General features: G+C 67.3%; 47 protein-coding genes and 1 tRNA gene (2 of these 48 running past the window's edge). 25 read left to right on the top strand and 23 right to left on the bottom strand.

Annotated elements, in window-relative coordinates; translation table 11 throughout:
• On the top strand, window positions 1–748 hold the 3' portion of the coding sequence (gene rapZ, locus DBY63_RS03490) for an RNase adapter RapZ (RefSeq protein ID WP_007159521.1). The gene continues 107 nt to the left of window position 1, outside the view; only the last 748 of its 855 coding nucleotides appear in the window; its start codon lies off the left edge, out of view; it ends in the stop codon at window positions 746–748.
• Window positions 749–779: 31 nt separating this feature from the next.
• Window positions 780–1,052, top strand: a complete 273-nt coding sequence (locus DBY63_RS03485; protein ID WP_007159522.1) for an HPr family phosphocarrier protein — start codon at window positions 780–782, stop codon at window positions 1,050–1,052.
• Window positions 1,053–1,124: 72 nt separating this feature from the next.
• Here DBY63_RS03485 and DBY63_RS03480 read toward each other — a convergent pair whose 3' ends face one another.
• Together DBY63_RS03480 and pmbA are read right to left on the bottom strand one after the other, a co-directional pair.
• Complete coding sequence (locus DBY63_RS03480) at window positions 1,125–1,739, bottom strand: superoxide dismutase (RefSeq protein ID WP_108581281.1); 615 nt, start codon at window positions 1,737–1,739, stop codon at window positions 1,125–1,127.
• A gap of 223 nt (window positions 1,740–1,962) precedes the next feature.
• On the bottom strand, window positions 1,963–3,312 hold the full coding sequence (pmbA, locus tag DBY63_RS03475) for a metalloprotease PmbA (RefSeq protein WP_108581280.1): 1,350 nt from the start codon (window positions 3,310–3,312) through the stop codon (window positions 1,963–1,965).
• A gap of 92 nt (window positions 3,313–3,404) precedes the next feature.
• Here pmbA and yjgA point away from each other — a divergent pair, with 92 nt between their 5' ends.
• A complete protein-coding gene (yjgA, locus tag DBY63_RS03470) occupies window positions 3,405–3,929 on the top strand; it encodes a ribosome biogenesis factor YjgA (protein WP_007159525.1) in 525 nt (174 codons plus the stop codon).
• Between the two features lie 35 nt (window positions 3,930–3,964).
• On the opposite strand, the gene tldD is transcribed toward yjgA, so the two are convergent.
• The 8 genes from tldD to mreB form a co-directional block, all read right to left on the bottom strand.
• Complete coding sequence (tldD, locus tag DBY63_RS03465) at window positions 3,965–5,410, bottom strand: metalloprotease TldD (RefSeq protein ID WP_108581279.1); 1,446 nt, start codon at window positions 5,408–5,410, stop codon at window positions 3,965–3,967.
• A 111-nt stretch (window positions 5,411–5,521) separates the two neighbouring features.
• Complete coding sequence (locus tag DBY63_RS03460; RefSeq protein WP_027597097.1) at window positions 5,522–6,361, bottom strand: carbon-nitrogen hydrolase family protein; 840 nt, start codon at window positions 6,359–6,361, stop codon at window positions 5,522–5,524.
• Between the two features lie 58 nt (window positions 6,362–6,419).
• On the bottom strand, window positions 6,420–10,256 hold the full coding sequence (locus DBY63_RS03455) for a YhdP family protein (RefSeq protein WP_108581432.1): 3,837 nt from the start codon (window positions 10,254–10,256) through the stop codon (window positions 6,420–6,422).
• Between the two features lie 12 nt (window positions 10,257–10,268).
• Entirely contained in the window at window positions 10,269–11,723 is a 1,455-nt protein-coding gene (rng, locus tag DBY63_RS03450; protein ID WP_007159529.1) for a ribonuclease G, read from the bottom strand.
• A gap of 55 nt (window positions 11,724–11,778) precedes the next feature.
• A complete protein-coding gene (locus tag DBY63_RS03445) occupies window positions 11,779–12,387 on the bottom strand; it encodes a nucleoside triphosphate pyrophosphatase (protein ID WP_027597099.1) in 609 nt (202 codons plus the stop codon).
• Window positions 12,388–12,449: 62 nt separating this feature from the next.
• Window positions 12,450–12,938, bottom strand: a complete 489-nt coding sequence (gene mreD, locus DBY63_RS03440; RefSeq protein ID WP_007159531.1) for a rod shape-determining protein MreD — start codon at window positions 12,936–12,938, stop codon at window positions 12,450–12,452.
• Window positions 12,938–14,146, bottom strand: coding sequence for a rod shape-determining protein MreC (gene mreC, locus DBY63_RS03435; protein ID WP_108581278.1), 1,209 nt, complete (start codon window positions 14,144–14,146; stop codon window positions 12,938–12,940). The genes mreD and mreC overlap by 1 nt, the downstream gene beginning before the upstream one ends.
• An 87-nt stretch (window positions 14,147–14,233) precedes the next feature.
• Window positions 14,234–15,271 (bottom strand): rod shape-determining protein MreB, encoded by a 1,038-nt coding sequence (gene mreB, locus DBY63_RS03430; protein WP_007159533.1) that lies wholly within the window; start codon window positions 15,269–15,271, stop codon window positions 14,234–14,236.
• A gap of 232 nt (window positions 15,272–15,503) precedes the next feature.
• Between mreB and gatC the strand changes: the two genes are divergently transcribed.
• The 4 genes from gatC (at window position 15,504) to DBY63_RS03410 (ending at window position 19,202) form a co-directional block, all read left to right on the top strand.
• On the top strand, window positions 15,504–15,791 hold the full coding sequence (gene gatC, locus DBY63_RS03425; RefSeq protein WP_027597101.1) for an Asp-tRNA(Asn)/Glu-tRNA(Gln) amidotransferase subunit GatC: 288 nt from the start codon (window positions 15,504–15,506) through the stop codon (window positions 15,789–15,791).
• A gap of 8 nt (window positions 15,792–15,799) precedes the next feature.
• Complete coding sequence (gene gatA / locus DBY63_RS03420) at window positions 15,800–17,251, top strand: Asp-tRNA(Asn)/Glu-tRNA(Gln) amidotransferase subunit GatA (protein WP_044341479.1); 1,452 nt, start codon at window positions 15,800–15,802, stop codon at window positions 17,249–17,251.
• A 14-nt stretch (window positions 17,252–17,265) separates the two neighbouring features.
• A complete protein-coding gene (gene gatB, locus DBY63_RS03415; RefSeq protein WP_108581277.1) occupies window positions 17,266–18,714 on the top strand; it encodes an Asp-tRNA(Asn)/Glu-tRNA(Gln) amidotransferase subunit GatB in 1,449 nt (482 codons plus the stop codon).
• An 89-nt stretch (window positions 18,715–18,803) separates the two neighbouring features.
• On the top strand, window positions 18,804–19,202 hold the full coding sequence (locus DBY63_RS03410) for a septal ring lytic transglycosylase RlpA family protein (RefSeq protein ID WP_007159537.1): 399 nt from the start codon (window positions 18,804–18,806) through the stop codon (window positions 19,200–19,202).
• Between the two features lie 8 nt (window positions 19,203–19,210).
• Here the strand turns inward: DBY63_RS03410 and DBY63_RS03405 are convergent, their stop codons facing one another.
• The 6 genes from DBY63_RS03405 to DBY63_RS03380 form a co-directional block, all read right to left on the bottom strand.
• Window positions 19,211–20,230, bottom strand: a complete 1,020-nt coding sequence (locus DBY63_RS03405) for an alginate lyase family protein (RefSeq protein ID WP_256594346.1) — start codon at window positions 20,228–20,230, stop codon at window positions 19,211–19,213.
• Window positions 20,231–20,454: 224 nt separating this feature from the next.
• Window positions 20,455–21,366, bottom strand: a complete 912-nt coding sequence (kdgD, locus tag DBY63_RS03400; protein ID WP_007159539.1) for a 5-dehydro-4-deoxyglucarate dehydratase — start codon at window positions 21,364–21,366, stop codon at window positions 20,455–20,457.
• A 133-nt stretch (window positions 21,367–21,499) separates the two neighbouring features.
• Window positions 21,500–22,252, bottom strand: a complete 753-nt coding sequence (locus DBY63_RS03395) for a FadR/GntR family transcriptional regulator (RefSeq protein ID WP_027597104.1) — start codon at window positions 22,250–22,252, stop codon at window positions 21,500–21,502.
• A gap of 83 nt (window positions 22,253–22,335) precedes the next feature.
• A complete protein-coding gene (locus DBY63_RS03390; protein WP_108581276.1) occupies window positions 22,336–24,069 on the bottom strand; it encodes an ABC transporter ATP-binding protein/permease in 1,734 nt (577 codons plus the stop codon).
• A 123-nt stretch (window positions 24,070–24,192) separates the two neighbouring features.
• Entirely contained in the window at window positions 24,193–24,753 is a 561-nt protein-coding gene (locus tag DBY63_RS03385; protein WP_007159542.1) for a response regulator transcription factor, read from the bottom strand.
• A gap of 16 nt (window positions 24,754–24,769) precedes the next feature.
• Window positions 24,770–26,029: an ATP-binding protein gene (locus DBY63_RS03380; RefSeq protein ID WP_108581275.1), complete on the bottom strand. Its 1,260-nt coding sequence runs from the start codon at window positions 26,027–26,029 to the stop codon at window positions 24,770–24,772.
• A gap of 176 nt (window positions 26,030–26,205) precedes the next feature.
• On the opposite strand from DBY63_RS03380, the gene DBY63_RS03375 reads away from it, so the two are divergent.
• From DBY63_RS03375 to DBY63_RS03325, 11 genes are all read left to right on the top strand, one after another.
• Entirely contained in the window at window positions 26,206–26,913 is a 708-nt protein-coding gene (locus DBY63_RS03375) for an SIMPL domain-containing protein (RefSeq protein WP_007159544.1), read from the top strand.
• Between the two features lie 246 nt (window positions 26,914–27,159).
• Window positions 27,160–28,758 carry an ABC transporter substrate-binding protein gene (locus DBY63_RS03370; protein ID WP_007159545.1) on the top strand — a complete coding sequence of 533 codons (1,599 nt, stop codon included), beginning with the start codon at window positions 27,160–27,162 and terminating at the stop codon, window positions 28,756–28,758.
• Window positions 28,759–28,828: 70 nt separating this feature from the next.
• Window positions 28,829–30,427 carry an ABC transporter substrate-binding protein gene (locus DBY63_RS03365; RefSeq protein WP_108581274.1) on the top strand — a complete coding sequence of 533 codons (1,599 nt, stop codon included), beginning with the start codon at window positions 28,829–28,831 and terminating at the stop codon, window positions 30,425–30,427.
• 42 nt (window positions 30,428–30,469) lie between these two features.
• On the top strand, window positions 30,470–32,062 hold the full coding sequence (locus DBY63_RS03360) for an ABC transporter substrate-binding protein (RefSeq protein ID WP_108581273.1): 1,593 nt from the start codon (window positions 30,470–30,472) through the stop codon (window positions 32,060–32,062).
• A gap of 144 nt (window positions 32,063–32,206) precedes the next feature.
• On the top strand, window positions 32,207–33,625 hold the full coding sequence (locus DBY63_RS03355; protein WP_108581272.1) for an OprD family outer membrane porin: 1,419 nt from the start codon (window positions 32,207–32,209) through the stop codon (window positions 33,623–33,625).
• Window positions 33,626–33,985: 360 nt separating this feature from the next.
• Window positions 33,986–34,996, top strand: a complete 1,011-nt coding sequence (locus DBY63_RS03350) for an ABC transporter permease subunit (RefSeq protein ID WP_007159549.1) — start codon at window positions 33,986–33,988, stop codon at window positions 34,994–34,996.
• Between the two features lie 22 nt (window positions 34,997–35,018).
• Window positions 35,019–35,930 (top strand): ABC transporter permease subunit, encoded by a 912-nt coding sequence (locus DBY63_RS03345; RefSeq protein WP_027597109.1) that lies wholly within the window; start codon window positions 35,019–35,021, stop codon window positions 35,928–35,930.
• Window positions 35,927–36,958, top strand: coding sequence for an ABC transporter ATP-binding protein (locus DBY63_RS03340; RefSeq protein ID WP_007159551.1), 1,032 nt, complete (start codon window positions 35,927–35,929; stop codon window positions 36,956–36,958). The genes DBY63_RS03345 and DBY63_RS03340 overlap by 4 nt, the downstream gene beginning before the upstream one ends.
• The gene (locus DBY63_RS03335) at window positions 36,945–37,970 is read left to right on the top strand and encodes a peptide ABC transporter ATP-binding protein (protein ID WP_037007201.1); all 1,026 of its coding nucleotides are present in this window, start codon (window positions 36,945–36,947) and stop codon (window positions 37,968–37,970) included. Before DBY63_RS03340 ends, DBY63_RS03335 begins: the two co-directional genes overlap by 14 nt.
• Before the next feature lie 214 nt (window positions 37,971–38,184).
• Complete coding sequence (locus tag DBY63_RS03330; RefSeq protein ID WP_108581271.1) at window positions 38,185–38,604, top strand: GNAT family acetyltransferase; 420 nt, start codon at window positions 38,185–38,187, stop codon at window positions 38,602–38,604.
• Between the two features lie 346 nt (window positions 38,605–38,950).
• Entirely contained in the window at window positions 38,951–39,421 is a 471-nt protein-coding gene (locus tag DBY63_RS03325) for a helix-turn-helix domain-containing protein (protein ID WP_108581270.1), read from the top strand.
• A gap of 187 nt (window positions 39,422–39,608) precedes the next feature.
• Here DBY63_RS03325 and DBY63_RS03320 read toward each other — a convergent pair whose 3' ends face one another.
• Window positions 39,609–40,727: a hypothetical protein gene (locus DBY63_RS03320; RefSeq protein ID WP_256594344.1), complete on the bottom strand. Its 1,119-nt coding sequence runs from the start codon at window positions 40,725–40,727 to the stop codon at window positions 39,609–39,611.
• A gap of 142 nt (window positions 40,728–40,869) precedes the next feature.
• Between DBY63_RS03320 and DBY63_RS03315 the strand changes: the two genes are divergently transcribed.
• The 5 genes from DBY63_RS03315 to DBY63_RS03295 all read left to right on the top strand — a co-directional run bounded on the left by DBY63_RS03315 (window position 40,870) and on the right by DBY63_RS03295 (window position 45,933).
• Window positions 40,870–41,175 (top strand): nucleotide pyrophosphohydrolase, encoded by a 306-nt coding sequence (locus DBY63_RS03315; RefSeq protein ID WP_007159555.1) that lies wholly within the window; start codon window positions 40,870–40,872, stop codon window positions 41,173–41,175.
• Window positions 41,172–41,927 carry a methyltransferase domain-containing protein gene (locus DBY63_RS03310; protein ID WP_108581268.1) on the top strand — a complete coding sequence of 252 codons (756 nt, stop codon included), beginning with the start codon at window positions 41,172–41,174 and terminating at the stop codon, window positions 41,925–41,927. The genes DBY63_RS03315 and DBY63_RS03310 overlap by 4 nt, the downstream gene beginning before the upstream one ends.
• A gap of 47 nt (window positions 41,928–41,974) precedes the next feature.
• On the top strand, window positions 41,975–42,586 hold the full coding sequence (locus DBY63_RS03305) for a DUF4136 domain-containing protein (RefSeq protein ID WP_058790906.1): 612 nt from the start codon (window positions 41,975–41,977) through the stop codon (window positions 42,584–42,586).
• 61 nt (window positions 42,587–42,647) lie between these two features.
• Entirely contained in the window at window positions 42,648–43,232 is a 585-nt protein-coding gene (locus tag DBY63_RS03300) for a DUF4136 domain-containing protein (RefSeq protein ID WP_007159558.1), read from the top strand.
• 160 nt (window positions 43,233–43,392) lie between these two features.
• The gene (locus DBY63_RS03295) at window positions 43,393–45,933 is read left to right on the top strand and encodes an EAL domain-containing protein (RefSeq protein WP_108581267.1); all 2,541 of its coding nucleotides are present in this window, start codon (window positions 43,393–43,395) and stop codon (window positions 45,931–45,933) included.
• A 4-nt stretch (window positions 45,934–45,937) separates the two neighbouring features.
• Here the strand turns inward: DBY63_RS03295 and DBY63_RS03290 are convergent, their stop codons facing one another.
• The 3 genes from DBY63_RS03290 to nirB form a co-directional block, all read right to left on the bottom strand.
• Window positions 45,938–46,147, bottom strand: a complete 210-nt coding sequence (locus DBY63_RS03290; protein ID WP_007159560.1) for a hypothetical protein — start codon at window positions 46,145–46,147, stop codon at window positions 45,938–45,940.
• 501 nt (window positions 46,148–46,648) lie between these two features.
• A complete protein-coding gene (nirD, locus tag DBY63_RS03285; RefSeq protein WP_027602546.1) occupies window positions 46,649–47,005 on the bottom strand; it encodes a nitrite reductase small subunit NirD in 357 nt (118 codons plus the stop codon).
• Between the two features lie 2 nt (window positions 47,006–47,007).
• Window positions 47,008–49,557, bottom strand: a complete 2,550-nt coding sequence (gene nirB / locus DBY63_RS03280) for a nitrite reductase large subunit NirB (RefSeq protein WP_108581266.1) — start codon at window positions 49,555–49,557, stop codon at window positions 47,008–47,010.
• A 581-nt stretch (window positions 49,558–50,138) separates the two neighbouring features.
• On the opposite strand from nirB, the gene DBY63_RS03275 reads away from it, so the two are divergent.
• Window positions 50,139–54,170, top strand: a complete 4,032-nt coding sequence (locus DBY63_RS03275) for a bifunctional nitrate reductase/sulfite reductase flavoprotein subunit alpha (protein ID WP_108581265.1) — start codon at window positions 50,139–50,141, stop codon at window positions 54,168–54,170.
• Window positions 54,171–54,179: 9 nt separating this feature from the next.
• Here DBY63_RS03275 and DBY63_RS03270 read toward each other — a convergent pair whose 3' ends face one another.
• On the bottom strand, window positions 54,180–54,788 hold the full coding sequence (locus DBY63_RS03270) for a TetR/AcrR family transcriptional regulator (protein WP_231501053.1): 609 nt from the start codon (window positions 54,786–54,788) through the stop codon (window positions 54,180–54,182).
• 145 nt (window positions 54,789–54,933) lie between these two features.
• On the opposite strand from DBY63_RS03270, the gene DBY63_RS03265 reads away from it, so the two are divergent.
• The gene (locus DBY63_RS03265; protein WP_108581264.1) at window positions 54,934–55,944 is read left to right on the top strand and encodes a hypothetical protein; all 1,011 of its coding nucleotides are present in this window, start codon (window positions 54,934–54,936) and stop codon (window positions 55,942–55,944) included.
• 10 nt (window positions 55,945–55,954) lie between these two features.
• Here the strand turns inward: DBY63_RS03265 and DBY63_RS03260 are convergent.
• Both DBY63_RS03260 and selB read right to left on the bottom strand, forming a co-directional pair.
• Window positions 55,955–56,050: transfer RNA gene (locus DBY63_RS03260), tRNA-Sec, on the bottom strand.
• A 9-nt stretch (window positions 56,051–56,059) separates the two neighbouring features.
• Window positions 56,060–56,875, bottom strand: partial view of a selenocysteine-specific translation elongation factor gene (gene selB, locus DBY63_RS03255; protein WP_108581263.1) — the 3' portion only. Its footprint extends 1,098 nt past the window's final position; 816 of the gene's 1,914 nt are visible here — the last part of the coding sequence; the start codon falls outside the window, past its right edge; the stop codon is at window positions 56,060–56,062.

Genomic DNA, 56,875 nt, shown 5'->3' with positions numbered 1-56,875 from the left:
GCTGCCCGATCTGGCCCAGCATGCCCTGACCGACATGGAGCGGCCCCAGCCCAAGGTCGCCCTGTCCATCGATGCCCGCAATCTGCCCAGCCAGTTGCAACGCTTTCCCGAATTGCTCGAACAGGTACGCAGCCGCAACATCCGCTGCGACATCCTCTATCTGGACGCCGATGACCAGACGCTGCTCAAGCGCTTTTCCGAGACGCGTCGCCGGCATCCGCTGTCCAACCAGGAAAGATCCCTGGCCGAGGCCATTCACGACGAGCAGGTGCTGCTGTCGCCCATCGCCGACCTCTCCGACCTGAAGATCGATACCACTCACCTGAATCTCTATCAGCTGCGCGACATCCTCAAGTTGCGCCTGCTGAACGCCCCAGAGCCCGGCACCGCCTATCTGGTGGAATCCTTCGGCTTCAAGCGGGGCCTGCCGGTGGACGCGGACATGGTGTTCGACGTGCGCTTTCTGCCCAATCCCTACTGGAAACCGGACCTGCGCGACTTTTCCGGACTGGATGCCCCGGTGCGGGACTATCTCGAGCAACAGCCCGAGGTAGAGACCCTGTACAATGACATCCGCGATTACCTGGTGAAGTGGTTGCCGCGTTTTGCCGCCAACAACAGGTCCTATGTGACCGTGGCCATTGGTTGTACCGGTGGTCATCACCGCTCGGTCTATCTGGCCGATCGCCTGGGTCGCGAACTCAAGAACCTGCTCAAGAACGTCCAGATCCGTCACCGCGATCTCTGACGCCCGTTTTGTTTCGACAAGGACAGACTCAATGCCTGCCCAACAGATCACCATCATCAACAAGCTGGGCCTGCACGCCCGTGCGGCGGCCAAGTTCGTCGGCGTGGCCGGCCGCTATCCCGCCAGCGTCCGCGTCGGCCGCAGTGGCGAATCGCCGGTCGATGGCAAGAGCATCATGGCGGTCATGATGCTGGCCGCCGGCAAGGGCACGGTCCTGCAGCTGGAAACCGAGGGTGAGCAGAGCGACGAGGCCATGCGCGCCCTGGTCGAGCTGATCAACAACTACTTCGACGAGGGCGAGTGACAGGCCCCCTGCGCCAGTCGCAGCCCCGATAAAAAAAGCCGCCCGAGGGCGGCTTTTTCATTGGGCGTCGACTCAGGCGATCAGCGCCGCTTCGTAGCGACGGGACACTTCCGGCCAGTTGATGACGTTGAAGAAGGCACCGATGTACTCGGGACGACGGTTCTGGTAGCGCAGGTAGTAGGCGTGCTCCCAGACGTCCAGGCCGAGGATCGGGGTGTTGCCGGTCATCAGCGGACTGTCCTGGTTGCCGGTGCTCTCGACCACCAGCTTCTTCTCTGGAGTGACGCTCAGCCAGGCCCAGCCGCTGCCGAAGCGGGTCAGGGCAGCCTTGGTGAAGGCTTCCTTGAAGGCGTCGAAGCCGCCCAGCTGGGACTCGATGGCTTCGGCCAGGGCGCCTTCGGGCTTGCCGCCGGCATTGGGGGCCATCACGGTCCAGAACAGGCTGTGGTTGGCATGGCCGCCACCGTTGTTCTGCACGGCGCCGCGCTTGTCCTGGGGCAGCTTGTCCAGCTGGCGAACCACGTCTTCGGCCGACAGGCTGGCGAACTCGGTGCCTTCCAGCGCCGCGTTCAGGTTGTTGATGTAGGTCTGGTGGTGCTTGGTATGGTGGATTTCCATGGTCTGGGCATCGACGTGCGGTTCCAGCGCGTCGTAGGCGTAGGGCAGCTGAGGCAGAGTATGCGGCATGCGGATTGTCTCCATGGTGGCTTTGGTATGGACCCACCGCCCTTGGGCGATGGGGTGTACGGCTGGTGCGCCACGGCGCACCGTCTGAAGCCTTGGCCGTCCGGTCAGCGGATTCGACCGCACGGCTATGTCCTAGTGCATTGCTAGGATACTAACGAGTAACGGGGTGGGCTGTCTCCCGTTCGACAGGATTTTCCTCATCGCGACGGCTTCCACCGCGCTTCTAGCTGCCCGCCAGGGTCATGCCATCGATCAGGACCGAACCGGTGCGCAGACTGCCGCGGCGTTCCACGTCGCTGCCCACCGCCAGGATCTGGCGGAACATGTCGCCCAGCCGCCCGGCGATGGTGACCTCCTGGACCGGAAACTGGATCTCGCCATTCTCGATCCAGAAGCCGCCGGCGCCCCGGGAATAGTCACCGGTGACCAGGTTGGTGCCCTGCCCCATCATTTCCGTGACCAAAAAGCCCGTGCCCATCTGCCGGATCAGCTCGGCCTGGTCGGCCGTGCCATGGCTGACGTGCAGGTTGTGCACGCCGCCGGCATTGGCGGTGCTTTGCAGGCCCAGCTTGCGCGCGGAATAGCTGCCGAGCACATAGGACACCAGTTGGCCGTTCTCGACGAAGGGCTTGGCGTAGGTGGCCAGGCCTTCGCCGTCGAAGGCGGCGCTGCCCAAGGCGCGTGGCAGGTGCGGCCGTTCGTCCAGGGTCAGCCAGTCGGGAAACACCTGCTGGCCCAGGGCGCCTTCGAGGAAGGACGACTTGCGATAGAGGTTGCCGCCGGAAATGGCGGCGAGAAAGGTACCGAACAGGCCGGCGGCCATTTCCGGCGAAAACAGCACCGGGACCTTGGCGGTGGGCACCGGCCTGGCCCCCAGGCGACTCACGGCGCGCTCGGCGGCGCGGCGACCGATCTCCTCGGCGCTCATCAGCTCGTGACCGATCCGATTGACGTCGTAGTAGTAGTCGCGCTGCATGGCCTCGCCGCTGCCGGCGATCATCACGCAGCTCAGGCTGTGCCGGGTGCTGGCATAGCTGCCGACGAAGCCGTGGCTGTTGCCGTACACCCGGCAGCTCTGGTGGGTATTGAGGGTGGTGCCGTCGGCATTGCCGATGCGGCTGTCGGCGGCGTAGGCCGCGGCTTCGCAGGCCAGCGCCTGCTCGATGGCCTGCTCGGGGGTGATGTCCCAGGGATGATAGAGGTCGAGATCGGGCAGTTCGCCGCGCGCCATCAGTTCGGCGTCGGCCAGACCCGCGCAGGGATCCTCGGAGGTGTGCTTGGCGATGGCCAGGGCCGCGGCCACGGTTTCGCGGATCGCCTCGGGACCGGTGGCGGAGGTACTGGCCGAGCCCTTGCGCTGCCCGGCATAGAGGGTGATGCCGAAGCCCTGGTCGCGATTGAATTCGACGGTTTCCACCTCGCCCTTGCGGACCGAGGTGGACAGACCCTGGTCGACCGAGACGGCCACTTCACCGGCACTGGCGCCCTGGCGCCGGGCCTCGGCCAGGATGGCCTCGACCTGTTCGCGCAATTCGGGGAGCGCAGCGGGACCCACGGCGGCGTTGCGATTCATGACGTTCTCCTTACGGACGGCGCCGGCCAGGCCGGACAACCGTGCGGCAACTCGTTATGATGGCGCCCATTCTTAGCTGGACCCCATAGTTCATGGTTGATTCTTACGACGACGACGCGCCGCTGGGCGAAAAGAGCAAGACACAGGTCAAGCGCGAGCTGCATGCGCTGCAGGATCTGGGCGAACGCCTGGCCGGGCTGCCGGCCGAGCAGCTGGACCGCCTGCCGCTGACCGATCCGCTGCGCAAGGCCCTGGCCGAGGCGCCCAAGCACAAGACGCACATCGCGCGTAAAAGGCATGTCCAGTACCTGGGCAAGCTGATGCGCGACCAAGACCTGGAAGCCATCCTGGTGCTGGTCGACCAGATGGACACCTCGACACGGCAGTACAACGAGCGCTTCCACGCCCTGGAGCGCTGGCGCGACCGGCTGATCGCCGAAGGCGACCAGGCGCTGGAAGCCTTTGTGGCGCTTTACCCGGAGACCGACCGCCAGCACCTGCGCGGCCTGGTGCGGCATGCCCAGCACGAAGCGGCGCACAACAAGCCGCCGGCGGCGGCGCGCAAGGTCTTCAAGTACATCCGCACCCTCGACGAAACCCAGCGCGGTCTGCGCTAGGTTTCCGTCCGCGATGGCCACGGCTGGTGCCCGCATCAGGCGCCGGTGCCGCCCACGGTGATGGCATCGATCTTCAGCGTCGGCTGCCCCACACCCACCGGCAGTGACTGGCCGTCCTTGCCACAGGTCCCTATCCCCGCATCCAGCGCCAGGTCGTTGCCGACCATGGACACCCGGTTCATGACCTCGGGGCCGTTGCCGATCAGGGTGGCGCCCTTCACCGGGCGTCCGAGCTTGCCGTTCTCGATGAGGTAGGCCTCGTTGGTGGTGAAGACGAACTTGCCGCTGGTGATGTCCACCTGACCGCCGCCCAGGCTGGCGCAATAGATGCCCTTCTCCACCGAGGCGATGATCTCGGCCGGATCGCTCTGGCCGGCCAGCATGTAGGTGTTGGTCATGCGCGGCATCGGCAGATGGGCATAGGATTCACGGCGGCCATTGCCGGTGGGCGCCACGCCCATCAGCCGGGCATTGAGCTTGTCCTGCATGTAGCCCTTGAGGATGCCGTTCTCGATCAGCACGTTGTAGCCGCTGGGCGTGCCCTCGTCGTCGATGGATAGCGAGCCGCGGCGATCCGGCAGGGTGCCGTCGTCGACGATGGTGCACAGCGAGGACGCCACCTGGCGACCGAGCTGGCCGCTGTAGTTGGAGCTGCCCTTGCGGTTGAAATCGCCTTCCAGGCCATGGCCGACCGCCTCGTGCAGCAGCACGCCGGACCAGCCGGCGCCCAGCACCACCGGCAGGGTGCCCGCCGGGGCCGCGGTGGCTTCGAGGTTGACCAGCGCCTGGCGCACCGCCTCGCGGGCGTAGCCCAGGGCACGGTCATCACGCTGGAAATAACGGTAGTCGCAGCGACCGCCGCCGCCGCTGTTGCCGCGCTCGCGGCGGCCGTTCTGCTCGACGATGACGCTGACGCCCAGGCGCACCAGTGGGCGCACATCGGCTGCCAGGGTGCCGTCGACCGCGGCCACCAGGGTGCGCTCCCAGACCCCGGCCAGGCTGATGGTGACCTGCTGGATACGCGGATCCAGGGCACGGGTCGCCTCGTCCAGCTGCTTCAGGAAGGCGACCTTGGTGGCGCGATCCAGCACGTCCAGCGGATTGTCCTGGCCATAGAGACGCTGCGCCGGCTCCACCGCGCGAAACGCCTGGACCTGACCCTCGGCGCCGCTGCGGGAAATGGACCGCGCGGCCTGGGCCGCCAGATCCAGGGCCTCGCCGGTGATGGCGTTGCTGTAGGCGAAGCCGGTCTTCTCGCCGGACAGGGCGCGCACGCCAACGCCCTGGTCGAGGTGGAAGCCGCCTTCCTTGACGATGCCGTCCTCCAGCAGCCAGGACTCGGAGACGATGCTCTGGAAATACAGGTCGGCGGCGTCGATGCCGGGACCGGCCAGCCGCTGCAGCACGGGTTGCAGATCGTCCACCGCGAGTCCGCCGGGACCCAGCAGGGCCGAGCCGACGCTATTCAGGTAATCACTCATGGAAACTCCAGACGACGCCACAATGGACGTCGGAACGATGAAAGGGTCGCGACCTGGCCTCTAGCCTACTCGCGGAAGTCTCGGTGCCCTGATGCAAAAGACCAATGGCGGTCATTGCCGTTCGGCCAGGCGCGCCGGCAGGAAGCGGCGGTGCCGGGTCACCGGCATCCGCTGACGCAACCCCGCCTGGCGCTCGGCATCGCGCTCGATGAGCAGCACCGCCTCGCCGCTGGCCTGGACGGCGAGCACCTCGCCCCAGGGATCCACCGCCATGGCGTGCCCCCAGGTGCTGCGGCCATTGGCATGGACCCCGCCCTGGGCGGCGCCCAGCAGATAACTCTGGGTCTCCACCGCCCGGGCGCGCAGCAGCAGCTCCCAGTGGGCCTGGCCGGTGGGCACGGTAAAGGCCGAGGGCGCGCTGATCAGCTCCGCCCCGGCAGCGCGCAGGGCGCCGTAGAGTTCGGGAAAGCGCAGGTCGTAGCAGACGCTCAGGCCCAGGCGGCCGACCGGGGTGTCCACCACCGTGAGGGTCTCGCCGGCGGCATAGTGGTCGGATTCGCGATAGCTGCCCTGGCTGTCGCTGACGTCGGCATCGAAGAGGTGCAGCTTGTCGTAGCGGGCGACGCGGCGGCCCTGGTCGTCATACAGCAGCGAACAGGCGCAGGGCTTGCCCTCGGTGGCGCCGTCGGGCAGCAGCGGCAGGGTCCCGGCGAGCAGCCAGAGCCCCAGCTCGCGCGCCCGGCTGGACAGCCAGGGCAGGATCTCGCCCTGACCGAGCGCCTCGGCCCGCGCCAGCTCGGCGGGTGCCGGATGGCCGATGGCGACGAAGTTTTCCGGCAGCACCGCCAGGCGCGCGCCCGCCCCGGCAGCGCGTTCGAGCAGGCGCTCGGCGGCGCGCAGATTGGCCGTCACCGCGGGGCCGCTGACCATCTGCAGGATGGCTATGGACATGCAGGCACTCCAGAAGGGAGCGTCCATCCTAAGCAGCGGGGCGGCCGCAGGGCAATGCTCAATCGCGCTTGCCCGTGGTCATGGTCGGATTCTGCCAGGGGCCTTCGATGTGATAGTTGATGCTGGCCATGCGGGTGATGCGATCACCGATCAGCCGATCGACGATAAACAGCGCGCCACCGATGGCCGGGGCCCCCGCGATCAGCGCGGCCAGCGGCAGGGAGTTGCTGACCGGCAAGCCGACCTTGAGATTGGCGTCGACGCGGTTGCTGGCCATGTCCAGCAGGCCCTGCAGACTCATCTCGGCACCCGGCCCGCTGAGGCTGATGGGCTTGCGGGTGCGGAAGGCGCCCTGCTGGGCATCGAGCACGCCGGTGATGCTGTCGTAGCTCAGGCCCTTGCCGAACAGATCGGAGAAATCCAGTCGCAGGCGGCGGCGGATGGATTCGAAGTTGAGCAGGCCGAAGATGCGCAGCGCCGAGGCCGTGCCCTCCACCTGGCGCAGCTGGCCGTCGTTGAAGCGGGCATCGAGGCTGCCATTGAGGCGGGCCAGGGCGACATAGGCCGGCGAGCCGGGCCAGTCGACCCGGGCATCCAGGCGGAAATCGCGACTGGTGACGCTGGAGGCGAAATTCCAGCCCAGCAGGATATCGGCGATGTTGCCGCCCGCGAGACGCCCCTGGTAGTAGCTGTGGGTCGCCCCCGGCGCCCCTTCCCAGCGCAGGGCGCCCTGCACCTTGAGGCCGCGCAGGTCGAGATCCAGGGCGTTGAAATTGGCGCCTGACGGCGAGGGCCTGAGCTGCAGGCGCTGGGCGCCGACCAGCCTGCCGCCCAGCTCCAGACGGTCGATGGCCAGATTCAGCGCCGGCAGGGCGCGCGGATCGACGTCGGCCAGGGGATCGGGACGCGGCGCAGCGCTTTCCACCGAGGGATCCGCCTGCGTCTGGGGAATGCGCAGGTGCTGCAGGTTGATGTCGATCGGCTGGCCGGTCTGGCGCGGAATGCGTACCTGGCCGGCGATGGTCTGACTGGCCAGGCCGAGTTGCCAGGCATTGCCCTGGGGTTCATAGGTGAGGCGCAGGTTGTCGATCTGCTGACCGAACGCCAGGAAACGACCGAAGCCGAGATCGCCCCGCCCGAGGCTGGAGATGTCCAGGGTGTTGCCACCGCCCTGCCCTGCGCCAGCACTGCCACCGCCACTGGCCTTGCCATAGCGCTGATAGACGTCCTGCCAGGCCGCCAGGTCGAATTCCGCCAGTTGGCCGCGCAGGTCGTAGCCGGCGGCCGTGGGCAGATTGGCGGTGCCGCCGCCCAGCACGATCTCGCCGCGGCCCTTGGCGATGGCCTTGGGGTCGAGCATCAGCACGGCGTCGGCGAGGCCCTTGTAGGTCGCCTCCACCCGCCGCTCGCCGTCGTTGAGCGCCAGGCTGAAGAAGCCTTCGCGTGGCTCGTCGGCCTTCTTGCCGAAGGGGGCCGGCAGGTCGACGGTCACTCCGCGCAGATCCGAGGTGACCGCCAGCTCACTGTGCTCGGCCAGGATCAGACCGAGGCGATAGCCGAGCAGGCCGCGCGCCGGGATGGGTCGGCCTTCGCTGCCCAGCCAGCGTGCCAACTGGTCGACGTCGACGCGGCCATCCACCACTAGCCGGGTGCGGGGATCGTCGGGCTTGCCTTCGGCCAGGGCCTGACCGCGGATCGGCTGGTCGAAGACCCGCGCCTGGATGTCGGGGGCGCTGAGGCCGCTGCGGGTGTCGTAGCGAAAGCTGCCGCGCAGGTCGGTGAGGGTCAGCTGGGGATCGGCCAATTCCAGACGCGCCTTGTCCGGTGTCAGCTCGACCACCACCACCGGTGGCTGCCCCTTGGCCAGGGGAATGTCCAGATTCAGGCTGCTGTTGGCGAGCGCACCCTCGCCCTTCCAGCCGGCGAACACCTTGGCGGTCGGCAACGGCGTGTCCTGGAGGATCTTCAAGCCATCGCGCACGCTGCTGTCGAGTCGCGCGCCGAGCCGCAGGTGCGGCGCGCTGCCATCGTGCAGCAGCGGGATGCGCGCCTCGACGTCCCGGACCCGGGTGTCGAGGATGCGTCCCTCGGGGACCTGCACCTTGACCCCGTCGCTTTCGATGAAGACATCGCCGCGGGCCTCGCGCAGGGCGGGCCAGCCGGGCTGATAGGCCAGTTGGGCGTCGTGCACCCGGAAGAACAGACTCATGGTGCGCGAATGCGCCGGCGAGCCGTGGCGCAGCGAGCCCTGGTACTGGTAGATCCCCTCGTCGATGCGACCGCCGACGATGGCGGTGGTCAGCCACTGGGCCAGCTCCGGACTGAAATCCGTGGCCGGCAGCTTGGTCGGCAGGTACTTGCGGGTGTAGCTGGCGTCGCCATCCTTGAGGCCGACGCGCAGGTCCATGTAGCTGTCCACCTCCGGATGCAGGCCAAGCTGGATATGCATGTCGCCACTGGCGGCGCCTTCCGGCCCGGTGACCTGCATCAGGGCACTGCCCAGGGTGAAGCGCTGGTCGTCGAGACTCCAGGTCAGCCGTGCCCTGGCGGTGCGATAGCGCCAGGGTTCGGGAAAGAGATCGCTCAGGTGCAGCATGAAATCGGTGGTGTCCAGGCGCAGCTCGCCGCCGCCCAGGCTGCCGCTCAGGCTGCCGGTAACGCCCTCGGCGGCCGGCGCGCCGTGGTAGGCGGTGAAGCCCACCCGCTCCAGGTTGGCCGCATAGGAAAGGCGCTCGCGCAACGGCTTCTGCGGATAGAAGTCGGCGTTGAGATTGCGCAACTGGCCATGGGGCGCCAGGGCCTGGAGCGCCTGGGCGACCGGCGCCGGCAGGGGCGCCAGATCCCGCGCCAGCCGGGCAGCCTGCCTGAGATCCAGCTGGTCGCCGCGCACCTGCAGGTGCTGGGCGGCGCTGTCATAGCCCAGGCCATAGCGGGCCTCCAGCGGCTTGCCATCGAGCTGGGCCTTGAGCGCCAGGGACCCCTGGTACTGGCTGGCGTCGCCGGCCTGCTGGTCGGCGTCCAGGGTCAGGGCCTGCAGGCGCACCGGAGGATGGTCGGCATAGGCGAGCGTCAGGTCATCCGCCTTCAGCCGCAGGTGGGAACGCTGCAGCCGCCCTTCGCCCCAGGCGAACCACAGCTCGCCTTCCGCCTGGGCACGCCGCAGTTGCCACTGCCGGGTCAGGGCCGCCGGCACCCAGCGGGACCAGTCGCTGGCGGGCAGGCTGAGATAGCCTTCGAGGGTGCTGGCGCGCCAGTCCTCGGGACGCGGCGTGGCGGTGAAGTGCGCCGCGACCGTGCCGCCATCGGGCAACCGGAATCGGGTCGCCAGTTCCAGGGCGCCACCGAGCTGCCGGGACAGACTGGCCTCGGCGTACCTCAGGGTCACCGGCGAACCCTGCTGGGGAATCAGGCTGAGCTGGCTGTCCAGCAGACTGGCATGGCCCAGACGCGCCAGGCCATCGAGCAGCGGACCCGGATCGAAGGGCTTGGCCTCCGGTGCCCGGGGCGGCAGGCCGCGCAGTTGCCAGTGTCCCTGAGGGTCTTCCTGCAGGACCAGATGGACGCCATCGACCTGCACGGACTTGAGTCGCAGCTGGCGGTGCCAGAGGCTGCCGAAGACATCCGGCACCACCTGGAGATGATCCAGCTGCACCGTGCCTTCGCCGCGCCCCAGGGACAGGTCGCGCAGGATCAGCACCGGATTCCAGCGGGCCCAGCGCCCTTCGAGCCGGCCCAGGCGCACCGGTTCGCCGAGCGCCGCCGCGGCGCGCGCCTCGACCTCGTTGCGGTATTCGCCGACCCAGGGCATGAGCAGCCGACCCAGGCCCAGGTAGAGCGTCACCAGAACGAGCGCCAGCAGCGCCAGACCCAGCGCGCCGCGTTTGAGCAAGGCCATCAAGACGCGGACCTAGAGCAGCACGACATCGTACTGCTCCTGGGAATACATGGTCTCCACCTGGAATTTGACGGTGCGGCCGATGAAGGCTTCGAGGTCGGCGACGTTGCCCGACTCCTCGTCCAGCAGTCGATCCACCACTTTCTGGTTGGCCAGCACCAGATAGGAATTGGCCTGGTAGGCCCGCGCCTCGCGCAGGATCTCGCGGAAGATCTCGTAGCAGATGGTTTCCGCGGTGCGCAGGATGCCGCGGCCCTGGCAGTTGGCGCAGGGCTCGCAGAGGACCTGGGACAGGCTCTCGCGGGTGCGCTTGCGGGTCATCTGCAGCAGGCCCAGTTCGGTGATGCCGATGATGTTGGTCTTGGCATGGTCGCGTTCGAGCTGCTTTTCCAGGGTGCGGATCACCTGGCGCTGGTGCTCTTCGTCTTCCATGTCGATGAAGTCGATGATGATGATGCCGCCGAGATTGCGCAGCCGCAGCTGGCGGGCGATGGCGGTGGCCGCCTCCAGATTGGTCTTGAAGATGGTCTCTTCCAGATTGCGATGGCCGACGAAGGCGCCGGTGTTGACGTCGATGGTGGTCATCGCCTCAGTGGGATCGATCACCAGATAGCCCCCGGACTTGAGCAGCACCTTGCGCTCCAGGGCCTTCTGGATCTCGTCTTCCACGCCATAGAGGTCGAAGATCGGCCGCTCCCCTGGATAGTGCTCCAGCCGCGCCGCCACCTCGGGCATCAGCTCTTCGACGAACTGGCCGATGCGCTGGAAATTCTCGCGACTGTCGACGCGGATCTTTTCCGTGCGCGGCCCGACCAGATCGCGCAGGGCGCGCAGGGCCAGGGTCAGGTCTTCGTAGATGGGTACCGGCGTCGGCCCTTGGAGATTGCCGGAGATCTGCTGCCAGAGGCGCCGCAGGTAGCGGATGTCGGCGAGGATGTCTTCTTCGCGCGCCGCCTCGGCAGCGGTGCGCAGGATGAAGCCGCCCTCGTGCTCGATGCCCTCGCTCTCCACGCAGCGCGCCATGATCGCCTTGAGCCGCTCGCGCTCGGCTTCGTCCTCGATCTTCAGCGAGATGCCGACGTGGGAGGTGCGCGGCATATAGACCAGGTAGCGCGAGGGGATCGACAGATGGGTGGTGAGGCGGGCGCCCTTGGTGCCTATGGGGTCCTTGGTGACCTGGACCACCAGCGTCTGGCCTTCGCGCACCAGGGCGTTGATGCTTTCCACCGCCGCGCCTTCGCGCTGAGAGATCTCGGCGGCATGGATGAAGGCCGCGCGGGCCAGGCCGATGTCGACGAAGGCCGCCTGCATGCCCGGCAGCACCCGCACCACCCGCCCGCGATAGATGTTGCCGACGATGCCGCGCCTGAGGGTGCGCTCGACGTGCACCTCCTGCAGCACACCGTTTTCCACGACGGCGACACGGGACTCCATGGGAGTGATGTTGATGAGGATCTCTTCGCTCATGGAGGACTCTTGGACGACGTGAAAGGGCGGAAGGGAGGCCGAGGCGCCGGGCGCCTCAGGACTGGGCGGTCGGCCGTCCGACAGACCGCCAACAAGGGATGGCGAAAGCGCTCAGCAGTTCCGCGGTCTCGCACAGCGGCAGCCCTACGACGGCGCTGTAGCTGCCGTGCAGGCTGCGCACGAAGACTGCGCCGGCGCCCTGGATGGCGTAGCTGCCGGCCTTGTCGGCCGGCTCGCCGGTGTCCCAGTAGCGCTCGGCCTCGCCGGGCGCCAGGGGGCGGAATTCCACCTCGGCGGACACCACGCGACTCAGGCAGCGCTCGCCATCGGCGACGGCGACGCCGGTCACCACCCGATGCCGGCGCCCGCTGAGCGCCGCGAGCATGGCCAGGGCGTCGGCGCGATCCCGGGGCTTGCCGAGCAGCCGGTCATCGAGCACCACGCAGGTGTCGGCGCCCAGCACGCAGCCACTGGAGGCACCGGCCAGCACCTGCCAGCCCATCGCCGCCTTGGCCCGCGCCAGGCGCTCGACATAGGCGTCTGCGGCTTCCCCTGGATGCGGGGTTTCGTCCACGGTTGCGGCGACCTTCTGGAAGCCCACGCCGATCTGTTCGAGCAGTTCGGCGCGGCGGGGCGAAGCGGAGGCAAGGTAGAGCTGAGGCATCGACAACAACCAGACGACAGGGGATGACGGGAGAATGCCAGCCTGTCGCAGGTGAAACCAGCTTAGTTGACGCCGAATCTGAGGCGCAGCCCGCGGAGCAGCAGATAGATCCACGGCCAGAGCAGCGCGCTGACCAGCGAGGGCGTGAGAAACACCAGGGTCGGCGGCCGGCTGCCGGCCAGGGCGTTGAGCCACAGCGCCAGCAGCTGGGCGATGCCATAGACCACCAGCAGCACGAAGCTCTGCTGCCAGATCGGAAAGGCCCGCAGCCGCTGCGCCAGGGAACGCACGAGAAAGACCACCAGGCTCAGCACCAGGGCGGTCTGGCCGAGCAGACTGCCGTAGAGCACGTCTTCGGCGATGCCCATCACCCAGGCGGTGAGCAGGCCGACGCGGTGCGGCAGGGTCAGGGTCCAGAAGGTCAGCAGCATGGCCAGCCACAGCGGCCGACCGATCTCCATGAACTCGGGCATGGGCACCACGGACAGCAGCAACCCGACCAACAGGGTGAGCCAGATCACCCACCCGTTGTGGCCGATGCGCAGCGCCATCAACGATCACCCTCGTCGGGCAATTCCGGCGCGGGTTGCTGGAGCCGGCGCTGCGACTGGCTAGCGCCTGGCGCTGGCTGAGCGGGCGTGGCAGTTGCGCCCTGGGCCGCCGGCCTGGCCGGCGTCGCCGGATGCGCCGAGCGGCCGTTGGCAGGCGGCTTGGTCGGCGTGGCGGGATGAGCCGAACTGCCGCCCTGCCCCGCCGGTGGCTTGGTCGGGGTCGCGCTGCGACTGCCGCTGTTGGCCGCGGGCGCCGGGGTGGCGTTGGCGGCCGCCGGTTGAGCGGCCGAGGCGCCGGCCGGCGGCGGATTCGCCGGGGCAGCCGGGCGCTGGGCCGCGTGGCGATCGGCGGCTTCCTGGGCCTCGGCGGCGTCATTGGCGCGCTGTTCAGGCGTGCGGGTGTCGCTGAACACCAGCAGCATGTAGCGGCTGCGATTGAGCTTGGCGGTGGGAATGGCGCGCACCACGGCGAAGGGTTGCCCCGAGTCGTGGATCACCTTGGACACGGTCGCCACCGGGTAGCCGGCCGGGAAGCGCTGCCCCAGGCCGGAGCTCACCAGCAGGTCGCCTTCCTTGATGTCGGCAGTGTCGGCCACATAGCGCAATTCCAGGCGCTCGGGATTGCCGGTGCCCACGGCGATGGCGCGCAGGCCGTTGCGATTGACCTGCACCGGAATGCTGTGGGTCACGTCGGTGAGCAGCAGCACCCGCGCCGAATAGGGCATCACCTCCACCACCTGCCCCATCAGGCCGCTGGCGTCGAGCACCGGCTGGCCGACGAAGACGCCGTCCTTCGCGCCCTTGTCGATGATGATGCGATGGGTATAGGGATTGGGGTCGACGCCGATCAGCTCGCCGACCAGCACCTTGTCGTCCACCAGGGCGGCGGAATTGAGCAGCTCGCGCAGGCGCACGTTCTGTTCGGTGAGGGCGGCGAGTTTCTGCAGACGGCGCTGCAGCAGCAGCTGCTCGGCCTTGAGTCGCTCGTTTTCCGCCATCAGCTCGGTGCGGCTGGAAAACTGATCGCTGACGCCTTCCCAGGCGCGCAGGGGAAAGCCCGCCACCTCATAGAGGGGCGAGAGGACCAGCGCCAGTTCGCTGCGTACCGGTTTCAGGTAGTCGAAGCGCGCGTCGGTGACCATGACACCCACCGAAAGGGCGGCCAGGATCAGCAGACGAATGCCCAGCGCCGGGCTTTTGCTGAAAATCGGCTTGATGGTGAGTTCCTCGCAGAACGCGCCCGGCGCTCCGGCCGCCAGGGGCAGCCGGAGCGGGGCCTGTAGCCTGGAACTGCCTTATTCGGTGGACAGCAGGTCCATGGCGTGGCGATCCATCATGTCCAGCGCCTTGCCGCCGCCACGGGCCACGCAGGTCAGCGGGTCTTCGGCGACGATCACCGGCAGCCCGGTTTCCAGCGACAGCAGCTTGTCCAGATCGCGCAGCAGGGCGCCACCACCGGTCAGCACCAGGCCGCGCTCGGCGATGTCGGAGGCCAGCTCCGGCGGCGACTGCTCCAGGCAGCTCTTGACCGCCTGGACGATGGTCGCCAGGGATTCCTGCATGGCTTCGAGCACCTCGTTGGAATTGAGGGTGAAGCTGCGCGGTACGCCTTCGGCCAGATTGCGGCCACGGACGTCGATCTCGCGGACCTCGCCGCCCGGGTAGGCGGTGCCGATTTCCTGCTTGATGCGCTCGGCGGTGGATTCGCCGATCAGGCTGCCGTAGTTGCGGCGCACATAGGTGACGATGGCTTCGTCGAAGCGATCGCCGCCGACGCGGACGGATTCGGCATAGACCACGCCATTCAGCGAGATCAGGGCGATCTCGGTGGTGCCGCCACCGATGTCGACGACCATGGAGCCATGGGCTTCCTCGACCGGCAGACCGGCGCCGATGGCCGCGGCCATCGGCTCCTCGATCAGGAACACCTCACGGGCACCCGCGCCCAGCGCGGATTCGCGAATGGCGCGACGCTCGACCTGGGTCGACTTGCAGGGCACGCAGATCAGCACCCGCGGACTGGGCTGCAGGAAGCTGTTCTCGTGCACCTTGTTGATGAAGTATTGCAACATCTTTTCGCAGACGCTGAAGTCGGCGATGACGCCGTCCTTCATCGGGCGAATGGCGGAGATGTTGCCCGGCGTCCGGCCGAGCATGCGCTTGGCGTCGGTACCGACGGCGACGACGCTCTTCTGGTTGCCGTGGGTACGGATGGCGACGACCGACGGCTCGTTGAGCACGATGCCACGCTCGCGGACATAAATAAGGGTGTTGGCGGTTCCCAGGTCGATCGACAGATCGCTGGAGAACATGCCACGCAATTTCTTGAACATGAGGTGACCCTAGGCGGTGACAAGCAGGCACGCGACAGGACAAACGTGCGGGTAAAAAAGTGCGGCAGACTCTATCAATCGCAGGGATTTAGGGCAAGGCGCCGATATGCTAGATTGAGAGCTTTTCCGGGCCGTTAAGCCCCTGTTCAACGCGGCGCCCGACCCGCCCAGCCCGTCTCCAGCATACGCGGCCACCGACCGGGTCATGCCGCCTTCCTGCTTGGAGAAGCCGATGGCGCTCGAACGCACCGACGTCGAAAAGATCGCTCACCTGGCCCGTCTGGGTCTCGATGAAGCGGATCTCGCCGCTACCACCGCCACCCTCAACGACATCCTCGGCCTCGTCGACCAGATGCAGGCCGTGGACACCACGGGTATCGATCCCCTCGCCCACCCGCTGGAAGCCACCCAGCGTCTGCGCCCCGACCAGGCCACCGAAGGCGACCGGCGCGAGGCCTACCAGGCCATCGCCCCGGCCGTGGAAGCCGGCCTGTACCTGGTCCCCAAGGTGATCGAGTGAGACACGACATGCATCAGCTGACCCTGACCGAAATCGCCGCCGCCCTGGCCGCGAAGGATTTTTCTGCCGAGGAACTGACCCGCGGCCTGCTGCAGCGGATCGAGCAGCTCGATCCCCAGCTCAACAGCTTCATCACCGTGACCGCCGACGCGGCCCTGGCCCAGGCGCGGGCCGCCGACGCCCGACGCGCCGCTGGCGAAAATGGCGCCCTGCTCGGTGCGCCCCTCGCCCACAAGGATCTGTTCTGCACCCAGGGGGTGCTCACCAGCTGCGGTTCGAAGATCCTCACCGGCTTCAAGGCGCCCTATGACGCCACCGTGGTGGAGCGCCTGGCCGCGGCCGGTACCGTCTCCCTGGGCAAGCTGAACATGGACGAATTCGCCATGGGTTCGGCCAACGAGTCCAGCCACTACGGCCCGGTGAAGAATCCCTGGGACCTGACCCGGGTCCCGGGCGGTTCCTCCGGTGGTTCCGCCGCGGCCGTGGCCGCGCGCCTGCTGCCGGCCGCCACCGGCACCGACACCGGCGGCTCAATCCGCCAGCCGGCGGCCCTGACCAACCTCACCGGCATCAAGCCCACCTACGGCCGCGTCTCGCGCTGGGGCATGATCGCCTACGCTTCCAGCCTCGACCAGGGCGGTCCCCTGGCGCGCACCGCCGAAGACTGCGCCCTGCTGCTGCAGGCCATGGCCGGTTTCGACCCCAAGGACTCCACCAGCGTCGACCAGCCGGTGGACGACTATCGCGCCGCCCTGCAGCAGCCGCTGAGCGGCCTGCGCATCGGCCTGCCGCGGGAATACTTCGGCGCCGGCCTGGACGCCCGCATCGGTGACAAGGTACTGGCCGTGGTCGAGGAGCTGAAGAAGCTCGGCGCCACCGTCAAGGACATCTCGCTGCCCACCCTGCAGCACGCGATTCCGGCCTATTACGTCATCGCCCCGGCCGAAGCCAGCTCCAACCTGTCGCGCTTCGACGGCGTGCGCTTCGGCTATCGCTGCGAGAATCCGGTCAACCTGGAAGATCTCTACAAGAGATCCCGTGGCGAAGGCTTCGGTGCGGAAGTGAAGCGCCGCATCATGGTCGGCACCTATGCCCTGTCGGCTGGCTACTACGACGCCTACTACCTCAAGGCCCAGCGCATCCGCCGGCTGATCAAGAACGACTTCGTCGCGGCCTTCGCCGAGGTCGACGTCATTCTCGGCCCGACCACGCCGAACCTGGCCTGGAAACTCGGCGAGAAGAGCAACGATCCGGTCTCCGCCTATCTCGAAGACCTCTACACCATCGCCGCCAACCTCGCCGGCATCCCCGGCCTGTCGATGCCGGCCGGCTTCGTCGATGGCCTGCCGGTGGGCGTGCAGCTGCTCGGCAACTATTTCCAGGAAGGCCGGCTACTCAACGTCGCCCACCAGTACCAGCAGGTCAGCGACTGGCATCGCCAGGCGCCGAGCGGCTTCTGAGGAAGGATAGAGACATGCAATGGGAAACCGTGATCGGGCTTGAGATTCACGCTCAGCTCAGCACCCAATCGAAGATTTTCTCCGGCAGCGCCACCAGTTTCGGCGCCGAGCCCAATGCCCACGCCAGCCTGGTCGACCTGGGCATGCCCGGCACCCTGCCGGTGCTCAACGCCGAAGCGGTGCGCATGGCCTGCAAGTTCGGTCTGGCCATCGACGCCGAGATTGCCGAACGCAACGTCTTCGCGCGCAAGAACTACTTCTACCCGGACCTGCCCAAAGGCTACCAGACCAGCCAGATGGATCATCCCATCGTCGGCAAGGGCCACCTGGACATCACCCTGGAAGACGGCACCGTCAAGCGCATCGGCATCACCCGCGCGCACCTGGAAGAAGACGCCGGCAAGAGCCTGCACGAAGACTTCCACGGCATGAGCGGCATCGACCTGAACCGCGCCGGCACGCCGCTGCTGGAGATCGTCTCCGAGCCGGACATCCGCAGCGCCAAGGAAGCCGTGGCCTATGTGAAGGCCATCCATGCCCTGGTGCGCTACCTGGGCATCTGCGACGGCAACATGGCCGAGGGTTCGCTGCGTTGCGACTGCAACGTCTCGGTACGCCCCAAGGGCCAGGAAGCCTTCGGCACCCGCGCCGAGATCAAGAACGTCAACTCCTTCCGCTTCATCGAGAAGGCCATCAACCACGAGGTCCAGCGCCAGATCGAATTGATCGAGGACGGCGGCACCGTGGTGCAGGAAACCCGCCTGTACGATCCCAACAAGGACGAGACCCGCTCTATGCGGAGCAAGGAAGAAGCCAACGACTACCGTTACTTCCCCTGCCCCGACCTCTTGCCGGTGGTGATCGAGCCAGCCTTCCTGGCCGAGGTGCGCAGCCAGCTGCCCGAGCTGCCGACCGAGAAGCGCGATCGCTTCCAGAGCGAGTACGGGCTGTCGGTATATGACGCCAGCGTGCTGTCCGCCAGCCGCGAACTGGCCGACTACTTCGAGGAAGTCCAGCGGGTGAGCGGCGACGCCAAGCTGGCCGCCAGCTGGGTGATGGGCGAATTGTCGAGCCTGCTCAACAAGCAGGACCTGGACATCGCCCAGGCGCCGGTGAGCGCGGCCCAGCTGGGCGGCCTGATTCTGCGCATCAAGGACGACACCATCTCCGGCAAGATCGCCAAGATGGTGTTCGAGGCGCTGGCCGCCGGCGAAGGCGCGAGCGCCGACGCCATCATCGAAGCCAAGGGCCTCAAGCAGGTTACCGACAGCGGCGCCATCGAGGCCATGCTGGACGAGGTCCTGGCGGCCAACGCCGCCCAGGTCGAGCAATACCGCGCCAGCGACGAAGCCAAGCGCGGCAAGATGTTCGGCTTCTTCGTCGGCCAGGCCATGAAGGCCTCCAAGGGCAAGGCCAACCCCGGCCAGGTCAACCAGCTGCTCAAGCAGAAACTGGAAGGCTGACGGCGGTCGCACGGGGTAACGGAGCGGGGCTGACAGTCCCGCTCCGACCCCTTAAGCTGCTGCCGGTCGTTTTGCCAGGAGGCATCGAGATGCATCGGATCCACCGTGCCGGACTGCTTTCGCTGGTCCTGCTGTTCGCCGGTTGCGCCAGTCAGGAAAGCTTCCCGCCCACGCTGTCCTCCAGTGCTGCCCATGACTATCAGGACACCGGCATGGCGTCCTTCTACTCCAAGTGGCACGCCGGGCGCCGCACCGCCAGCGGCGAGAAATACGATCCCGGGGCCCTGACCGCGGCCCATCGCACCCTGCCCTTCGGCACCCGGGTCCAGGTCACCAACCTGGCCAATGGTCGCAGCGTGGTGGTGCGCATCAACGATCGAGGGCCGACGGTCCGCCGCCGGCTGATCGACCTGTCGCGCAGTGCGGCCGATCGTCTCGACATGGTGGCCGACGGGACCTCCCGGGTCAGCATCCGCAGCCTCGACTGATACGGGCGCTAGCCCTGACAGGCTGGGGCAAAGGCCCACAGCAGCCGTGGCGGCGCCGCGGCGAGCTGTCGGGCGATGGAGGCATAGCGCGGATCGAGCAGACTGGCCGACCAGTACAGGTTTCTGGCGTTCTGCGGATCCCAGCGCCCCGCATAGCCGGGCAGACCGGCCTCGGCGCGTTGCACATCGAAATGTACTGTCGTCTTGCGGAATTCCTCATGACTGCGCTGGCCTTGCGCATAGGGCAGCAGCCAGTCGAGCGCCCTGGCCAGGGTCTGACCGTCTCGACCCGGCAAGTGCAACCAGTCCTCGCCGCGCCCCCGGGCCACCGCCGCCGCCAGCACCAGGGGTTCGAGGTCGTAGACGACATAGTGCAGGGCATCGCGCTCGCCGAAGTCCAGCACCTCGCCATCGGGCTTGAGATTGACCGACAGCTGCGCCACGAAGGCCGCCCGCGCCCGGGCGAACAGCGCCGGGTCATCCAGGGCACCCGCCGCCAGGGTCGCCAGCTTGATCCTGTGACTCTGCCAGTTGTTGCTCCAGACGCCACGGGCATCCCCACGATGCGCTTCCATCTGCTGCAGATAGCCCTCGGCCAGGGTCTCGATGAACGCGCGGGTGCGCTGGGCCGTGGCCAGGGGCAGGTCCGCCGCGGTCAGCCGATAGGCGAGGATGAGACCGCCCAGGTTGGTTTCGTCGATGGGCTGGAAGCTGGGCCGATACCCTGGCAGCCAGGCATCGAGATAGTGGGCCAGACGTGCCAGGGCCGCGGCATCGCGACTGTCCCGCCAGGCCAGCGCCAGATCGAGCATGTAGCCGAAGTCGCGCACCGCCGCGGCGGATTGATCGTGGATGCCGGTGTGCGGCAGGGTCCCCGCGGTATGGATCACCGGCAGCGCCTGGGGCTCCGGCGCCGGAGGCCGGCTGACCGCCAGTGCCAGCGCCGCGGCCGAGGGTGGCGTCGCGGCCAGGCAGGTCGAATGCCCGGGTGCTGCGGCCAGGGCGAGATACAGCAAGGCAGTGCTCATGGCGGGAATCCCCTGGCTAGCGGTGGCACGACTGGGCTGGTATCCCCCCAACCTGGCATCCGCGCCTTAGCAACGCCTTAAGTCAGCCGCCCAGGGTAGCCCTCTGACGCTGGCGTCCTGCCAACCGCCAGGAAAACCAGCCAAAAAAAGCCCGCGACCAAGCGACTGGCCGCGGGTTGTGCAACGGGGGGAGAGGCGCCGGAGCCCCTCTCGAAAAGCGGATCTTACTGGGGACCGAGCTTGTCCATCAGGGCGGCGAGCTTTTCGTACTCGTCCTGCTTGAGATCCGTCAGCGGGGTGCGCACGGGGCCGGCGTCGTAGCCGGCGATGCGGGCGCCCGCCTTGACGATGCTGACGGCGTAGCCGGCGCAACGGTTGCGGATTTCCAGGTACGGCAGGAAGAAGTCGTCGATCAGCTTGCCGACCGCCTGGTGATCGTCACGGGCGATGGCTTCGTAGAACTGCACGGCGGTCTTGGGGATGAAGTTGAACACGGCCGAGGAATAGACCGGCACGCCCAGCGCCTTGTAGGCGGCGGCATAGACTTCCGCGGTGGGCAGGCCACCCAGATAGCTGAAGCGATCGCCCAGGCGGCGGCGAATGGCGACCATAAGTTCGATGTCACCCAGGCCGTCCTTGTAGCCGATCAGGTTCGGGCAGCGCTCGGCCAGTTGCTCCAGGTGATGGGGCTGCAGGCGGCAGACGTTGCGGTTGTAGACCACCACGCCGATCTTGACCGACTTGCAGACGGCTTCGACATGGGCGGCCACGCCGTCCTGGCTGGCTTCGGTCAGGTAGTGCGGCAGCAGCAGCAGACCCTTGGCGCCCAGCCGTTCGGCCTCCTGGGCATAGGCGATGGCCTGGCGGGTGGAGCCACCGACACCGGCGAGGATCGGCACACTGCCCTGACAGGTGTCCACCGCGGTCTTGATGATGCCGCTGTATTCGCTGGCTTCCAGCGAGAAGAATTCACCGGTGCCACCAGCGGCGAACAGTGCGGTCGCACCGTAGGGGGCCAGCCACTCCAGGCGCTTGGCATAGGTGTCGGGGCGGAAGTCGCCGTTGGCATCGAAGTCGGTCAGCGGAAAGGACAGCAGACCGGAAGAGAGGACGTGTTTGAGTTCTTGTGGAGTCATCTTGAGTGCCTCGGCATAGGTTGGACTGGGGTGCGGCAGGTCCGCTACCCGTTGTAAGTCATCGTACAACCTCCTTTGTGGAAGGGGCAAGCCCCAACCAGAAAAATGCCTATCGCGACGTCAAAGCCCTGCTTCAGACCTCTTCCGCCTGGCGTTCCATTTCTTCATGGGCGCGTCTGAGCCGCTCGCGACTGTTGCTCAGGTGCAGGCGCATGGCCGAACGAGCCGCCTCGAGGTTGCCGTCTTCGATGGCCTGGACGATGGCTTCGTGCTCGGCATCCAGCCGCTTCTGATAGAGCTGCTGGTCGTCGTGGGCAAGATAGGCGGAATTGAGCCGGGTGCGCGGAATCAGCACCGTGCCCAGGTAGCTCATGATGTCGCTGAAATAGCGATTGCCGGTGGAACTGGCGATCAGCAGGTGCAATTCCAGATCCGCGCTCACCGCGCGATCGGGCTGCTCGACGCCGGTGCGCATGGCTTCCAGCAGCGCCCACATGGCCTGCAGTTGCTCGGCCGAGCGGCGCTGGGCGGCCAGGCCGGCGGCCTCGACTTCCAGGCTGATGCGCAGTTCGAGCATCGCCAGGACGTCCTTGAGGGTGGTGATGGTGGCCGGATCGATCGGCAATGGCGACTCGGGGCGCCGCTCCAGCACGAAGGTGCCGATGCCGTGGCGCGTTTCCACGTAACCCCCGGCCTGCAGCCGGGAAATGGCCTCGCGCACCACGGTGCGACTCACGCCCTGGGCCTGCATGATGGCCGACTCGGTGGGGAGCTTGTCGCCAGGCTGGAATTGGCCGTCGCCGATCTGCTGAATAAGCACTCCGACGACCTCTTCTGCCAGGCTGCGGGGTCTTTTTCGGGGGCGGGATACGGTAGCTGCTGACATGGATTCTCGTACCGATTGAAGGGACTCTGGAATCATAGCACCCCCCTTCCCGAAAACGCCCGATTTAGACCGCTTAGTCCATATCAGAGACCCTCGCCAACCGCTCTAGGACGCAGTTCTTGGCCCTCCAGCAGCAGGTGGCGGCGATGGTAGGCGCGCAGGCTCGGACGATGGCCGACACTGACCAGGGTGAGACCCGGATTTTCCGCCAGCAGACGCTCATAGAGCGCACGCTCGTCCGCTTCGCTGAGCGCCGAGCTGGCTTCGTCGAGAAACAGCCAGTCGGGGGCGTAGAGCAGCGCCCGCGCCAGGGCTACCCGCTGCTGCTCGCCGGGCGACAGGGTGCGTTCCCAGTGGCGGGCTTCATCCAGGTGCTCGCGCAGGTGATCGAGACGGCACTGCTGCAGCACCTCGGCCAGCCGCTCGTTGGAATAGGCATCCGCCGGCTGCGGATAGGCCAGGGCTTCGCGCAGGGTGCCGATGGGCAGATAGGGTTGTTGCGGCAGGAACAGCTGACGCCCCGGCGGGACGCCGATCCCGCCCTGCCCTTGCCGCCAGAGTCCGGCCAGGGCCCGCAGCAGGGTGCTCTTGCCACTGCCCGAGGCGCCTTCGATCAGCAGGTGTTCGCCACGGGCGATACGCAGATCGGTGGGATGCAGCAGCAACCGGCCGGCGGCACCCAGGGAAAGACCTTCCAGGACCAGGTCGCTGCTACTGGCATGGGGCACCAGGATGTCGGTCTCCTGGCCGAATTCGGCCATGGTCTCGCGAAAGGTCAGCAGGCGATCGGACACGGCGCGCCAGCCGGCCAGGCTGACGTAGGCGTCGACGAACCAGCTGAGACTTTCCTGGACATTGCCGAAGGCCGAGTTGATCTGCATCAGATCGCCCAGCTGGATCTTGCCGGAGAAATAGCGCGGCGCCGCCAGGACGAAGCCGGCGATGATGGCGATCTGGCTGTAGCCGGCGGTGAAGAACGTCAGCCGCTTTGTGTAGTTCATCACCAGGTGGTAGTTGCCCCAGACATAGCCGAAGCGATCCAGCAGACGGCGGTGCTCGTTGGCCTCACCGCGGAACAGCGCCACGCTCTCGGCCTTCTCGCGGACGCGGATCAGGCCGAAGCGCAGGTCGGCTTCATAGCGTTGCTGCTGGTTGTAGAGACCGATCAGCCGACGGCCGATCAGATGGGTCAGCCAGGTGCCGACGGTGGCGTAGATCAGGGCCGCCCAGAACATGTAGGCCGGGATGGTGATGCCAAACAGGGTGATGTCGCCGGAGATGCCGAACAGGATGACGCTGAAGGACACCAGGCTGACCACGGTGCGGATGAAGCCCAGCCCGAGGCTCAGGGTGGTTTCGGCGAAGTCGCGGATGTCTTCGGTGAGGCGCTGGTCGGGGTTGTCGGCGCCGCCTTCGCGTTCCAGCTGATAGTAGTTGCGGTCGGAAAGCCAGAGGCCGAAGTGCTTTTCGGTCAGCCAGCGCCGCCAGTTGATGGTCAGCGCCTGAGTGAGGTACAGCCGGTACACGGCCAGCAGGATGGCGGTGGCGGCCAGCCCGCAGAAGTACAGCATCAGCCGGATGAAGGCGGCCAGATCGCGATTCTGCAGGGCGTCGTAGAAGTAGCGATACCAGGTGTTCAGGGCCACCGACAGGCCGACCCCGGCCAGCGACAGGGCGATGACCACGGACAGCAGGAGCCAGGCCTTGCCTTTCTCTTCACTGCGCCAGTAGGGGGTGATCAGGGCCCAGACGCGGGCCAGGAAATGCCCACGGGAAGCCCCGTAGACGGAGGGCACGGGTACGGCGGATTCGGACATGCTCGGACTCTCAAGGACTGCTCAACGAGACGCCTGCACAGCCTATGCCGGAAAGCCTGAACGAATTCTGACTGAAACAATGTAACAGTTTGTCGCCCACGGCGATCGTGGGCGATGCCAGCTTCAGCGACGCACCGGACGCTTCTGCAGCTTGCGCTGCAGGGTACGGCGGTGCATGCCCAGCGCCCGCGCGGTCGCCGAGATATTGCCTTCGTGTTCGGACAGTACCCGCTGGATGTGCTCCCACTGCAGGCGATCCACCGACATGGGATTGTCCGGCACCAGGGTGTCGAGATCGGCGTGCTGGGCGAGCAGACCGGCCAGGACGTCGTCGGCATCCGCCGGCTTGCACAGGTAGTTGGTGGCGCCGCGCTTGATGGCCTCCACGGCGGTGGCGATGCTGGAATAGCCGGTGAGGATCACCACGCGCATCTCCGGGTGCAGCTCCAGCAGCTGGGGCAGCAGCACCAGCCCCGAGTCCCCTTCCATCTTGAGGTCGAGCACGGCGTAGTCCGGCAGGTCTTCCTTGGCCAGTTGCAGGCCTTCCTCGGCGCTGTCGGCGATGGACACGCGCAAGCCGCGGCGATCCATGGCGCGGGCCATCACCCGGGTAAAGGTGGGATCGTCGTCGACCAGCAGGATGTGGGGCTGGTCGTCGAAACCGCTGTTGAGGTCGTCAGTCATAGAATTCTCCAGGCATTCACGCCAGGGCGTAGTGCCGCGGCAGGCGCAATTCGGTCAGGGTGCCGCCTTCTTCGTGATTGTAGAGCTTCACCGTGCCGCCGGCGCGGGTGACGCTGGCCTGGCTGAGAAACAGGCCCAGTCCGAAGCCCTTGCCCTTGGTGGTGAAGAAGGGCTTGCCGAGCTGTTCGGCGATGGCCAGGGGTACGCCGGCACCGTGATCGCGGATCGACAGGCACAGCTCGCGCGCATCCCAGTGCAGACGGATGGCCAGGTTTTCCGGGCAGGCATCGGCGGCATTGTTGAGTAGATTCAGCAGTGCCTGGGTAAGTTCGACCGGCGGGGTCAGGCGCGGTGGCTTGCCCAGACTGACCACCTCGAAGCTGTAGGTGGCTTCCGGTCGCATCAGGTGCCAGCGATCCATGGTCGCCTCCAGCCACTCCACGGCGGTCTGCTCCTGCACCGTCTGGCGGCGGTCCGCCTCGGCCGCGCGCACCAGTTGCTGCAGGGTCTGCTTGCACTGGCCGACCTGGGCCTGCAACAGCGCCAGGTCCTCGCTCAGGGTCGGCTGACCGGCGTACTCCTGCTGCAGCTCCTTGAGCAGCACGCTCATGGTGGACAGCGGCGTGCTCAGCTCGTGGGCCGCGCCGGCGGCCTGGGTGGCCACGGCCAGCAGCTGCTGATCGCGCATGGCCTGTTCGCGGCGCTGGGCCTGCAGGCTCTCCTGCTCGCGCAGGGCGGTGGCCATGCGCGCGACGAACAGGGTGATGACCGCGGCGGACAGGGCGAAGCTCAGCCACATGCCGTAGCTGAGCACCGCACCGTCGTTGGCCACCAGCAGGTGCAGCGGCTCGTAGGACAGCAGCATCAGCGAGAAGACCGCCAGGGTCAGGGCCGCCAGGACCAGGGTATAGAGCCAGGGCAGCGTGGCCGCGGCGATGGTCAGGGGCACCAGGTAATAGGAGGCGAAGGGGTTGGTCGGACCGCCGGCGAAATACAGCAGGGCACTGTGGATGGCCAGGTCGCAGCCCAGGTGGGCGGCGTATTCCTGCTCGGTGACCGGCCAGGGGCGGGTCAGCCGCAGGGCGGCGAACAGGCAGAGTACGGCCGAGACGCCCAGGGTGATGGCCAGGGCCGTCCAGGGCAGCTGGACGATGCCCGACAGCCGGGCGATGCCCACCGAGCCGGCCTGCGCGGCCAGCACCAGCACGCGGATGATGACCAGGCGCCCGAGATTCTGGCGATTGGCGGACAACCATTGAACAGGCAAGGAGAACATGCGAGGTTCCAGGCGCAAGAAACGATCGAGACGACAGCCCCGCGGGGCTGCCGGTCAGAGCAGACTTGGCATTATAGCGATGGGTATCCGCCCGCAGCCGCCGACGCGGCAAAGCGACGCACCATCCGCCAGGTCCGCGGTCACACCGCTTTCGGACTGCCAATCAGGAGAACACCATGACCTTTCCCCTACGCCCGCTCGTGCTGGGCGCCGCGCTGTTCAGCACCCTGCTCGCCACCGGCGTCCAGGCCGATGAGCCGCGCTACAACCAGATCAGCCTGAGGGCCGAGGTCAGCCGCGAGGTCCCGCGCGACCGCATGCAGGTCATGCTCTACACCGAAAGCCAGGGCCAGGATCCGGCGGCCCTGGCCAGCGACACCACCAAGACCCTCAACGCCGCCCTGGAGCAGGCGCGCAAGGTCAAGGGGGTGGACGTTTCCCTGGGCAATCGCAACACCTATCCGGTCTATGAAGACCAGGGCCGCGCCATCAACGCCTGGCGCGAGCGCGGTGAACTGCGCCTGGAAAGCGCCGACTTCGCCGCCCTGTCCAAGCTGACCGGCGAACTGCTGGGCAGCCTGAAGATGGGCAACCTGCAATTCACCATCGCCGATGGCACCCGCAAGCAGCAGGAGGATGCCCTGTTCAAGGACGCCGTGGCCGCCTTCAAGGCGCGCGCCCAGCTGGCCACCGAAGCCCTGGGTGGCTCGGGCTATCGCATCGTCAGCCTGGACCTGGGCACCAGCGGTGTACCCCAGCCGCTGCCGATGCTGCGCATGTCGGCGATGAAGGCCGCCAGCGATGCCGTGACCCCGGATGTCGCCCCCGGCACCACCACCGTCGAAGTGACCGCGGGCGGTACCATCGAAGTACAGATGCCCTGATCTAGTGCAGAAAAGTAACAACGCTGTTTCGGTGCGCACTTTTGGTGCGCACCGACTTCCTGCCGCGACACCTTGTCTTACATCTTTGCGACATCTGTTTTGTGTTTGGGTCGCCTGGGGTCAATAGCTCGCCTGAGCTATGGACATGGGCACAGGCTGTGCATGTGGGCTCATCTGTCCACAAGACATCGGCATTCTGTTTCGCAACGCCACATCGTGTTGCGCCGTCCCCGACATGAGGTCTCCATGCACAAGAACGTACTCGCTGCCCTCTTCGCTTCCGGTCTGCTGGCCGGCGCACCCCTGGCCCAGGCGACCAACCTGGTGTTCTGCTCCGAAGGCAGCCCGGCCGGCTTCGATCCGGCGCAATACACCACCGGCACCGACTTCGATGCGTCGGCGGAAACCATCTTCAACAAGCTGACCCAGTTCGAGCGCGGCGGTACCCAGGTCAAGCCGGGTCTGGCGGAAAGCTGGGACATCAGCGAAGACGGCAAGGTCTACACCTTCCACCTGCGCAAGGGCGTGAAATTCCACACCACGGACTACTTCAAGCCGACCCGCGAATTCAATGCCGATGACGTCCTGTTCACCTTCCAGCGCATGCTGGACAAGAACAATCCGTTCCGTAAGGCCTACCCCACCGAATTCCCCTACTTCACCGACATGGGCCTCGACCAGAACATCGCCAAGGTGGAAAAGGTCGACGACTACACGGTGCGCATGACCCTCAACGAAGTGGACGCCGCCTTCCTGCAGAATCTGGCGATGCCCTTCCCGTCGATCCAGTCGGCCGAATACGCCGACAAGCTGCTCAAGGCCGGCAAGGCGGCCGAGATCAACCAGAAGCCGATCGGCACCGGTCCCTTCGTCTTCAGCCGCTACCAGAAGGATGCGGTGATCCGCTACAAGGCCAACCCGGACTACTGGGACAAGGTCGATGGACCCAAGGTGGACAACCTGATCTTCTCCATCAACACCGATCCTTCGGTGCGGATGCAGAAGCTCAAGGCCGGCGAGTGCCAGATCACCGTCTATCCGCGTCCGGCGGACCTGGACGGGCTGAAGAAGGACCCGAATCTCAAGCTGCCGTCGCAGCCGGGCTTCAACCTGGGCTACATCTCCTACAACGTCGAGCACGGCGAGCTGGCCAAGCTCAAGGTACGCCAGGCGATGGACATGGCGGTCAACAAGGAAGCCATCATCAACGCCGTCTACCAGGGCGCCGGCCAGGTAGCCGTCAACAGCATGCCGCCGACCCAGTGGTCCTATGACAAATCCATCAAGGACGCGCCCTACGATCCGGAAAAGGCCAAGGCCCTGCTCAAGGAAGCCGGCTTCAAGGAAGGCACCGAGCTCACCCTCTGGGCCATGCCGGTGCAGCGTCCCTACAACCCCAATGCGCGCTTGATGGCGGAGATGCTGCAGCAGGATTGGGCCAAGATCGGCGTCAAGACCAAGATCGTCAGCTACGAATGGGGCGAGTACATCAAGCGTTCCAAGAGTGGCGAGCAGGACATCATGCTGATCGGCTGGAGCGGCGACAACGGCGACCCGGACAACTGGCTGGCGACCCTCTTCGGCTGCAAGGCCATCGGTGGCAATAACTTCTCCCGCTGGTGCTACCAGCCGTTCGAGGACCTGGTGGTCAAGGCCAAGCGCGTGACCGACCAGGGCGAGCGCACCAAGCTCTACGAACAGGCCCAGCAGGTGCTCAAGCAGCAGGTACCCATGACGCCTATCGCGCACTCCACGGTCTACATGCCGATGCGCAAGGAAGTCCAGGACTACAAGATCAGCCCCTTCGGGTTGAACGAGTTCTACGGCGTCAGCGTCAGCAAGTGAAGCCTCTTGGCCAGGGTCGGGAGCTAGACTCCCGACCCTGGCCGTTCATTTGACTGATGGAGTGAGACCCATGCGCCTTCCCTACGCCTACTCGTTGCTGGCGGCGAGCCTGCTCGCCTGTGCTCCGCTCGCCCAGGCGGCGAGCAACCTCGTCTATTGCTCGGAAGCCAGCCCGGCCGGTTTCGATCCGGCGCAATACACCTCGGGCACCGAATTCGATGCCTCGGCCGAAACGGTCTTCAACCGCCTGGTGCAGTTCCAGCGTGGCGGCACCACCCTCGAGCCGGGCCTGGCGACCCAATGGGACGTGAGCGCGGATGGCAAGACCTATACCTTCCACCTGCGCCAGGGCGTGAAATTCCACACCACCGACTACTTCAAGCCCACGCGCGACTTCACTGCCGACGACGTGGTCTTCACCTTCCAGCGCATGCTCGACAAGGAGCAGCCATTCCGTAAGGCCTATCCCACGGAATTCCCCTACTTCACCGACATGGGGCTGGACCAGAACATCGCCAAGGTGGCCAAGGTCGACGACCACACCGTGGTCTTCACCCTGAACAAGGTCGACGCCGCCTTTGCCGCCGACCTGGCCATGAGCTTCGCCTCCATCCAGTCGGCGGAGTACGCCACGCAGTTGCTCAAGGCGGGCAAGCCCGAGCTGCTCAACCAGCAGCCCATCGGCACCGGCCCCTTCGTCTTCAGCCGCTACCAGAAGGATGCGGTGATCCGCTTCAAGGGCAATCCGGACTACTGGAAGCCCGAGGACGTCAAGCTCGACAACCTGATCTTCGCCATCACCCCCGATGCCGCCACCCGCCTGCAGAAGCTCAAGGCCAACGAATGCCAGGTGAGCGGCTATGCGCGTCCGGCGGACCTGGTGGAGATGAAGCAGGATCCGCAGCTCAAGGTGCTGCAGCAGCCGGGCTTCAACGTCGGCTTCCTCGCCTACAACGTCCAGCATCCACCGCTGGACAAGCCCGAGGTGCGGCGTGCCCTGGACATGGCCATCAACAAGCAGGCCATCGTCGACACCGTGTTCCAGGGCGCCGGCCAGGTCGCGCAGAACGTGATCCCGCCGAATCAGTGGTCCTACGACAAGAACATCAAGGGCGCGCCCTACGACCCGGAAAAGGCCAAGGCCCTGCTCAAGCAGGCGGGGATCAAGGACGGCACCGAGATCGCGCTCTGGGCCATGACGGTACAGCGCGCCTCCAACCCCAACGCCCGCCAGTCGGCGCAGATGATCCAGCAGGATTGGGCCAAGGTCGGCATCAAGGCCAAGATCGTCAGCTACGAATGGGGTGAGTACATCAAGAGAGCCAAGGCCGGCGAACACGATGTGCTGACCTATGGCTGGACCGGCGACAACGGCGATCCCGACAACTGGCTGGGCGTGCTCTATGGCTGCAGCGCCATCGGCGGCAGCAACTATGCGCGCTGGTGCGACAAGGACTACGACGCCCTCATCCAGAAGGCCAAGACCAGCAACGATCGCGCCGAACGCACCCGTCTCTACGAGCAGGCGCAACAGATCATTCGCCAGCAGATGCCGGTGAGCCCCATGGCCCACTCGGTGGTGTCCCAGCCCATGCGCAAAGAAGTGCAGGGCTTCAAGATCAACCCCTTCGGCGTCACCGGCTTCTATGGCGTAAGCCTCGACCGCTGACCCTGTCCGGCCCGCCTCGCGGGCCTTCACGAGGAGCCTTCCGTGTCCAAACCGCTATTCTCGCTGTCTCTCGCCGCCCTCCTCTGCCTGACGGCCAATGCCGCCCTGGCACGCCCCCTGGTGGTCTGCACCGAGGCCAATCCGGAAGGCTTCGATCCGGGTCGCTACACCTCCGGCTATACCTTCAACGCCTCGGCCACCCCGCTGTACAACCGCCTGGTGGAATTCAAGCAGGGCACCGCCGAGCTGGAGCCGGGCCTGGCCGAAAGCTGGGAGGTCTCCCCCGATGGCCTGCAGTACACCTTCACCCTGCGCCAGGGGGTGAAATTCCACACCACCGACTACTTCAAGCCCACGCGCGATTTCAACGCCGACGACGTGGTGTTCAGCTTCGAGCGCATGCTCGACAAGAACAATCCCTGGTACAACCTCTCCCCGAGCGGCTATCCCTATGCCGCCGCCATGGAGATGGGCACCCTGATCAAGTCCATCGACAAGGTGGACGACAGCCACGTGCGCTTCACCCTCAACCAGCCCGAGGCGCCCTTCCTCGCCGACCTGGCCATGGCCTTCGGCTCGATCCTGTCCAAGGAATACGCCGACAGCCTGCTGGCCAGCAAGAAGACCGACGACATCAACCAGAAGCCCATCGGCACCGGTCCCTTCGTCTTCCAGCGTTATGCCAAGGATTCCAACACCCGCTACAAGGTCAATCCGGACTACTTCGGCAAGAAGCCGCAGATGGACGGCCTGGTGCTGGCGGTGACCCTGGATCCCAATGTGCGCATCCAGCGGGTGCGCAACAACGAGTGCCAGATCGGCCTGACGGTCAAGCCGCAGGACGTGACGATGCTCAAGCAGGACAAGAGCCTCAAGCTGGCCCAGGTGGAAAGCCAGACCACCTCCTACCTGGCGATGAACACCAAGCACAAGGCGCTGAGCGACGTGCGGGTGCGCCAGGCCATCGCCATGGCCTTCGATCAGCAGAACTACCTGAAGACGGTGTTCGGCGAAGGCGGCGCCAAGGCAGCAATCAATCCCTATCCCTCTTCGCTGCTGGGCTACGCCAAGGACATCAAGCCCTGGCCCCATGACGTGGAGAAGGCCAAGGCGCTGCTCAAGGAAGCCGGCTATCCCGATGGCTTCACCCTCAAGTACTACATCAGCACCGGCACCGGCCCGGGCGGCAGTCCGGCGCTGGTGGCCCAGCTGATCCAGGGCGACCTCGCCAAGATCGGCATCAAGGCCGAGATCACCCAGTTCGAGTGGGGCGAATTCGTCAAGCGCACCAAGGCCGGCGAGCATGACCTGATGATGATGAGCTGGACCGGCGACAACGGGGACCCGGACAACTTCCTCACCAACAACCTGAGCTGCGCCGCGGTGCAGGGCGGCGAGAACCGCGCCTTCTGGTGCGACAAGGCCTTCAACGACGCCATCGAAAAGGCCAAGCGCATCAACGACCCGGCTCAGCGTACCGCCCTCTACGAACAGGCCCAGCAGATCTTCCACCAGCAGATGCCCTGGATTCCGCTGGCGCATCCGCTGTTCACCGACGTCCTGCAACCCAAGGTGCAGGGCTATGTGCAGAGTCCGCTGGGGGTCTACGACTTCTCCACGGTGACCCTCGACTGATCGGCACCTGATGCCGTAAGCGACCGGGCCCGGGCGGCCCGCCCCTCGACCTTTCCCGCCTCGCGCCGTGTTTCGGCGCGACGGGTTCGGTCGTGCCGGAAACGCCCAAAAAAACAGAAAAACGACCGCTTTGGAGCACAGCCGATGACCAACATCCACCGTGGAGGCCTCGCCCTCTCGCTACTCACCCTGGCCCTGACCGCCCACGCCCAGTCCCCGGCGCCGGAAGATCCCAGCTACGCCAACGAGGTCCAGACCCTGCCCAACGTGCAGAAGCCGGTGAAGGGCCAGGAAGGCGCCAAGGGCTTCTTCACCGACGACAGCCTGACCCTGGCCACGCGCAACTTCTTCGCCCGCGAGACCAGCTCCGATCCGATCTTCAGCTACACCAAGAACGGCACCCGGGTGCGCACCCACTCGCGCAATACCTGGGTCCAGGCCACGGCGCTCAAGTACAGCTCCGGCTACACCCAGGGCCCGGTGGGTTTCGGCATCGACGTGGCCGGCTATCAGGCCACCAACCTGGAGCGGGGCAAGGGGCAGATCGGTGGCGGCGGCAACCGCACCCTGGCCAACGCCGAGGGCGAGGGCCATGCCGAGTGGTCCAAGCTGGGCATCGCCGACGCGCGCTTCCGCGTCTCCAACACCGAACTCAAGATCGGTCGTTTCATGCTCGACACCCCGGTGATCAGCTACAACGACAACCGGCCCTTCCCCTCCGGCTTCGACGGCTTCGCCCTGACCAGCGATGAATGGGACAACCTCTCGCTGCAGGGTGGCAGCTTCACCCGCGTCAGTCCGCGGACCGGTGCCGGCGACGAGAAGTGGACCACCGAGTACGGCACCCGCGAGGTCACCGCCGACCGCCTGAGCTTTCTCGGTGGCAACTACAAGCTGCCCCAGGGCTGGGAAGTCAGCGTCTATGGCGCCAACTTCGAAGACGTCTGGAACCAGTACTTCCTGAGCGTGACCCAGGCCGGCGGCTCGCTCGACACCTTTGCCTGGAAGGCGGTGGCCAACGCCTATCGCACCGTCGACGCCGGCAGCGCCAAGGCCGGCGACATCGACAACACCGCCTGGAGCCTGGCGTTCACCGGCAGCCACCAGGCCCACAGCCTGACCCTGGCCTACCAGCAGATCGACGGCAACGAGTACTTCGACTACGCCCACGAGACCGCGGCCATCTACCTGGCCAACTCCCTGGTCTCGGACTACAACGGCCCCAACGAGAAGTCGCTGCAGATCCGCTACGAAACCGACTGGAGCTACTTCGGCGTGCCTGGCCTGAGCACCGGCGTCTGGTACGCCAAGGGTTGGGACATCGACGGCACCCACTACGACGCCGGCGCCGGCAAGTACGCCAACTATGCCGAGGTCCTGCAGCAGGATGGCGAGAAGCACCACGAGATCGGCCTGGTCACCACCTACAAGGTGCAGCAGGGCACGCTCAAGGACAGTCGCTTCCGCCTGCTGCTGACCGATCACCGCGCCAGCCAGAACCAGGTCGACGGCAACGTCAAGGAGCTGCGCCTGGTCTCCACCCTGCCGTTCAACCTGCTGTGATGACGAAACCCGGCGGATTTCGTGCAGCGCCCGGCATCTCGCCGGGATCGCGTCGCGAACACCGGCGAAGCCCTGGCCATGTCGAGGATATCGACGGCCGTGGCAACGTGGTAGTCTGCCGGGTTTGGAGCGCTGGCCCAGAGCGCTCTTCGAACCTATTCGTAGGACCGAACGAGGCTGCCGCTGGCAGGCCGCGTTCGTCGCGGACCAGGACGGTCCGCGCAGGGATGAATCCGGACCCACAAGGTCTGAGAGTCAGATCAAAAGCCCGCGGGCTTTTGAGCGGGCTTTCACTTAAAAACGCGGCCGGGCACGTACTCGCGCCGTCTTGATCAGCCTCAAGAGGAGATACCCCCTCCGATGCTCGCCTTCATCGCCCGTCGCTTCGGGCTGCTGATACCGACGTTCTTTGGCGTCACCCTGCTGACCTTCGCCCTGATCCGCCTCATCCCCGGCGATCCGGTGGAAGTCATGATGGGCGAACGCCGCGTCGATCCGCAGATGCACGCCGAAGCCATGCACCGCCTGGGCCTCGACAAGCCCCTGTACCAGCAGTATTTCGACTACATCGGCAATCTCGCCCAGGGCAACCTCGGCGAATCCCTGCGCAGCCGCGTCGGGGTCTGGGACGAATTCCTGACCCTGTTCCCGGCCACCCTGGAACTCTCGGTGGCGGCCATGCTGTTCGCCACGGTGTTCGGCGTGCTGGCCGGCATCATCGCCGCCCTCAGGCGCGGCTCCACGGTGGACCACGGGGTGATGGGCGTGGCCCTGACCGGCTACTCCATGCCGATCTTCTGGTGGGGCCTGCTGCTGATCATGCTGTTCTCGGTGCAGCTCGGCTGGACCCCGGTCTCCGGTCGTCTGGACCTGCTCTACGACATCCCGCCGCGCACCGGCTTCATGCTCATCGACACCCTGCTCTCCGACGAGCCCGGCGCCTTCGTCGATGCCCTCAAGCACCTGATCCTGCCGGCCATCGTGGTGGGCACCATTCCCCTGGCGGTGATCGCGCGCATGACCCGCTCGGCCATGCTCGAGGTGCTGCGCGAGGACTATGTGCGCACCGCTCGCGCCAAGGGCCTGTCGCCCAAGCGGGTGGTCTTCGTCCACGCCCTGCGCAACGCCCTGATCCCGGTGCTGACCGTGCTCGGCCTGCAGGTCGGTAGCCTGCTCTCCGGCGCGGTGCTCACCGAGACCATCTTTTCCTGGCCCGGCATCGGCAAGTGGCTGATCGAGGCCATCGGCGCCCGGGACTACCCGGTGGTGCAGAACGGCATCCTGCTGATCGCCACCCTGGTCATCCTGGTCAATTTCGTCGTGGACATCCTCTACGGCCTGGTCAATCCGCGCATCCGCCACCAGCGTTGATGCGCCCAAACGGACAGAGCCTATGACAACGGTAAATACCCCGGCCGCTCAAGACCCGAGCGCCCTCTACCCCTCCCCCTTCAAGGAGTTCTGGCACGCCTTCGCCCGCAACAAGGGCGCCCTCGGCGGGCTGATCTTCATGGTCATCGTGGTGTTCTGCGCGCTCTTCGCGCCCTGGGTCGCGCCCCATGCGCCCAGCGAGCAATTCCGCGACTTCATGCTCACCCCGCCACTGTGGCTGGAGGGCGGCAACAGCCAGTTCCCGCTGGGTACCGACGAGCTGGGGCGTGACCTGCTCAGCCGGCTGATCCACGGCGCCCGGCTGTCGCTGCTGATCGGCCTGGCCTCGGTGGTCTTCTCGCTGATCCCCGGCATCCTGCTCGGCCTGGTCGCCGGCTTCTCGCCCAATCGCGCCGGTCCGGTGATCATGCGCCTGATGGACATCATGCTGGCGCTGCCGTCGCTGCTGCTGGCCGTGGCCATCGTCGCCATCCTCGGCCCAGGCCTGATCAACACCGTGGTGGCCATCGCCATCGTCTCGCTGCCGTCCTATGTGCGCCTGACCCGCGCCGCGGTGATGGGCGAACTGCACCGCGACTACGTCACCGCCTCGCGGCTGGCCGGCGCCGGCACCCTGCGGCTGATGTTCGTCAGCGTGCTGCCCAACTGCATGGCGCCGCTGATCGTCCAGGCCACCCTGAGCTTTTCCTCGGCGATCCTCGATGCCGCAGCCCTGGGCTTCCTCGGCCTCGGCGTGCAGCCGCCCACTCCCGAGTGGGGCACCATGCTGGCCTCGGCCCGTGACTACATCGAGCGCGCCTGGTGGGTGGTGACCCTGCCGGGTCTCGCCATCCTCTTCACCGTGCTGGCCATCAACCTGATGGGCGACGGCCTGCGCGATGCCCTCGATCCGCGTCTGAAGGTGCAGTCATGAGCCTCCTCGAAATCCAGAACCTCTCGGTGCGCTTCGGCGGCGCCGACGCCCCGCCGGTGGTGGAAGGCCTCGATCTCACGGTGGATCAGGGCGAAATCGTCGCCATCGTCGGCGAATCCGGCTCCGGCAAGTCGGTGACCATGATGGCCGTGATGGGCCTGATCGATCACCCCGGCCGCATCACCGCCGACCGCCTGGCCTTCGACGGCCAGGACCTGCTCAGCCTCAAGGGTCGCCGCCGGCGCCACCTGATCGGCAAGGAGCTGTCGATGGTCTTCCAGGACCCGATGACGGCACTCAACCCCAGCTACACCGTGGGCTTCCAGCTGGAAGAGGTGATCCGCCAGCATCTGGGCCTCAAGGGTCGCGCCGCTCGCCAGCGCGCCCTGGAATTGCTGGAAAAGGTCGAGATCCCGGCCGCGGCCAGCCGTCTCGGCGCCTATCCGCACCAGCTGTCCGGGGGCATGAGCCAGCGCGTCGCCATCGCCATGGCCATCGCCGCCGAGCCGCGTCTGCTGATCGCCGACGAACCCACCACCGCCTTGGACGTGACCATCCAGGCGCAGATCATGGAGCTCTTGGTCAATCTGCAGCGCGACGAGGGCATGGGCCTGATCCTCATCACCCACGACCTCGCCGTGGTGGCCGAGACCGCCCAGCGCGTGGTGGTGATGTACGCCGGCCAGGCGGTGGAGAAAGGCGTGGTGCCGACGCTGTTCGACGCCCCCGCCCACCCCTATACCGAAGCCCTGCTGGCGGCCATTCCCGAGCACAGCCAGACGGATCGCCTGCACACCCTGCCCGGTATCGTGCCCGGTCGCTATGACCGGCCGGCCGGCTGCCTGCTCAGTCCGCGCTGCCCCTATGTGCAGCCACGCTGCCAGGAGCGTCCGGCGCTGGAGCCCTATGACCGCGGCGCGGTGCGCTGCTTCTTCCCGCGCAACGTCGCCCCGGGCGAAGCCCCCGAGGTGCTGCCCGAACATCAACGTCCCAGCCAGTTGCCGGAGGATCGCCATGGCGCCGTCTGAAGCCACCGTCCTCGCCCGCTCCACCACCCCGGAGCAGGCGCCCGAGCACCTCGTGCTTGAAGCCAAGGGCCTGACCCAGCACTATCAAATCTCCCGCGGGCTGTTCAAGGACAGCGCCACGGTCAAGGCGCTCAACGGCGTCTCCTTCGACCTCCAGGCCGGGCGCACCCTGGCCGTGGTGGGCGAGTCGGGCTGTGGCAAGTCCACCCTGGCCCGCGCCCTGACCCTGATCGAGCAGCCCACCGCCGGCAGCCTGGTCATCGGCGGCCAGGACGTGGCCCAGGCCGACGCCGCCCGCCGCAAGGAGCTGCGCCGCGAGGTGCAGATGGTGTTCCAGAATCCCTACGCCTCGCTCAATCCGCGGCGCAAGATCGGCGACCAGCTGGCCGAGCCGCTGCAGATCAACACCAGCCTGTCGCGCACCGAAAGGCGCGAGAAGGTGCAGGCGATGATGCAGCAGGTGGGCTTGCGGCCCGAGCACTACCAGCGCTATCCGCACATGTTCTCCGGCGGCCAGCGCCAGCGCATCGCCGTGGCCCGCGCCATGATGCTGCAGCCCAAGGTGCTGGTGGCGGACGAGCCGACCTCGGCGCTGGACGTGTCCATCCAGGCGCAGGTGCTCAACCTGTTCATGGATCTGCAGCAGCAGTACCGCACGGCCTATGTGTTCATCTCCCACAATCTCTCGGTGGTGCGCCACATCGCCGACGAGGTGATGGTGATGTACCTGGGCTGCATCGTCGAAAAGACCAGTCGCGACCTGCTGTTCGAGCGGCCCCTGCATCCCTATACCCAGATGCTGCTGTCGGCCACCCCGAGTCTGCACCCGGACCCGAGCAAGCCGCGCATCCGCATCCAGGGCGAACTGCCTAATCCGCTGGATCCGCCACCCGGTTGCGTCTTCCACCGTCGCTGCCCCTATGCGACGGAAAAGTGCAAGACCGAGGTCCCGGCGCTGCGCAACGTGGAAGCCCGCCAGGTGGCCTGCCACTATGCGGAGAACTTTCTGTAGGCCAACGGCGCCGTTGGGCTTCGCTGGCGATCAATCCAACCTACTCACTGACGCTGGTACGTAGCAGCAACTCTCGCATCGCGGCCATGGGCCGCTCCTACATGGTGATCAGAACCCGTAGGAGCGGCCCATGGCCGCGATAGAGCCGTTAAAGCCAGCAGCATCCTCGAACGCACCTGTAATCTTTGGGCTTCATCCCGCTGCCGGACTTCCCATGCACATCCGCCCCTTCCAGCCCGCCGACACCGAGGCCGTGGTCAGCCTCTGGCAGGCCTGCGGTCTGACCCGTCCCTGGAACGATCCCTACCGCGACATCCAGCGCAAGCTCGCCGAGCAACCCGAGTTGTTTTTGGTGGGCGAAGCGGACGGCGTGCTCATGGCCAGCGCCATGGTCGGCACCGATGGCCATCGCGGCTGGCTCTACTACCTGGCGGTGGCCCCCGCCCACCAGCGCCGCGGTCATGCCCGGCGACTGGTGGCGACCGCCGAACAGCTGCTCACCGAGCGCGGCTGTCCCAAGCTGCAGCTGATGGTGCGCCGGGACAACGCGGCGATCCTCGGCTTCTATGCGGCCTTGGGTTATGTGGAGGCCGAGGTCGTCACCCTGGGCAAGCGGCTGATCGCCGACGACTAGAGTGGAAGAAGGCGAAGCCCTGTCCGCTGCCGATACTCAATGCCCAGTGGAAAACGCTTCGCGGCTTTCCACGCTACGGACTGACAGCTGACTGCAGGGTGGGTAACGGCGCAGCCTTACCCACGCGCAGCCGAACCTGTTGTGGAAACCCTGGACGGTTTCCACCAGGTATAGCCGGTGTAGAGTGGACGGATCCTCTGAGGAGACGGGCTTCCGAATCCCCCTGCCGGCGAGGCCGTCAGGTCCCTGTCGTCTCCCTGTCAGGCTGCTGTCGGGTTGCCGTCGTGTCGGACAGAGGGGTCTGCGGCTAGGCTTTCCCTCGTCCCTCATCGCTGGAGAAATCGAGATGCAACTGCCCAACAGGATCAAGGAACACCGCCTGGCGCGAGCCTGGTCGCAAGAGCAGCTGGCCGAACTCGCGGGCATCAGCACCCGTACGGTGCAACGCCTCGAAAATGGCGAACAGGCCAGTCTGGAGACGCTGAGCGCCCTGGCCGCCGTCCTGGAGATCAGGGTGAGCGATCTGACCGAGCAAACCTCCCAGGAAGCAGGATCCGCCGCAGACGAGCGGATCGCCAATGCTCGTGAACAGGTGGCCGCCGAGATCGGCTTCTATTGGCAGGTGCTGCGAGGCCTGGTCATCTGCATCTTTCTCTATGTGCTCAATCGGGAGACCTCGCCCGACAGCCACTGGTCCTGGTGGGTCGCCGCCATCTGGGGAGTTCTGCTGCTGGGCCGCGGCATCCAGACCTTCTTCCTGCGCGACCGAGTCGCCCTCTGGCAGCACGCCCGGCTGCAGAAGCTGCTACGCAAGTAAGGAAGGCCACCAATCGGCCTCACTGTGGGAGCCAGGTGGCGATCCTGGACTTCAACAGGCTCAGCGCCAACCCACGAGCGTGCCACCCGCTGCCGTAGGTTGGGCTGAGACGGCTTCATCGTCGAAGCCCAACATCCCAGACCTTTTCCTTGCTGTTGGGCTTCGCTGGGCTCAACCCAACCTGCGTTTAGCGTGGCAGCAGCCCCACCAACGGCCCCGGATGCTTGCGGACCTCCGCGTAGGGCACCAGGGTGCCGCCGGGCTCGTCGCAGTTGCGGGCGGCGCGGAAGAAGGTCGGACCGAGGTAGAGACCCTTGGGCGTCAGGTACCAGGGTGCGAATTGCCAGACGTCGGCGCTGCGATAATCGCAGCCGTCGCCATCGGTCGGCGCCTGCATCAGCTCTGGATACAGGCGGGTGAACAGTCCGATCACCCAGGGTGCCAGGGTCTGTTCCCGATAGTCCGCCAGGGCCTGGGAATAACGATCTTCCGGCTGCGGGCGGATCGGCTGGCCGTGACCCAGCCAGAGAACGTCTTCCAGCGCCAGCTCCTGGCCGGTCTGGAGATCCAGGGTCAGGGGCGCGCTGCCGAAATCCGGGTGGGCCGCGCCGCTGCAGCTGTACTGGCTGAACAGATTGACGCTGAGCACCCGCTCGGTGAGCAACTGCGGGGTCACCTGCAGGCTGTGCTCGCCGTCAGGACCGATGCAGCTCAGATGAGCGTCCACCTCCGCCCAGAGGCGGTCGCGCAGCACGGCATTGGCCGCCTCGCTGGCGCCCTCCACGGTAAACAGCTGCATGCCCGAGACCGGCTCGCGCCACCCGCGCAGCTCACGCCCCATGAAGGTCTGGCGCTCGCCCGGTTCCAGCTGGAGTCCCTGCAGGCGGCGATATTCGTAGGGGTCGTCCCGGCGCAGTTGCTGCCGATAGCGATCGTCCGCGGCGGGCTGCGCCAGGTGCAGCGGGGCCAGGGCGAGGGGCAGGGTCTTGCCGGCCCCGCTCCAGCTGCCGGTCCAGCGACCGTCGGTGCCGCGCGTCAGCGACCAGCTGGCCTTGGCGCCCTCCTGCCAGGGCGCGCCCTCCTCCAGCTCCAGCCGGTCGCCCGGCTGAGCCGGACCGCTCAGGCGCAGGTCGCGGCGATAGCGGTCGTAGAAATAGCGCCCATAGGCTTCGTCATTGGCGGTGGGATCGAGCTCCACCACCACCCGGGCCTGGCCCAGGGTGCCTTCCAGCAGCAGCTTTTCGGCATGGGCGACGCCGGTGGTCAGCAGCAGGGCCAACCCCAGACCGGTCAGGCAAGCTTTCATCAGGGCTCCCGCAGCCAGCGTATCGGTGTTGCGCCCAGGGTAGAGCAGCGGCGCGAGGCTGTCTTGCGGGTCGGCGGACGAGCCACTGCCGCCCGCGCGTTCAGCCATGGGAGAATGGCGTTTTTTCGACCCCCGGACGCCCATGGACCTCCCCGCCCTGCTCACCCGCCTGCACGCGATCCGCGATGCCAACGCCTGGCGGCGCTATCACAACCCCAAGAATCTGGCGATGGCCGCCAGCGTCGAGATGGCCGAACTGGTGGAGATCTTCCAGTGGAAGAGCGATGTCGAGGCCCGCGCCCTGAGCGCCGCCGAGCGCGAACACGCCGGCCAGGAAATCGCCGACGTGCTGCTCTATCTGCTGCAACTGGGCAGCGAACTGGAGCTGGATGTGGAACAGGCGGTGCTGGCCAAGCTGGCCGATAACGAGAGGCGCTTCCTGCCGTGAGCGATACCTTCTTCGACGACCGCGCCACCCGCTTCGCCGCCAACATCTATGGCGGCACCAAGGGCGCCATCCGCCTGGCCGTATTGCAGGCGGATCTGACCGAGGTGCTGCCGCAACGCCCGCTGCGGGTGCTGGACATCGGCGCCGGGCTCGGCCACATGAGTCTCTGGCTGGCGCAACAGGGCCATGCCGTGACCCTGGCCGAACCCTCGGCGCCCATGCTGGCGGGGGCCCAGGAGGCCTTCGCCGCCGCCGGCCTCGACGCCGCCTGGCTGGCGCTGCCCTGGCAGGAGCTGCCCTTCTTCGCCGAACCCTTCGATCTGGTGCTCTGCCACGCGGTGCTGGAATGGCTGGAGACGCCCACGGCGATCCTGCCGACCCTGCAACGCTGCCTGGCGCCGGACGGCTGGCTGTCGCTGGCCTTCTACAACCGCGATGCCCTGATCTATCGCAACCTGCTCAAGGGGCACTTTCGCAAACTCCGGCAGGGTGAATACGCCGGCGCGGGCCAACGCGGCCTCACGCCGCAACAACCGCTGGACCCGCGCGAGGTCGAGGCCTGGCTGGCGCCGGACTGGCGGATCCAGGCGCGCAGTGGCGTACGGGTCTTCCATGACTACATGCCGCCGGAATTCCAGGCGCGCGCCGCGGGCGAGGAGCTGGTGGCCATGGAACTGGCCCATCGACGGCACCCGGCCTTCGCCCGTCTCGGCCGCTATCTGCATTGGCTCTGCCAAGCTAAGGCAGGATGACCTCGGGCGCGGTATGCTCTGGCCAGCATTCCTTCGAGGAACCGGTCATGCGTCGCCCCCTGCTCTGCCTGTCGCTCGCGCTGCTCGCCCTGGCCGGTTGCCAGACGCCCAATCCCTATGTCGCCAGCAGCCTGCCCGAAGCCTCGGTGCCGGTGCTGCCGCAGCAGGATCCAGCGGCCTATCCGCCGGCACCGCGTGACTGGAGTCGCTATCGCACCTGGAGCTGGGCCCCCGGCGCCGCCGTGGTCAGCGGCGGCCTGGATGGCCAGACCGTGCAGCAGGCGGTGGCCGACGGTCTTGACCAGCGTGGGCTGAGACCGGCCCTTGGCGGTGCCCGCGCCGATCTGCAGGTGCGGGCCCGCCTTACCCAGCAGCAGCGCAGCGAGCAGTACACCGACTACTACGACACCGGCTATGGCTACGGCGGCTACGGGCCCTATGGCTACGGCCCGGGCTATGGCGCCACCGTCGGCCAGGCGCGGACCCGCACCCGGACCTTTCTGGTCGACGTGCTGGAGGTGGAATTGCTCGATCCCGCCACCGGCCGCGTGCTCTGGCATTCGGCCGCCGAGCAGGCCAGCGGCGGCAATAGCGGCGAACGCGCGCGTACCCTGAGGGACACCACCCGCCGCCTGCTGGCCAACTATCCGCCCAGCTGACGCGATAAGTCGCCCTTAAGCCAGTCCAAGCAGACTAGTCTCCTGACCCAGAGGATCGCCCATGAAACGTTGCCTCCTGCTGCTTGCGGTCCTCTTGCTGGCGGCCTGCGCCGAGCGCGGCCCGCGCAACCTGGACTATGACGCCAGCCGCGACTTCGCCGCCTATCGCAGCTGGGGTTGGGCCGATCCCGCCATCGAGTACCGCCCCAACGATCCGCGGGTACGTAGCGATCTCACCGAACAGCGCCTGCGCGATTCGGTCAGCAGCGGGCTCGACCAGCGCGGGCTGCGTCCCGCACCGACCGGCGCGCGCCCGGACCTGAAGATCAAGCTCTATGTGATCCTCGATCAGCGCCAGCAGAGCTTCAGCTATGCCGATCCATACTGGGGCCCGGGCTGGGGTGGCCCCTGGGGCTCCGCCTGGGGTCCCGGTCCCTGGGGGCCGAGCTATGTGCGCACCCAGACCGTCACCTACCCGGTGATGACGGTGCAACTCGACATGCTCGATGGCCGTGACGGCAAGCTGGTCTGGCGCGCCAGCGAAGAGCGCCTGCTGGACGACCAGAACGCCACCCCGGCCCAGCGCAGCGCCGCCTTCAGCCGGCTGATCGGCGACCTGCTCGTCAGCTATCCGCCGCGGCCTTGAGCGGTTGACCGTCCGGGCGGCTCTTGGCTGCCCCCGGTCCGACGCTGAGCAGACGGCCGCTGGGCGGTAACGGATAATGGCCTCTGGCCAGGTACCCCGCGCGTCGTCTGTAGCCCGCTTGCGGGGAACCTGACTGTCTCCAGCGCCGCCCAGGTTGATCATGACGTCCACGCCCATCGCCACCCGCCGCAGCCACAATCTGCTGCTGCGCCTCTTTCCGGTCATCTGCGCCCTGCCGATCCTGCTCGGCCTCGGCTGCTACCTGCTGATCAGGACCGCCACCAGCCAGGACGCCGACGTCCAGCAACGCGCCCGCACCTATATCGAGCGCACCCTGGTGCAGGTGGAGAACGAAATCGGCCACAACATCATCAACTACGCCAAGTGGGGCGAGGCCTACAAGCACCTGCACCTGACGGTCGATCTGTTCTGGGCCAACGACGAGCGCAACGTCGGCGACATCCCCTATGAGCTCTACGGCTACAACGGGGTCTTCGTACTGGATCCGCAGGACCGGACCGTCTACGCGGTGATCGATGGTCGGCCGACCGAGCGCGCGGCGGCGCAATGGCTCGAAGGCGATCTGGCCGGTCTGCTGGCGGAGACCCGCCAACGCCCCGGCGAGACCGAAAGCCTGGTCCGGGTGCTGAGCGTGGGCGGCGTCCCGGCGCTGGTCGCCGCGGCCACCATAACGCCGGGCGCGAGCTACAGCGTGGCCCCTGGCCCCGGCGCGCCCTCGGTGATGCTGTTCGTCAACGTGCTCGATCCGGACACCCTGGCCCATCTCAGCGACACCTATGGCCTGCCGCGACTCGAGGCGTCGCGGGCGCCCCTCGCCGATCACCAATACCTGCAGTTTCTGGATTCGCCGCTGCTGCTCAACTGGCAACCGCCGCAACCCGGTGCCCAGCTCCTGCGCCGTACCCTGCCGATCTTTCTGGCCGGGGTGCTGCTGCTCGGGCTGGTGCTGGCCCTGCTGATCCGTCATGCGCTGAATTCGGCTCGCCAGCTCGACCGGCAATTCGATGCCCTGGTCGCCAGCCAGGCCGAACTGAGCCGCAGCGAAAGCCGCTTTCGCGAACTCGCCGAGGCCGCCTCCGACTGGCTCTGGGAAAGCGACGCCGCAGGCCGTATCACCTATCTGTCCGAACGCTTCGCCCGCATCACCGGTCATGCGCCCGGCAGCTGGCTCGGCCGGCCGCTCACGGAGCTGTTCAGCAGCGAGACCACCCGCCTGGCCAACTGGCTCCAGGACAACGTTCACCAGCGCGACGAGCGTCAGGTGCTGCGCTGCCACTATCGCGACCGCCAGGGTCACGCCCGGGTCTGCGAGATCACCGCCCGGCCGCTGCCCGAGGGCGCCGGCTTTCGCGGTACCGCCAGCGACATCACCGCCGCGGTCAATGCCCAGGCGGAAATCGAACACCTGTCGCAACACGACAGCCTGACCGGCCTGGCCAACCGGCTGCAATTGCAGCACTACCTGGCGCGCAAACTGGCGCAATCCAGAACGCCGCTGACGCTGCTCAGCCTGGACCTGGATCGCTTCAAGCCAGTCAACGACAGCCTCGGCCATGCCGCCGGCGATCGGGTGCTGCAGGAAATCGCCCGCCGCCTGCAGGCCAGTCTGAGGCCCGGCGGCCTGGTGGCGCGCCTGGGTGGCGACGAATTCATCGTGGTGTTGCTCGGTCACCTGGACGTGGCGACGGTCGACCAGATCTGTGCCCGCCTGGTAAACGCCATCGGCCGGCCGATTCTGCTGGAGGAGCAGTCGGTCAGCGTCGGCACCAGCATTGGCATCGCCCAGGCCCCGGACCAGGCCACCCAGGTCGAGGACCTGCTGCGTCTGGCGGATATCGCGCTCTACCAGGCCAAGGCCGCGGGTCGCAACGGCTGGTGCTTTCATGCGCCGGCGATGGACGCCCAGCTCAGCCAGCGGCGCGATCTGGAGCAGGAGTTGCGCCAGGCGCTGGCGCTCGACCAGTTGCGCCTGGGCTACCTGCCGCGCCGAAGCATCGCCACGGATGACCTGAGTGGCGTCGAGGTCCAGCTGCACTGGGCCCATCCGCTGCGCGGTCTGCTGCCGCCCGCCGCCTTCCTGCCGCTGGCCGAGGAAACCGGACTCAGCGTTGCCCTGGGGCCGTGGCTGCTGGACGACGCCTGTCGCGCCGCCGCAGCCTGGCCCGTGCCGCTACGGCTGGTCATCAGCCTATCGGCGCGCCAGTGCGCCGATGCCGAGGCCCTGGTGGAGGCGGTCGCCAGCGCCCTGCAGACCAGTGGTCTGGCAGCGGGACGCCTGGAGCTGCAAGTGCCCGAGGCCTTGTTACAGGTGGAAGACGTGTCTCTCACTCAGCTGCAGGCGCTCAAGGCCCTGGGCGTGCGCCTGAGTCTGGCCGACTTCGGCAGCGGCTCAGGCGGCCTCGAGGCGCTGCGCCAGTCCGTGCTGGATGGCATCAGCCTGGATAGCCGTCTCGTCGCTCGCCTGGAAACTCAGCCTGCCGATGCCGCCATCGCCCAGGCCCTGATCGGCCTCGGACGGACCCTGGGCCTGCGGGTGGCGGCGACGGGCGTGGAGACGCAGGACCAGTTGGACTGGCTGCGGGCGCACCTCTGCGACGAGGTCCAGGGCCCGCTGTTCGGCCCGGTCCTGGCGGGCAACGACCTGGCGTTGCTGCTGGCTACCGAACAGCGGCCGGGATGACGACCTAGAGGCGCTCCAGCCACCCCAGATCGCCCCCGCGGGCCGGTACCGGATAGCAGCCATAGGGCGCATAGCCATGGGTACAGACCGGATCGGCGCGCAGCGTGGGTTCGCCCACCGGTTGCGCGCGCCAGCCCTCTAGCAGGGCGATGGCGGCCAGGGCCAGAAGCAGGGCGATGAACAGCGCGGAGCGAATTGTTCTTGTCAGGCGCATGGTGACCTCCCGCGAGGCGATTGCCAGGATCGGCAGACAGCGTCCCCGCTCCTTGAGTATCGACCCTTGGAAGTCATTTCGCCGCCCCGCGCAGCTCCCGATTGCGCAAAGCTGCACTGCGGTTAGTGCAACAGTGGGGATAGCAGTGTTCGGCGCGGACCCCGGACAAGGCTGCGCCGTTGTCCAGGCTACACGCCAAGCTCCGCCCCACTCCGGACCGCCCTCTCTCCGCCGGGAGAGGGTTGGGGTGAGGGTCACCTGGCATCGCCTTGGCCATTTCCGGACAAGGCTGCGCCGTTGTCCAGGCTACGCGCCAAGCCCCGCCCCACTCTGGACCGCCCCCTCTCCCGCCGGGAGAGGGTTGGGGTGAGGGTCACCTGGCATCGCCTTGGCCATTTCCGGACAAGGCTGCGCCTTTGTTCAGCCTACGCGCCAAGCCCCGCCCCACTCTGGACCGCCCCTCTCCCGCCGGGAGAGGGTTGGGGTGAGGGTCGAGCCACGTCAGGCGATCTCCACCTGCTCGCCGTTCAGCCGCACCGCCCAGGTGGGTAGGGCCTGCTCCGGGTACTCCAGGCAGCCACCGTCCGCCAGGCGGAAGTGCTGCTTGTACAGCGGCGAGGCGATCACCAGATCCGGGCCCAGCTGGCCGACGATGCCGCGGCCGATGACGTTGGCGCCGGACTTGGGGTCGCGGTTGCCCACGGCGAAGACCTTCTGCTCGGTGTTGGGCAGGTAGAACAGCGCCACCTGCTCGCCCTCGTGCAGGGCCACCACGCCGGACTGGGGCACCAGGTCGGCCAGGCTGCACAGGGGTTGCCAGCGGGGTTCCAGGGCACGCGCGGTAGTGGTCTGGGTCATGGTCAGGCCTCCTCGGTCAGGTTGATCAGGTGCAGTTCGCCGTGGCGCGCCGGCCGACGCTGGCCACGCTCCTTGACGAAATGGATGTCCGGGTCGCTGCCGCGCTGGTTGACGAAGGTACGGAAGCGCTTGAGCTTGTCCGGGTCGTTCAGGGCGTTGGCCCATTCGCATTCGTAGCGATCCACCACCAGCTGCATCTGGGCTTCCAGCTCGGCGCCCAGGCCCAGGCTGTCGTCGATGATCACCTGCTTGAGGTAGTCCAGCCCGCCTTCCAGGGACTCGCGCCACACCGAGGTGCGCTGCAGGCGGTCGGCGGTGCGGATGTAGAACATCAGCAGCCGGTCGATGTAGCGGATCAGCGTCTCGTCGTCGAGGTCGGTGGCGAATAGCTCGGCGTGGCGCGGGCGCATGCCGCCGTTGCCGCAGACATAGAGATTCCAGCCGTTCTCGGTGGCGATCACGCCGATGTCCTTGCTCTGGGCCTCGGCGCACTCGCGGGTGCAGCCGCTGACCGCGAACTTGAGCTTGTGCGGGGCGCGCAGGCCCTTGTAGCGATGCTCGATGTCCAGCGCCATCTTGACGCTGTCCTGCACCCCGTAGCGGCACCAGGTACTGCCGACGCAGCTCTTCACCGTGCGGGTCGACTTGCCGTAGGCATGGCCGGTCTCGAAGCCGGCGGCGATCAGCTCGCCCCAGATGTCCGGCAGCTCGTGCAGCTGGGCCCCGAACAGGTCGATGCGCTGGCCGCCGGTGATCTTGGTGTAGAGGTCGTATTTCTTCGCCACCTGGCCGATGGCGATCAGGCCTTCCGGGCTGATCTCGCCACCCGGGATGCGCGGCACCACCGAGTAGGTGCCGTTCTTCTGCATGTTGGCCATGAAGGTGTCATTGGTGTCCTGCAGCGGCACCAGGTGCGGATCGGTGATGGGGGCGTTCCAGCAGGACGCCAGGATGGAGCCCACCGCCGGCTTGCAGATGTCGCAGCCATGGTGCCCGCGCCCATGCCGCGCCAGGAGCTCTTCGAAGCTCTCGATACCCTCCACCCGCACCAGGTGATAGAGCTCCTGGCGGGTATGGGCGAAGTGTTCGCAGAGACTCTTGTCGACCTCGACGCCCCGGGCGATCAGCTCGTGCTCGAACACCTGCTTGACCAGCGCCGCGCAGCCGCCGCAACCGGTGGCGGCCTTGGTGCAGCTCTTGATGCCGGCCAGATCGGTGCAGCCGGCGTCGATGGCGGCGCAGACCGCGGCCTTGGTGACGTTGTGGCAGGAGCAGAGGGTGGCGGTGGCCGGCAGGGCATCGGCGCCCAGGGTCGGGGCGCCCTCGCCCACCGGCATGATCAGGCTGGCCGGATCCTGGGGCAGCGGGATGCCATTCTGGGCGTATTGCAGCAGGGCGTCGTAGTAGCTGTTGTCGCCCACCAGCACGGCGCCGAGGACGTGCTTGCCATCGGCGGACACCACCAGGCGGCGGTAGCTGGCGCTGGCTTCGTCGATGTAGCGATAGCTGCGCGCGCCGGGCGTGGCGCCGTGGGCATCACCGATGGAGCCCACGTCCACGCCCAGCAGCTTGAGCTTGGTGGACATGTCGGCGCCGGTGAAGGGCGTGGCCTGACCGTGGCAGAGGGTGGCGGCCACCAGGCGCGCCATCTGGTAGCCCGGGGCGACCAGGCCGAAGATGCTGCCGTTCCAGGCGGCGCACTCGCCGATGGCATGGATGAAGGGGTCGCTGGTCAGGCAGCCGTTGTCCACGGCCACCCCGCCGCGGGCGCCGAGTTCCAGGCCGCAGCCGCGGGCCAGGGCGTCCTGGGGGCGGATGCCGGCGGAGAACAGGATCAGGTCGGTCTCGAGGAAATCCTCGCCGGCGAAGTTCATGCGGTAGCGGTACTCGCTGCCGGCGGTGATGTTCTGGGTAGCCTTGGACAGGTGCACGCCCACGCCCAGGTCCTCGATGCGCTGGCGCAGGGCGGCGCCGCCGAGGTCGTCCAGCTGTACCGGCATCAGCCGCGGGGCGAATTCCACCACATGGGCTTCCAGGCCCAGGGATTTCAGCGCATTGGCCGCTTCCAGGCCGAGCAGGCCACCGCCCACCACCACGCCGCGGCGTGCCCGGGCGGCGGCCAGGCGGATGGTGTCCAGGTCGTCCAGGGTGCGATAGACCAGGCGCGAATCGCCCTCGGCGCCCTCGATGGGCGGCACGAAGGGATAGGAACCGGTGGCCAGCACCAGGCGGTCGTAGCCAAAGGCGCCCTCGGGGGTCAGCACCTCGCGCTGCTCGCGGTCGATGGCGGTCACCGCGCAGCCCAGGTGCAGCACCAGGCCGGGCACGGCATAGAGGCCGGCTTCGCTCATGGCCAGGGATTCGGCATCGCGACCGGCGAAGTACTCGGAGAGATGGACCCGGTCATAGGCGCGCTGGCGCTCTTCGCCGAAGACATGGATCTCGTAGTGGTCCAGGGCGCCGGCCGCCAGCAGCTGCTCGACGAGGTGATGGCCGACCATGCCGTTGCCGACGACGATCAGGCGTTCTTTGCGGGTCACGATGCTGTTCATGGAGGCTATCCCCCGGCCGAGGCCAATCAGGTTGATTCGCGGCAAATAAAAAGGCGCCTGAAACCTTGCGGTCTCAGGCGCCTTTGCCTGTTCTAGTAGGGAGGAGCCCTTGGCTCTGCTCCGTGCCCGTCGCCTGCAGTGGCTGTCGATCGCCGTTGATCGACCGGGCGACCCGGATGGGCGGGTCTGCGAGAGCTTTTGCATCGGTTGTGCCAGTTTCGTCGGCTGGCCCGCAGATCGGCCACTGGCGCGGGCTGCAGCCCGCCAAGCGGCTTGCTGGCGCCGGTCCGGACGGCTGCCGACTGGAACCACAACGGTGCAAGGCAGGGTCGGCCTGCCCTGTCCCGGCGCATCTCGACCGCCAGGGCAGCGACCCCGCCAGGCGCCACCGCCACCCCGCCAGGCCAACAGTCATGCGCTCCCCGCGCGCACCGGACCAAGCTGGCGCGAGCCTTGCTAAATCCCTGGCATGGAGCGGTCAACGTCGATCGCCCCCTTCACGACAAAGGCGCCGTGTTCGCCTCCCTCCGGGGAGCGCGACCGGCGCCTTTTCGCTTTCTGGTTTTCGAAGGATCCTTGCCATGACCACTACCCACCTCAAGAGCGTCTGCCCCTACTGCGGCGTCGGCTGCGGGATCGTCATGCAGGTGGAAGACGGTCGGGTCACCAAGGTCAGCGGCGATCGCGACCACCCCGCCAACCGCGGCCGCCTCTGCACCAAGGGCAGCACCAGCCACCAGGCGCTGGTGGACAGCGGACGCATGGAGCAGGCCTATGTCCGCCACGACCGCTCCCACGAACCGGTGCAGACCGGGCTGGAGCAGGCCGTCGCCGTCACCGCCGAGCGCCTGCGCGCCATCCTCGACCGCGACGGACCCGACGCCATCGCCTTCTATGTGTCCGGGCAGATGTCACTGGAGGCCCAGTACCTGGCGAGCAAGCTGGCGCGGGGCTTCATCGGCACCAACCAGCTCGAATCCAATTCCCGCCTGTGCATGGCCAGTGCCGGCACCGGCTACAAGCTGTCCCTCGGCGCCGACGGTCCGCCCGGTTCCTATGACGACCTCGACCGCGCCGACCTCTTCCTGGTCAGCGGCGCCAACATGGCCGACTGTCATCCCATCCTCTTCCTGCGGCTGCTGGACCGGATCAAGCGCGGCGCCCGGCTGATCGTCGTCGATCCCCGGCGCACCGCCACCGCCGAGAAGGCCGATCTCTTCCTGCAACTGCGTCCGGGCACCGATCTGCTGCTGCTCAATGGCCTCTTGCATCTGCTGCACGCCGAGGGCTATCTGGACGAAGCCTTCATCGCCGCCCATACCGAGGGCTGGGCGGACATGCCGGCCTTTCTCGCCGACTACAGCCCGGCGCGCGTGGCCGCCGGGACGGGGCTGGCCGAGGCGGACATCCGCACCGCGGCGCGCTGGATCGGCGAGGCCGGTGAATGGACCAGTCTCTGGACCATGGGCCTGAACCAGAGTACCCACGGCACCTGGAGCACCAACGCCCTGTGCAACCTGCACCTGGCCACCGGCAAGATCTGCCGTCCCGGCAGCGGCCCCTTCTCCCTGACCGGCCAGCCCAATGCCATGGGCGGACGCGAGATGGGCTACATGGGGCCTGGCCTGCCCGGCCAGCGCAGCCTGCTGTCCGCCGCCGACCGCGCCTTCGTCGAGCGTGCCTGGAAGATTCCGGAAGGCACCCTGCACACCCGCCTGGGCCAGGGCACCGTCGCCCTGTTCGAGGACCTGGCCGCCGGCACCGTGAAGGCCTGCTGGATCATCTGCACCAATCCGGTGGCCAGCGTGGCCAATCGCGACACGGTCATCCGCGGGCTGCAGGCCGCCGAACTGGTGATCACCCAGGACGCCTTTCTCGACACCGAGACCAACAGATACGCCGACATCCTCCTGCCCGGCGCGCTCTGGGCCGAGGCCGACGGAGTGATGATCAATTCCGAGCGCAACCTGACCCTGGCCCCCCAGGCCGTCACCCCGCCCGGCGCGGCCCGCGCCGACTGGCAAATCATCGCCGACGTGGCCTGCGCCCTGGGCTATGGCGAACACTTCACCTACGCCTCGGCCGCCGAGGTGTTCGACGAGATCAGGCAGTTCCACAACCCCCAGACCGGCTACGACATCCGTGGCGCCAGCCATGCCCGGCTGCGCGAGACCCCGCTGCAATGGCCCTGCCCCAGCGCAGAGAGCGATCCGCGCCAGCCGATCCGCTATCGCAACGACGGCCGCAGCCAGACCCTGCGCCTGGACGAGACCGGCGAACCCAGCGCGCTCAACTTCGCCACCCCCAGCGGCAAGGCGCAATTCTTCGCTCGCCCGCACCTGGACCCGGCGGAATTGCCCGATGCCGACTACCCCTTCGTGCTCAACACCGGGCGTCTGCAGCACCAGTGGCACACCCTGACCAAGACCGGCAAGATCGCCGCGCTGAATCGCCTCAATCCGGCGCCCTTCGTCGAGGTACATCCCCAGGACGCCCAGGCGCTGGGGTTCAGCGCGGGCGATCGCCTGGAAATCACCTCGCGGCGCGGTCGCGCGGTGCTGCCGGTGACGATCAGCGACCGGGTCCAGCCCGGCAACTGCTTCGCCCCCTTCCACTGGGCCGACGTTCAGGGCAGCGACCTGGCCATCAATGCCGTCACCAGCGATGCCGTCGATCCGTTCTCGCTGCAACCGGAACTCAAGGTCTGCGCGGTGCGCCTGACCCGGGTCGCCACCATCCCCCACCGCCAGCTGCCGGCCGACGAGCCGGTCACCGAGAGCGTCCAGCAACCCGCCCTGGCGCGGCTGGCCGATCTCACCGGGGTCGCCACCGCGGTACGGCCCCAGCTCAGCGCGGCCGAACGCACCTACCTGGCCGGCTTCATGGACGGCCTGCGCGACGGGGGCGCCCAGGGCGTGCCCTGCCTGCCGGCCCAGGCGCCGCTGGCCGCCGACACCCGCCTCTGGCTCGATGGCCTGCTCGCCGGGCTATTCAGCCGCCTGCCGCAAAGCCAGAGTGCCGGCCTGCCCCAGACCGCTACCGCGCCGGCCGATCTGGTGGTGCTCTGGGCCTCCCAGACCGGCAACGCCGAAGCCCTGGCCGAGCGCTGCGTCGCCCGCCTGTGCCAGGCCGGCCTCACCGTCGAATTGCACGACATGGCCGCCTATGCCGTGGAACGCCTGAGCGGTGCCCGCCGCGTCCTGCTGGTGAGCAGCACCTTTGGCGACGGCGAGGCCCCGGACAATGGCCAGGCCTTCTGGCAGGGCCTCGGTCGCCTCGATGCCTCCCTCGCCGAGCTGGACTACGCCGTGCTGGCCCTGGGCGATTCCACCTACGAGCAGTTCTGTGGCCACGGCCAGCGCCTCGACGCCCGCCTGGCCGAACTCGGCGCCCGCCGTCTCTGCCCGCGGCTGGACTGCGACGCCGATGGCCTCGACGCCGCCGACGCCTGGCTGAACGCCCTGCAAGGGCAGCTGGCGCCCCAGGCCGCCCAGGTGCCCGTCGCCCCTCCGACCACGAGCGGTCGCCCGACGGCGGTGCCCGCGCGGCTGGTCATCAACCAAAGACTCAACGGTGCCGGATCGAACAAGGAGGTGCGGCTGTTCGGTTTCGAATCCGCGCAGCCCCTGACCTACCAGGCCGGCGACGCCTTGAGCGTGAAGGCGCGCAACTGCCCGGAACTGGTCGAGGAGGTGCTCGCCCTCGCCGGCCTGGACGGCGAACAAGCAGTCGCGGTGGCCAAGGTCGGCGAGCTGTCGCTGCGCCAGGCGCTGAGCGAACACTATGAGATCGCCCGTCCCAACCCCGAGACCTTGGCGCTGATCGCCGAGCGCAGTGGCGCTGCCGAGTGCCACGCCCTGCTGGGCAACCGGGATGAACTCAAGACCTGGCTCTGGGGCCGGCAACTGGCCGATGTGCTGGCGCGCTATCCCGCCCGCCACGATGCCGGCGAATTGCTCGGCAGCCTCAAGCGCCTGCAACCGCGCCTCTACTCCATCGCCTCCAGCCCCCTGGCCCATGCCGGCCAGGTGCACCTCACGGTCTCGGCGGTGCGCTACGGTCAGCGCAAGGGCGTGGCCTCCACCTTTCTCGCCGACCGTCTGCAGGACGCCACCACCGAGGTGCATGTCCAGCCTTCACGTCACTTCCGCCTACCGGACCAGGGCGACGTCCCGCTGATCATGATCGGCCCCGGCACCGGCATCGCGCCCTTCCGCGGCTTTCTCCATGAGCGGCGCGCTCGGGGCGACCAGGGCCGCAACTGGCTGTTCTTTGGCGAACAGCACGCCGCCCATGACTTCTACTACCGCGACGAACTGGAAGGCTTCCAGCGCGATGGCCTGCTGAGCGAACTGAGCCTGGCCTTCTCCCGCGACCAGGCCGAGAAGATCTATGTGCAGGATCGGCTACGCGAACGCGGTGCCGAGGTCTGGCGCTGGCTGCAGGACGGCGCCCGCGTCTATGTCTGCGGCGATGCCAGCCGCATGGCCCGGGACGTCGACCAGGCCCTGCGCCAGGTGGTGGCGACCCATGGCCACCTCAGCGACGAGGCCGCCGCCGACTATGTGCGCGAGATGAGCGAGCAGAAGCGCTATCTGAAGGACGTCTACTAGCGCCAGTCGCTACAGCACCGCGCGCACCAGGCGGGTAAAGGCCTCGATGGCCTCGCGCTCGCCCAGCGCCCCGCGCACCACGGCCGCGGCCAGGGCCTCGCCGGCGCCGACCAGGCCGATGCAGGACACCTGCAACTCCGCGGCGGACCTCGTGCTGTGCGGCGTGAGCACCGCCGCCACCATCCGGGTGCCGTGCTCCAGCAACTCCTGATACACCGCGGTCTTTTCCTCACTCCCCGCCAGGGCCGCCGCCAGCACGCCGACCTCGCCCTGCATGTCGGTCACGCAACGGATGTAGCCCTCGGCCAGCGCCGCGGTAGCCTCTTCGGCGCTCTGCTGCCGGGCCGTCATGGCCTGGCGAAAGGCATCCATCTGCGCCAGATCGAGCCAGCGATAGAGTTCGATGAGCAGCCCCGAGCGGGTACCGAAATGCTCGTAGACGACCGGTTTGGAAACGCCTGCCTGTACGGCCAGATAGCCCAGGGTCAGGCGATCCGCGCCCTCTTCCCGGACGATGAGCCGCGCTGTTTCCAGCAATTGCTGACGCCGCGCCGCCTTAGAAAGACGCCGCCCGGCACCATCGGAGATCGGTTTTTCAGGGGTGGATCGCTCTGCCATTGGTCACGTCTTCTTGCAAACCTACTAAAGGTAGGTTAATCCTGATTTAGAACCTACTCTTGGTAGGTTAACGCGGGGAGCAGCTGCTGGCCAGCTGGCGGTGCGGTCTCCGCGATCTCAGCACTGCAACCACGAGGACAGCATCATGCCACTGCAACCCATACTCCTTGCCGGCGGTTCGGGCACGGTAGGCCGCCAGGCCGTCCACTGGTTCCGCCAGCGCCAGCCTGACTGGCCGCTGCTGGTGGGGGGCCGCAACCTCGCCACGGCCGAGGACGTCGCCCAGGCCGCCGGCCAGGCCCGGGCAGTGGGCCTGGATCTCGACCAGCCGGGGCTGGGACTGGATCCCGCCCTCACCCCGGCAGCCATCATCATGCTGGCACCGGATCAGGCCCTGCACGGCCTGAGCCTCGCCCAGCGCCTGGGCATCCCCTATCTCAATGCCAACACCGGCGTCACCGAACTGGGGCCGGAAGTCGCCCAGTTCATGCACCACCCCGGCGCCCATGCCCTGGTGCTGTCCAGTCACTGGGCTTCGGGCGCCGCCCTGGCGCTGGCGCTCGATCTCGCCCGCCGCTTCACCCGGGTCGCGGCCATTGGAGTAGAGGTCTTGCTGGATGAGGAAGACCCGGCCGGTCCCCTGGCCTGGGAGGATATGGCGCGGGTGCACAGCGCGGCGCCCGCGGCCCTGGCGTTTCGGCATGGGCGCCGCCACTGGCTGAGCGGTGCCGACCTGCAGGGCAGCGTCACGGCGCTGGACGGTCGCACGCTGGCCGCCACGGCCTTTGGCTCCATCGATCTGTTGAGCCTCTGGGCCACCACCGCCGCGCCGGAGCTCCGCTTCGACATCGCCATGGGCGAGTCCTCCAGCCGGCGGCGGGGCGCGGAAACGGCGGCCGAGATCGCGGTCAAGGTGACCGGCGAAAGGGACGGCCAGACCACCACCGCACGGTCCGTGCTGGAATTCAGCCAGGGGCAGGCCTCGCTGACTGCCCTCGGGCTGGTGCTGTCGCTGGAGCGGGCGCTGGGCCTGGTGGGCGGTAGACCGCTGCCGGCAGGTCTCTATATGCCCGAACAGCTCTGGGCGGCCGACTGGTTTCTGCAGGAGTTGCAGCGGGAGGGCGCGGTGCTGCATCACCCGGTGGACGGGTACTGAGCTCAGGAAATGGCGGAAGGCAGTGGGAGTCGAACCCACCCGGGAACGGCTGCCGTCCCCAACCGGGTTTGAAGCCCGGCCACGCCACCGGGCGTGATTGCCTTCCTCTGTTGCGCTAGCCCTCGGCGGCGCGGGCCCAGGCGCTGTCCGGGCGGACCCGGCGCTCGTCGCCGAAGCGACGGGTGAAACCGATGCGATCCAGGCATTCGAGGATCTGGATGCTGCGCTTGCGACCGATGCCGAGGGCATCGCGAAAGGCCGCGGCGCGAATGATCCCTGCTTCGCGCTCCAGGCGCAATGCCTCACTGGCCGCGGCTTCCAGACTGGCCTGGGGATAGAAGAGATCCTTGACCACCTGGGTCAGTTCCCCCAGCCGGGCCAGTTTGCGCAGCAACAGGCGCACCTCGGCCTCGGGCTGACCCAGGCTCTTGGCGAGATCGCGCGTCCAGGGCGGATCGAAGCGCTGGGCCTCCAGCAGCGGCCAGAGCCGGGCCTTGAGCCCCTCCTCCGCTTCGGTGAGGCGTACCCGGTGATCGGGCAGGTGCAGCCAGGGACCACTGCTCTGCAAGCGCCCCTCGGCCAGGGCCGTCTCCAGCAGCGCCAGATAGACGGGCCGCTCCAGTTCCGGCGCGGCGATGCGGCGCAGGCGATCCCGATCCGGACCCAGTTCGTCGGGTTGCTCCTGGTGAAAGGTGGCCAGCACTGCGCCCAGGCGCTCGAGTGCCGCCTGCCACAGAGCCGCCGCGAACAGCCGCGGACCGACCCGCGTGTCCACCCTCAGGGTATCGGCGGGCAACTGCCAGTCGCCTTCGGGGCGGTTGAATTGCCGGGCCAGCAGTCGCGGATCGAGGCCGCCCGCGGCCTGGGCCAGGAGTTCGGGCAGGGCTTCCTCCAGGCCGCCCTGCCGCAGCGCCTGGAGTTGCGCCAGACG

The sequence above is a fragment of the Pseudomonas sp. RIT411 genome, from assembly GCF_003057735.2.
In the GTDB taxonomy this organism is placed as follows: domain Bacteria; phylum Pseudomonadota; class Gammaproteobacteria; order Pseudomonadales; family Pseudomonadaceae; genus Chryseomonas; species Chryseomonas oryzihabitans.
This window is presented reverse-complemented; position numbering and strand designations above follow the sequence as displayed.

Excerpts from the sequence above, each read along its gene's own strand:
- DBY63_RS03485 (WP_007159522.1), top strand. The coding sequence starts at position 780 with ATGCCTGCCCAACAGATCACCATCATCAACAAGCTGGGCCTGCACGCC.
- DBY63_RS03480 (WP_108581281.1), bottom strand. The coding sequence starts at position 1,739 with ATGCCGCATACTCTGCCTCAGCTGCCCTACGCCTACGACGCGCTGGAA.
- pmbA (WP_108581280.1), bottom strand. The coding sequence starts at position 3,312 with ATGAATCGCAACGCCGCCGTGGGTCCCGCTGCGCTCCCCGAATTGCGC.
- yjgA (WP_007159525.1), top strand. The coding sequence starts at position 3,405 with ATGGTTGATTCTTACGACGACGACGCGCCGCTGGGCGAAAAGAGCAAG.
- tldD (WP_108581279.1), bottom strand. The coding sequence starts at position 5,410 with ATGAGTGATTACCTGAATAGCGTCGGCTCGGCCCTGCTGGGTCCCGGC.
- DBY63_RS03460 (WP_027597097.1), bottom strand. The coding sequence starts at position 6,361 with ATGTCCATAGCCATCCTGCAGATGGTCAGCGGCCCCGCGGTGACGGCC.
- DBY63_RS03455 (WP_108581432.1), bottom strand. The coding sequence starts at position 10,256 with ATGGCCTTGCTCAAACGCGGCGCGCTGGGTCTGGCGCTGCTGGCGCTC.
- rng (WP_007159529.1), bottom strand. The coding sequence starts at position 11,723 with ATGAGCGAAGAGATCCTCATCAACATCACTCCCATGGAGTCCCGTGTC.
- DBY63_RS03445 (WP_027597099.1), bottom strand. The coding sequence starts at position 12,387 with ATGCCTCAGCTCTACCTTGCCTCCGCTTCGCCCCGCCGCGCCGAACTG.
- mreD (WP_007159531.1), bottom strand. The coding sequence starts at position 12,938 with ATGGCGCTGCGCATCGGCCACAACGGGTGGGTGATCTGGCTCACCCTG.
- mreB (WP_007159533.1), bottom strand. The coding sequence starts at position 15,271 with ATGTTCAAGAAATTGCGTGGCATGTTCTCCAGCGATCTGTCGATCGAC.
- gatC (WP_027597101.1), top strand. The coding sequence starts at position 15,504 with ATGGCGCTCGAACGCACCGACGTCGAAAAGATCGCTCACCTGGCCCGT.
- gatA (WP_044341479.1), top strand. The coding sequence starts at position 15,800 with ATGCATCAGCTGACCCTGACCGAAATCGCCGCCGCCCTGGCCGCGAAG.
- gatB (WP_108581277.1), top strand. The coding sequence starts at position 17,266 with ATGCAATGGGAAACCGTGATCGGGCTTGAGATTCACGCTCAGCTCAGC.
- DBY63_RS03410 (WP_007159537.1), top strand. The coding sequence starts at position 18,804 with ATGCATCGGATCCACCGTGCCGGACTGCTTTCGCTGGTCCTGCTGTTC.
- DBY63_RS03405 (WP_256594346.1), bottom strand. The coding sequence starts at position 20,230 with ATGAGCACTGCCTTGCTGTATCTCGCCCTGGCCGCAGCACCCGGGCAT.
- kdgD (WP_007159539.1), bottom strand. The coding sequence starts at position 21,366 with ATGACTCCACAAGAACTCAAACACGTCCTCTCTTCCGGTCTGCTGTCC.
- DBY63_RS03395 (WP_027597104.1), bottom strand. The coding sequence starts at position 22,252 with ATGTCAGCAGCTACCGTATCCCGCCCCCGAAAAAGACCCCGCAGCCTG.
- DBY63_RS03390 (WP_108581276.1), bottom strand. The coding sequence starts at position 24,069 with ATGTCCGAATCCGCCGTACCCGTGCCCTCCGTCTACGGGGCTTCCCGT.
- DBY63_RS03385 (WP_007159542.1), bottom strand. The coding sequence starts at position 24,753 with ATGACTGACGACCTCAACAGCGGTTTCGACGACCAGCCCCACATCCTG.
- DBY63_RS03380 (WP_108581275.1), bottom strand. The coding sequence starts at position 26,029 with ATGTTCTCCTTGCCTGTTCAATGGTTGTCCGCCAATCGCCAGAATCTC.
- DBY63_RS03375 (WP_007159544.1), top strand. The coding sequence starts at position 26,206 with ATGACCTTTCCCCTACGCCCGCTCGTGCTGGGCGCCGCGCTGTTCAGC.
- DBY63_RS03370 (WP_007159545.1), top strand. The coding sequence starts at position 27,160 with ATGCACAAGAACGTACTCGCTGCCCTCTTCGCTTCCGGTCTGCTGGCC.
- DBY63_RS03365 (WP_108581274.1), top strand. The coding sequence starts at position 28,829 with ATGCGCCTTCCCTACGCCTACTCGTTGCTGGCGGCGAGCCTGCTCGCC.
- DBY63_RS03355 (WP_108581272.1), top strand. The coding sequence starts at position 32,207 with ATGACCAACATCCACCGTGGAGGCCTCGCCCTCTCGCTACTCACCCTG.
- DBY63_RS03350 (WP_007159549.1), top strand. The coding sequence starts at position 33,986 with ATGCTCGCCTTCATCGCCCGTCGCTTCGGGCTGCTGATACCGACGTTC.
- DBY63_RS03345 (WP_027597109.1), top strand. The coding sequence starts at position 35,019 with ATGACAACGGTAAATACCCCGGCCGCTCAAGACCCGAGCGCCCTCTAC.
- DBY63_RS03340 (WP_007159551.1), top strand. The coding sequence starts at position 35,927 with ATGAGCCTCCTCGAAATCCAGAACCTCTCGGTGCGCTTCGGCGGCGCC.
- DBY63_RS03335 (WP_037007201.1), top strand. The coding sequence starts at position 36,945 with ATGGCGCCGTCTGAAGCCACCGTCCTCGCCCGCTCCACCACCCCGGAG.
- DBY63_RS03330 (WP_108581271.1), top strand. The coding sequence starts at position 38,185 with ATGCACATCCGCCCCTTCCAGCCCGCCGACACCGAGGCCGTGGTCAGC.
- DBY63_RS03325 (WP_108581270.1), top strand. The coding sequence starts at position 38,951 with ATGCAACTGCCCAACAGGATCAAGGAACACCGCCTGGCGCGAGCCTGG.
- DBY63_RS03320 (WP_256594344.1), bottom strand. The coding sequence starts at position 40,727 with ATGAAAGCTTGCCTGACCGGTCTGGGGTTGGCCCTGCTGCTGACCACC.
- DBY63_RS03315 (WP_007159555.1), top strand. The coding sequence starts at position 40,870 with ATGGACCTCCCCGCCCTGCTCACCCGCCTGCACGCGATCCGCGATGCC.
- DBY63_RS03305 (WP_058790906.1), top strand. The coding sequence starts at position 41,975 with ATGCGTCGCCCCCTGCTCTGCCTGTCGCTCGCGCTGCTCGCCCTGGCC.
- DBY63_RS03300 (WP_007159558.1), top strand. The coding sequence starts at position 42,648 with ATGAAACGTTGCCTCCTGCTGCTTGCGGTCCTCTTGCTGGCGGCCTGC.
- DBY63_RS03295 (WP_108581267.1), top strand. The coding sequence starts at position 43,393 with ATGACGTCCACGCCCATCGCCACCCGCCGCAGCCACAATCTGCTGCTG.
- DBY63_RS03290 (WP_007159560.1), bottom strand. The coding sequence starts at position 46,147 with ATGCGCCTGACAAGAACAATTCGCTCCGCGCTGTTCATCGCCCTGCTT.
- nirD (WP_027602546.1), bottom strand. The coding sequence starts at position 47,005 with ATGACCCAGACCACTACCGCGCGTGCCCTGGAACCCCGCTGGCAACCC.
- nirB (WP_108581266.1), bottom strand. The coding sequence starts at position 49,557 with ATGAACAGCATCGTGACCCGCAAAGAACGCCTGATCGTCGTCGGCAAC.
- DBY63_RS03275 (WP_108581265.1), top strand. The coding sequence starts at position 50,139 with ATGACCACTACCCACCTCAAGAGCGTCTGCCCCTACTGCGGCGTCGGC.
- DBY63_RS03270 (WP_231501053.1), bottom strand. The coding sequence starts at position 54,788 with ATGGCAGAGCGATCCACCCCTGAAAAACCGATCTCCGATGGTGCCGGG.
- DBY63_RS03265 (WP_108581264.1), top strand. The coding sequence starts at position 54,934 with ATGCCACTGCAACCCATACTCCTTGCCGGCGGTTCGGGCACGGTAGGC.